A 57,671-nucleotide genomic window follows, 5' to 3' on the forward strand; every position below is an offset into this window, starting at 1 on the left:
TGCTGAATACAGCTAAAAATCACGATGACTACAATGCTGCCTTGGACAACTACACCGCTCCTGCGCAAAACTTTGTCTTTGCTTCCAAAGAGGGAGATATAGCGATGAGAATTCAGGGGAAATTCCCCTTGAAATGGAAAGGGCAAGGTAAGTTTTTTATGGACGGGGCGGATCCTAGAATGGAGTGGCAAGGATATATTCCGAATGAGCATAATGCTAGTACCCTAAATCCTGCTCGAGGTTTTGTGAGCTCTGCCAACCAACACCCTACTGACTCCACTTATCCTTATTATGTTTTTGATAATAGCTTTGAGTTTTATAGAAATCGTCGCCTGAATGCTAAGCTGAGTGAAATGAGTAACATTACTATCGAAGATATGCAGGCTTTGCAGATTGATGATTACTATCTGCACGCTGCCGAAGCATTGCCGACGATGATTGGATTTCTGGGAAGCGCTTTTGAAAATGACCAAGAAGCCAAGAAGTATATTGCTCTTCTGAAGGAATGGGATTTCTATGCAGATCCTAATCAAAAAGCACCTACCATTTTTTATCTCTGGTGGAAGAAAACCTACAGCCAGATCTGGAAAGAATTGTCTGAGAATAAAGCTCCAATTGTGCTGCCTAGCTACTATCAAACGGTGCTTTTCATGAAAAATGAATCTGAAGGCGAACTATTTGATATGAAAAGTACAGCTGAAGTGGAAACTGCTGACTCGCATGTAAAGCAAGGGTTTAAAGATATGCTACTTGACATGAAAAAGTGGGAAGCAGAAGAAGGAGATTTTTCTTGGGCCAATTACAAAAAGACTTCTATCCAGCACCTAGTTCCCCAGTTTAAATCTTTTTCTGTGGAGAATGTGTACACAGGTGGAGGTTCTGGAATGCTGAATGCTACCAGTTCAAGAGCAGGAGCAAGCTGGAGAATGGTAGTAGAGTTAGGGGATGAAGTGAAAGCTTTTGGGATTTATCCAGGTGGGCAATCAGGAAATCCAGGCAGTAAGTTTTATAGCAATTTCATCCAAAAATGGGCAGTTGGGGAATACCTCAAATATGACTTGAGAACGCTGGATCAATCAGAAGGTGTATTATTCCAAACTATTTTATACTAAAACTATGAAGTTTATATTATTCACTTTTCTCACTGCATTACTTGTTATCGTTTTCAACCCATTTCTTCCTTATTGGGCAGTCATGATCATAATCGCTTTGATGGCAGCAATTATTGGCAACAAAGGAGCAGGAGCATTTTTTGCCGGCGGACTAGGGATGGGACTGGCCTGGCTCGGGCAGAGCATTTATATCAGCGCCATTTCGGGAAGCCCTTTACCTGAAAAAATGGCCGGATTAATGGGACTTGGCTCCGATTTGGCTCTTTTTGTTATAACTGCTGTATTAGGGTTTTTGCTTGGGGCGTTTAGTGCACTTTCAGGAAGTTTATTTAGGAGATTCTTTAAAAGGAAGCCCGATAATATCTACGGGAGATAAAGGTGTAAAAAGAAAGTAGTTTATATCCGTGAAACTTAATCAAAAACAGCAGTATTGTTTTTCCTATTCATCACAATGAGTACCTTTGTTACTCACTATGGGGGTGAATTTTTATGCTTGAATCTTTAATTACCTCAAAGACACGATTGAGGTTACTTGTTAAGTTTTTCGTTAACTCTAAAACGCAGAGCCATTTGCGAGGATTGGCTGATGAATTTGGTGAATCTACCAATGCAATTCGCAAAGAGTTAAACAACCTTACTAAGGCAGGTTTTTTGCTGAAAGAGACGGATAAAAATAAAATTGCCTACAAAGCAAATGTTAAGCACCCATTTTTTTCAAACATCCAGGACATCATTCGGAAATATTTAGGACTAGATAAGCTGTTGGAGCAGATCCTTGAGCGAATGGGAGAGGTGAGTCAAGTAATTCTGATTGGTGACCTCTCTAAGGGTATCGATTCCGGGAAAATTGACGTATTGGTGACCGGGGATAATTTGAATGAAGACTACATATTGAATCTTTCCAATAGGATAGAGGAGATGATTGATAAAAAAGTGGTATTGACCTTGCAAGCGGAGAGAATGTTTTCTACTGGTTTGGTACTATTCGATAGAGAAGAGGAGGTTTAAAAAGTTTACTTCTTCTCTGTTATATGGTAAGCGCTTTTGTGACTGAAAGGGCGAAGCTGTGCGAAATTGCTTGTTAATTGATTAAAAATCAGAAATTAGGGTTTGGATTACTTGGTTTAAATTGAATTTGGACGCGAAAATTATACAATTGAAAAAATACACTACGTTGAAAAATTGTAAGAATTGCCTACTGATGTTGGCCTTTTTGATGATGGCTTTTGTAGCACAAAGTCAAAGTCTCTCTGATATTCAAAATCTAAAAGTGGATGACTTGTCTGATGCTCAGATCGAGCAAATCATTAAAAGATCTGAAGCAAATGGGCTTACCACAAATCAGTTAACAGCCTTAGCTCGAGAAAGAGGTATGCCTGCTTTGGAGGCTGCGAAACTAAGTAAGCGTATCTCTGAACTTCAAATGTCAGTTATGTCTGATGGAGTAGGGCAGGATGCTACTTCCGGTAGAATTGTCAATGGATATTCGGAACTTGATATGTTTGATTCTATTCGTAGATCCGATCCCTACTATGATCTGACTGTGAAGCAAAAGAAGATTTTCGGCTACAAATTGTTTCACAACCGAGATTTGAATTTCAACCCAAGTTTAAATATTCCTACCCCACAATCTTATGTGATAGGCTCAGGGGATCAGTTGTTACTTGATGTATATGGTGCCTCCCAACAGTCTTATGATTTGAACGTCAATCCAGAAGGAAGGGTATTTGTGCCAAATGTGGGACCAATTCAGGTGGGTGGATCAACTATCGAAGCAGCAATAGGAAGAATCAAAACTGCACTGGGTCGAATATACTCGGGTCTGAATGGTACTAACCCCAATACATTCATTCAATTGAGGTTAGGAAATATCAGATCCATTAAGGTTTCAATGGTAGGAGAGTTGACCAAGCCAGGTACTTATACCCTTCCTTCATTTGCTACAGTTTTTAATGGCTTGTATGCAGCTGGTGGACCTAATGAAAATGGGGCTTTTCGAAATGTGCAGGTGTACAGGGATAGCAGACTTGTCGCCACAGTAGATATTTATGAATTCCTTTCGAAAGGCGTCCAAAGTTCAAATATTACACTTCAGGATAATGACGTCGTGATCGTTCCACCTGTAGGAACAAGGATAGAAATCGTTGGTCCAGTTCGTAGAGAAGGTCTTTTTGAAGTGAAACCAAGTGAATCTCTGGAAGATCTGTATATCTATACAGGTGGTTTTACCAGTTTGGCTTATCAGGATAGAGTAACTGTTAGACGTATTGAAAATAATCAACGTAAGGTAGTTGATGTGCCCTCCAGCGAATTTGGATCATTTTCCTTGAAGGATGGCGATGAAATTTTAATCGGAGAAGCATTAGAAAGATTCTCAAATCGGGTTCAAGTGACGGGTTCGGTGACTCGCCCAGGAGAGTATTCACTTGAGGAAAATGGCTTAACAGTCAAACAACTTGTAGAAAAAGCCCAAGGGTTAAAACCAGAGGCTTTCGCTACAAGAGCTACCCTATACCGTACAAGTGCAGATTTGACACTCGCTGCTGAGCCACTTGACCTGAAAGGCATATTAAACGGAACGGCTGAGGATATCGCTTTGAAAAATGAAGATCTTTTATTCGTGCCGAGCAGATACGATGTGCAGGAGGAATATTATGTGAAAATATCCGGGGAAATTAACTATCCAGGTACTTATCCCTATGCCACAGATATGACAGTCGGAGATCTTATCATTAGATCAGGAGGCTTGTTGGAGTCAGCTACAAACTCGTCCATTGAGATTGCTAGAAGAGTAAGAGATGCAGCATCTGGCAAATTAGCTGAGATTGAGACTATGTCGATAGACCCAAATTTGGAGTTGACAGAAGAAGAGCGAAACCAGCCACTTCAACCCTTTGATCATGTCTTTATTAGAAGAAGTCCGGGGTTTGAAAGAGAGCAATTGATCACAATTCAAGGAGAAGTTATATATCCTGGAGATTTCGCGATATCAGCTGCGAATGAGAGAATCTCGGACGTAATCAAACGTGCCGGTGGAGTAACCCAATATGCCTATCCTAAAGGAGCTAGTCTAATCCGCCGTACAGTATATTTCAAAGGTCCTACAGAGGAAGAGTTAAGAAATAAGGCGCTGAAGGAAATACGATCGAATTTAGATCCTGAAACAAATAGAAATACAAATGAAGCCGAAGAACTTTTGTTTGAGAGGATAGATACAAAACTCGCTCAGAATGAATTGGAGAAGTTTGAAAGGGAGCAAGCTGAGCAGAAAAGAAGGCTTTTTGAAATTACTCCCGCTTTTGATACCCTAAGACAAGACTCCACTATCACTTCTATGAGATTGAAGGAGCAGGACTTTGTGGGAATTGATCTGGAGTTTATTTTGAATAACCCTGGGTCAGAAGAGGATTTGATCCTGCTCGAAGGTGATATAATTCAAATTCCAAAGGAATTGCAAACCGTCCGTATGGTAGGGGAAGTTTTATTGCCTACTACTACCAGGTTTATGAAGAATAGTAAGTTGAAAAAATACATTTCTAAAGCGGGCGGTTTTACTGAAGATGCTAGACGTGGTAAGACTTATGTAGTCTATGCAAATGGCGACGCCAAAAAAACCAACAACTTTTTAGGTCTTAAATTTTATCCTGAACTAGAGCCTGGAGCAGAAATAGTAGTGCCCAAAAAACCAATCCGAACCAGGATGGGGCCGGCAACATGGATTGGCTTAGCATCAAGTCTAGCTACAGTGGCAATTTTAGTTCAAACAATAGTCAATAACAACAAATAGTAGTTAGTTAAAACTCATTTACATATATGAAAATTGCAGTAGTAGGAACCGGGTATGTAGGCTTGGTTTCAGGAGCATGTTTTGCTGATGTAGGGATTGAAGTCACTTGTGTCGATATCGATCAGAAGAAAATAGACAACCTCAAAAACGGCATTATGCCGATTTATGAGCCCGGTCTCGAGGAGGTAGTAGTCCGTAATTATAAGAGTGGCAGGCTTAAATTTAGCACAGATTTGGGTGAGGCAATCCAAGGTGCATCAGTAGCTTTCATTGCTGTTGGGACACCTCCTGGCGAGGATGGATCTGCGGATTTGAAATACGTACTGGCTGTGGCTGATGAGATTGGTACTAAAATGAGTGATTACATTGTAGTGGCTACCAAAAGCACTGTTCCGGTAACTACCGGTGAGAAAGTTCGTGCAGCGATTAAAGCAGCGCTAGATAAGAGATCTTCTGATCTTCCCTTTGCAGTAGCTTCCAATCCTGAATTCCTGAAAGAAGGAGCTGCAGTGGAAGACTTTCTTAAGCCGGATAGAATTGTAATTGGAGTGGATGACGAAAGAGCAGAAGAGATTATGAAGCGTCTATACAAGCCATTCCAACTCAGTGGAGAGCGAATTATCTACATGGATATTCCTTCTGCTGAAATGACCAAGTATGCCGCCAACGCTATGCTGGCTACCAAAATTTCCTTTATGAATGATGTAGCCAACCTATGTGAATTGGTTGGAGCGGATGCCAACATGGTAAGAAAGGGAATTGGATCTGACCCTAGAATCGGGAATAAGTTCATCTACCCAGGCGTGGGATACGGTGGGTCTTGCTTTCCGAAAGATGTGAAAGCTATCATCAAAACTGCCAAACAATATGGCTATGACCTGAGAGTTCTCCAGGCTGTGGAGGATGTAAACGACGATCAGAAATATGTGCTTTCCAAGAAAGTAAAAGCTCACTTCGGAGAAGATCTGACAGGAATGACCTTTGCGATGTGGGGACTAAGCTTCAAGCCAAATACAGACGATATGCGTGAAGCACCTGCTGGAGTGATCATCGATGAGTTGAGAGCTGCTGGAGCTACAGTAAAAGCTTACGATCCTATCGCGATGGAGGAAGCTAGGGAACATTACATCTTCGATAAGGTGACCTATTGTAAAGACGCTTATGAAGCCTTGGTAGATGCAGACGCCTTGCTTTTAGTTACAGAATGGTCGGAATTCCGTATTCCTAGTTGGGATGTAGTCGGCAGACTATTGAAGAACAAGGTGATCTTCGACGGCAGAAATATTTACGATAAGAAATACTTGGGAACCCTTGGTTTTGATACTTACGGGATTGGTTCTAAGTAGTACTGTTTGCCCTTGGGTTTATACTCAAGGGCATTGCTATGTTTTAAGGAATAGTAGAAAATGATAATTGCTGGAGCAGGTGGACATGGTTTGGAAATACATCATGTGCTGATTAATAGTGGCATGTCTGCTGCTGAGATCATGTTTTTTGATCAAGACGCCAGCAAGTTTGAAAATAGCGAACTACCAAGTCAGGGGATTTTTAATCTGGTTGAATTAGAACAAAGCTTAAGTGAAGATCCTAGATTTGTGCTGGGAGTCGGAAATCCAGTTCATAGAGAAAAATTATTTCTACTATTAACTTCACTAGGTGGTAGCGCTTTGGGAATCCAAAACGTAGTTACTAATGAATCTGGAGATTCCACAAGTTTTGATGCTATGCCATTTAGTTTTATCGGTCCTGAGACTACCATTGGAAAGGGCGTTTTGATTAATACCCGAGCGAATGTACATCATCAATGTTCTGTGGGGGATTTTAGCGAAATAGGACCGGCTGCTATGCTTTTGGGTGCATCCAAAATTGGCAAAAGGTGTAGAATAGGTGCCGGAGCCGTAATACTTCCAGGAGTTGAGCTAGGTGATGAAATGATAGTAGGGGCTGGAGCTGTTGTCACCAAAACACTTTTGAAGTCCTCTGTGCTTGTTGGGATTCCTGCACAACCATTATCATCATGATTTTAGTAAATTTAAATTTAATTTTTACCAATAGAAGTTTCTAATGCCTACAAATGAGCAGTCAAAAGTGGAACTGAATTATATAGAGTTAATCCAAAAAATACTCTCTTTCAAAAAGAGATTACTGGTATTCACCTTGGCAGGACTAATCTTAGGTTTGCTCATAGCTACGACTAGTCCAAAAGAATTCACCTCCTCATCCCTCGTGATTCTTGAGGAAAATGAAAATTCGGGACAATTTGGGCAAATGGGAGCTCTGGCAGGTCTTGCAGGAATTTCACTTCCTCAAATGCAAGGAGACCAAACCATGTTGAGTTCCGAATTATTCCCTGATGTAATCCATAGTAGGGATTTTCTGCTGAGTATCATGAAGGAGAAATTTTTCTTTCAAACTAAAGGCAAGGAAATGACATTGGAGGAATATTATGCTGAAGAAAGGCCAGGAAATATTGTTAAAAAAACTATTGATTTTGTATTCAGCATTCCAGCAAGAATAATTGGTCTTTTTTCATCTAATGAAATCAGCCGAACTAACCCAATTTCTACTGATTCTGAAGCTGTGGAACTAGGCTATGTTTCTGTGACATCACAGGAAAATTATGTTTTGAAGCAGTTGAAAGAAAGAATTACTATAGAAAATGAGATTAAACTGATCCAGTTAGATGTATCAATGCCTGAGCCTCTAATTTCAGCAGAGGTAAACGCACTGGTGCTGGAGCGGCTTATTGAGTATGTGACCAATTATAAAACGGTAAAGCAAAAAATAAACTTAGAATTCGTTGAGGATAGAGTAGATGAAGCACAGGTTAAATTCCAAGAGGCACAATTAAAACTAGCATCCTATAGAGACTCAAATCAAGGAATGATTTCTAGGCGAGCAATGACAAAAGAAGAGCAATTGCAGCTGGAGTTCAACCTTACTTTTAATATTTACAACACGCTGAAGCAAGAGCTTGAGCAATCGACCATACAACTCAAAAGAGAAACTCCAGTCTTTACAATAATGGAAAAGGCAAGCGTCCCTTTAGGACCTAGTAAACCAAATAAGCCCTTGATAATTGTATTTAGTATGTTCCTTGGGTTTTTGGTGGGTGTTTTATATGCCATATATCGAGTCCTTCTTCCCCAAATTAGTCAGTAAATAAGTATGCGTTCTATTCAAATGGTAGACTTGAAGTCTCAATACGAGGCAATCAAGATTGAAGTGGATCAGGCTATTCAAGGTGTAATTGATACTACCTCCTTTATAAATGGCCCAAAGGTAAAAGAGTTTTCAGATGCCTTAGCCAGTTATACCGGTGCTAAGTATGTAGTCACTTGTGGCAATGGTACAGATGCCTTGCAAATAGCAATGATGGGTCTTGATTTCCAGCCTGGGCAGGAGGTAATAGTTCCGGCGTTTACTTACGTAGCAACGGCGGAAGTGATTGCTTTACTAGGTTTAGTACCTGTATTCATTGATGTGATTGGTTCCACTTTTGAACTTGATATTACTCAGCTGGAATCAAAAATAACTTCGAAAACTGCCGGGATAGTCCCAGTTCACTTATATGGTCAATGCTCCAACATGGAAGCTATTTTGTCTGTAGCCAAAAAGCATAATATCAAAGTCATTGAAGATACTGCTCAGGCCATCGGAGCCAACTACAGCTTCTCAGATGGAACAGTAAAACAGGCTGGTACGATGGGAGATGTAGGCACGACTTCATTTTTTCCATCTAAAAACTTGGGATGCTATGGAGACGGCGGAGCAATGTTTACCAATGACGGGAAATTGGCTGAGAAGCTGAGAATGATCGCTAATCATGGGCAGCAGAAAAAGTACCACCATCACATAGTAGGCGTAAATTCTAGATTGGATACCCTGCAGGCGGCTATTTTAAATGTAAAACTGCAACACTTGGATCGATATTCTGCCTCCAGAAATGAAGTTGCAGCTCGATATGACAGTGCATTTACAGACCATCCTCATATAAGGATTCCTAAAAGAGTAGTGAATTCCACGCATGCTTTCCATCAGTATACCATACAAGTAGAAGGAGTGAGCAGAGATGAATTGAAAAGCTATTTAGCCGAAAAGGGAGTCCCTTCCATGGTTTATTATCCGCTGCCCTTGCACCAGCAGGAAGCCTACTTGAATTTGGGATATGAAAAAGGAGATTTTCCCGTAGCAGAAGCGCTATGCGAAAAGGTACTTTCCCTGCCCATCCATACAGAGATGAAGGTTGAAGATCAGGAGTATATTATAGAATCCATAAATTCCTTTTTTAAATAGCAATGAAGACGCCTTTAATCGAATCAGTAGATATTCCTTGATCGATTTCTCTGATAGTTCTCTTACCCATAAAATAAGTATTAAATGAAAGATTACTTCGCACATGAAAGTGCCTACATAGATGAAGGATGCGAAATCGGAGCTGGTACGAAAATTTGGCATTTTTCTCATGTGATGCCAAATTGTAAAATAGGCGAACGATGCAACATTGGTCAGAATGTAGTGGTATCGCCAGGGGTAGTTTTGGGAAATAACGTGAAGATCCAAAACAATGTGTCTGTTTATACAGGTGTCACCTGTGACGACGATGTATTTCTAGGTCCTTCAATGGTTTTTACCAATGTGATCAATCCGAGAAGTGCAGTGAATAGAAAGTCTGAATACGCAAAAACCCATGTGGGGAAAGGCGCAAGTATAGGAGCGAATGCTACTATCGTCTGCGGACATAATATTGGGTCTTTTGCCTTTATAGGAGCAGGTTCAGTGATCACCAAGAATGTGCCTGATTTTGCTTTAGTGGTAGGTAATCCAGCAAAACAAATAGGTTGGATGAGTGAATTTGGGTCCAAATTACTATTTAATGCACAAGGTGAAGCTGTATGTAAAGAGACAGGAGATCGCTATTTGCTTCAAAATAACAAAGTAACAAAACAGTAACTATGAATAATTTTGCATTGATAGGAGCAGCAGGATACATAGCTCCACGGCATATGAAAGCCATAAAAGATACAGGAAACGTACTTTTGGCTGCGTATGACAAGTTTGACAGCGTAGGAGTAATGGACAGCCATTTTCCAGACGCAGATTTTTTCACAGAATTTGAGAGGTTTGACCGTCATGTTGAAAAATTAAAGCGAACAGAAAAGAATATAGATTTTGTGAGTATTTGCTCGCCAAATTACCTTCACGATTCTCATATTCGTTTTGGATTGCGAGTGGGAGCAAATGTTATTTGCGAAAAGCCATTAGTTCTTAACCCTTGGAATATAGAAGCACTGTCCAGGGTAGAAGAGGAGCATGGTACTAAAGTCTACAATATCCTTCAACTAAGATTACACCCTTCGATAATCGCGTTAAAGAAAAAAGTAGAAGAGGGGCCAAAGGATAAGATTTATGATATTGATCTTGCGTACATTACTTCCAGAGGACATTGGTATTATACTTCTTGGAAGGGTGACATAAGTAAATCCGGAGGCATAGCTACTAATATTGGCGTTCATTTTTACGATATGCTCACCTGGGTTTTTGGGAAAGTGAAAAAAAATGTAGTACATATCCATACCCATGATCGTGCCTCAGGGTATTTTGAGCTGGAAAAAGCTCGCGTGCGTTGGTTCCTAAGTATTAATGCAGACACTTTACCAGAAGCTGTGAAGGCAAGAGGTGGTAGAACTTATCGCTCCTTGACTATGGAAGGTAATGAAATTGAATTTTCAGATGGATTTACAGAACTGCATACCCATAGCTACCAGCATATTTTAGATGGAAATGGATTTGGTTTGGAAGAAGCAAGACCAAGTATTGAAATCGTTCATGACATTAGACACATGGATCCAATAGGGCTGAAAGGAGATTATCATCCTTTGGCAGCGAGTGAATTGACCAAGCATCCTTTTTCGTCAAAATGAATCAGAGCGTAAGCATAAAGTCAAACCTGGGATTAACTACAGTCTCTGACTCTAATGGTATAATTAGTGGAGCAAGTGGTTCGGCCAATCTGGCAAACCAAAACTTCACTAGATATTCCAAACTGGGAATTACTTTTATGAAATTATTACTTCCTGAGAAGGCTAAATTCACTCCGAATTGAATATGATTCCTTTCAACAAACCGTATATAACAGGGCAAGAACTGGCCTATATTGAAGATGCGGTAGCGTCAGGCAAACTTTCTGGCAATGGGAAATACACTCGTTTAGCCCAAAGTTTTTTTGAAGAAAAATACCAAATTAAGAAAACACTGCTGACGACCTCCTGTACAGATGCTTTGGAGATGGCTGCTATTCTAATTGGAATTGAGCCTGGAGATGAAGTGATTATTCCGAGTTATACGTTTGTCTCTACAGCAAACGCCTTTGTGCTCAGAGGAGCTAAAATTGTATTTGCTGACAGTAGAACTGACCATCCAGGAATGGATGAATGTACGTTGAAAGCACTAATCACAGACAAAACTAAAGCTATTGTTCCTGTTCATTATGCCGGAGTGGCCTGTGATATGGATATGATCATGGAGCTAGCTGAGGCACATAATCTCTTTGTGATCGAGGATGCAGCTCAAGCCATAGATTCATATTACACTTCCAAAAGTGGGAAAAGATATCCCTTAGGTTCTATAGGCCATTTAGCTACGTTTTCCTTTCATGAAACAAAAAACATCTCATCAGGGGAAGGTGGACTGCTTGCTATAAATGACGAGCAATTTGTTAGCCGTGCAGAAATTATCTGGGAAAAGGGGACAAATAGAGCTTCTTTTTTCCGAGGAGAAATCAATAAATATGGATGGGTGGATATTGGTTCTTCCTTTTTGCCTTCTGAGATTACAGCTGCTTTCCTTTGGGCACAACTAGAGCATGTGGCTGAAATTCAGCATAGACGAGTTCAAATTTGGAATCAATACGATTCAAATTTTAAAGGTAAACTAGATTCTTATGGAATTAAAACCCCAACTATTCCTAGCTATGCTGAGAATAATGGGCATATGTATTATCTCGTTGCTAGAGATGAAGTTCAGCGTGATTACATATTAAAGAGGATTAAAGAGTCAGAGATTTTGGCTGTATTTCATTACTTAAGTTTGCATAAAAGCGAATTTTTCCATGAATGCCATGATGGTAGAGAACTGCCTTTTGCTGATTTATTTTCTCAAAGACTCATTCGTCTACCTTTTTATATGGAATTGACCTTAGCGCAGGTAGACCATATTTCCCAAACTTTATTGGATATAGTATCAGAATATGAGCATTGAAAACCTCGTCTTTCTACCAGATTCTCCATATACTGAATGGATTATTAAGCGATCGGAAAATCTGTTTCCAGGCCTTAATAAATATTTGGTAATTGTAGATGATATCACCAAACCAACAAGATTTACAAATTCTGATATAGCAATAATAGAAAGCAAAAATCTAATAAAAGCTCCGGTATTATTGGATTTATCTTCTTTCAAGCGCGTCATTGTAAATTACCATACCCCATTTATCGGTCATTTTTTAATGGGTCGAAAGCAAGATTTGAGTCAGGCTAAATTGATTTGGATTATTTGGAGTGGAGATTTGTATAAGCATCCCAGCTTTCTCACTAAAGCTTATACCAGCACTACGCTGGCTGCTTTGCCCCCAGAGAAAACCGTCCAAGCGTGGAAGCAATCATTTCACCATAGAGTACTTCAGGCGATAGGGAAGCCTAATAAGTATACTTTCGAAAAGTCATTTTCTAATTTTGATTTCGTCGCATCGATTTTTGAAAAAGATGTGGAGGAAGCAGAGTCAGTCTTAGGTGTAAAAGCGAAATGGATTAAATTCGCCTTTCTTTCCTTGCAGGAAATGTTTTCGGAGGAATATTTGAAAAATAGACCAGTTTTAGGAAGAAAAATAATGGTTGGCCATTCCGGTTCCCCAGAAAACAATCATTTGGATGTGTACCATCAAATCCACCATCTTTTGCCAGAAAATGAGGTAACCATTTTTAGCCCCTTGTCTTATGGTAACCCAACCTTCATATCGGCTGTAAAGTCTCTAGGAAGGGAATATTTTGGAGATAATTTCGAAACTCTTGAGGATTTTATCCCTCGTGAGACATACTACCAGAAGCTCGCTGAGGCATCAGTAGCTATTTTCAACCATAAAATACAACAGGCTTTTGGTAATATTCTAGGACTCATTTTTATGGGTGTAAAAGTATTCCTCAACCCTGAAAACCCTATTTATATAGAGTTGACAAACTCCAAAATCAAAGTTTTTGATTACAACCAAATGACAAGGGATGATTTACTAAATCCCCTTTCACCTGAAGATGTAGAAAGCAATCGCTCAACAATCAGCTTACTTTTCAAGGAAGAGCAGATCCGGGACTATTACCGTGATCTCTACATCGCCTGATGACGGTCATCAAAAACATCAAGAATTTGGCATCAGACAGCATGATTTATGGTCTTGCTGGAATTGCAACCCGGGTAATGGGTGTAGTGCTTACACCTCTTTATACACGAGTGTATTCTCCTGAAGATTATGGGGTTTTTGGATTGGTAAATAATGCTTACTCTCTGATTGCCTTGGTTTTGATCCTAAGCCTAGATAATTCTACAGCACGTTGGTTCTATGATACTGAGGAGGTCGACTACAGAAAGAAGATAATTAGTACCTGGTTTTGGTTTTACTTGATGATATCAGTAGTTTTTGCCGTTTTTTTCTTTTTTACGGCTCCTTTTTGGTCTCAGTTTATTGCTTACAATTCCGACGAATCCATACAATACATTCAAGTCCTAGCTTTTTCATTGCCTGTTTCTGTGGCCACTGTGGTCGCTACCAAAGTATTAAGATTTGAAAAGAAACCTAAGAGCACGGTTTTATTGACCTTTTTGCAAGCCTTATTTTTGATTATTGCAAATGTGGTCTTCGTATTAGTGCTAAATCAAGGGTTGAAAGGAGCTTTCATCGCCCGGCTGGTAGCCTTCCTCCTAATGGTTCCCTTGTCATTATACTATTTGAAACGTTGGCTACAGCAAATAAAGCTTTCAGATTTTAGCCTTTTAGGAAAAATGATAAAGTATAGCTTGCCTTTTCTTCCGGCGAGTTTATCAATTTGGATTATTAATCTTTCAGCAATTTTTTTCCTAAATGGAAAGGTTTCTGATGAAGACTTGGGACTTTTTCAAATAGCATTCGCTATTGCTGGATTCAGTGGTATCGTTGTCAATGCTTTTCAACAAGCTTGGTCTCCTTTTGCATTTTCCATCATTCACCAGGATAATGCAAAGGCTACCTATGGGAAAATACTCCTGGCTTACTTGCTATTCATAGGGTCTATCACCTTGATGGCTTCCTTGTTTTCGCTGGAGGCACTGATGATTATTGCTACCCCAGCTTACTATGGAGCAGCGACGATCGCCAGTATTTTGGTGTTTAGTAGCTTATTTGCAGGCCTTACTAATATTGCGGATTTGGGTTCAGCAATTAGCAAAAAAACGGCTCCCCTAGGGATTGTATATTCAGTTTCTTCAGTCATTTTAGTCTTGCTCAATGTTTACCTGATTCCTAATTATGGAGTTTATGGAGCTGCTCTTGCCGTTTGTATTTCTCAGTTTTTGACACCTGTTTTTGTGTTTTATTTTTCTCAGAAATCATATCCTATACCTTATGATTTCACCAGGGCTTTTGGATTTATGGTTCTTTTATTTCTAGTAGCTTATCTAGGATTTTACTTTTCTACTAATACTTCCGTAATTAATGCTATTCTTATCAAGCTTGGAACCTTTGGTTTTTTCGTGCTGGTTTCAATTCTGATTTTCAAGCGTGAGTTTTTGTTTTTGAAAGGATTGGTAACCAAGCGAATGAGTAATTCCTAATAATGACTAGGGATATACCAATCAAATGATAGCGATAGTTCAAAAGAAAAAGATTAGTTACCTAGTATCCTTAGACAAGGATAAAAGTCCAGGTGTTTATAAAAAGATAGTAGGGACTTTACAAGGAGTTGAACAATCTGGGTATATCTCTGAACTGGTGATCAAGGATACAAATCCAGGGTTTTTATCCCAATTTGTAGAAGCTATAGACAGTTTTGATGGCGAAGTATTAATTATTCGCTCGCTTTGTCAGTATAATTTTTATTTGATTCCAGCACTGATCAGAGCCAAATCTCGTGGCAAAAAAATCATTCTAGACATTCCAACTCCAAATGTGGTTGCCTTTAAGGAACTTTACAATGCAAATACTAGCTGGCTAAGAAAATTTAAAGATGTGAGCTACCTGGCACTATCAGGTCCAGTACCTTTTTGGTTTTCAACCAAAATACTGCAATATGCCCAAGAAGGTAGTTGGTTTGCTTTAGGGAATCACAAAAGAACATTGCTGGTAGGGAATGGAATTAATGTGGCCGCCATTCAGGAGAGAAAGCAAGCTCCCTTATTCGACGGAACCTGCTTGAATTTGGTATGTGTCGCTTCGCTGAATTATTGGCATGGAGTAGATCGATTGATAAAAGCCATGGCGATTTTCAACTCAGAGGATTATCGCCTAAAAATTCATTTAAAAATTGTGGGCAATGGAGCCGTATTGACTAGCCTTCAAGAATTGGTAGAGGAATCGTCCATGCAAAGGTATATACAGTTTTTAGGATTTCTAGATGGAGAACATCTATACCAGGAATATGAAGCTGCTCATCTAGCGGTTGGTTCTCTGGCATTGTTTAGGAAGAATCTCAACTCCGCCTCCGAACTGAAATCAAGAGAATATTGTGCGGCAGGGATTCCTTTTATAGGGGTAGGAGATGATCCTGATTTTCCTCCCAATACTCCTTTCCGGACACAGCTTCCAAATCGTGAAAACATCAATGATTTAACGGATTTCTTTAGAAATTTCAATCCAGACTGCCTTTCATATTCTCCAAATCAACTCAGAAAGTTCGCCTGGCGAAACTTGGATTTTTCGGTAAAAATGAAAGAAATACTTAACGCAGTAGGGGATTGAAGTCAAAAACCTTGATTTTACTTACACAGAAATTCCCTTTTGAATCCGGTGAAGAATTTCTGGCTACGGAACTGACTTACCTACAAAAAGCCTTCGATCAAGTAATTATTATCCCAACCTCTGTAAGGGATTTTACAGAGCCCAGACCTATAGGAGACAATGTTGCTGTTAGGATAGTAAAAAACCCTAAGTCAATAAAGCAGGTTGCTTTTGCTTTTTTCAGGAGTCTTTTTTTAACACTTCCATTACTAGTATCAGAATTAAAAAACTCCAATTGGAATTGGAAGTTATTAAAGTATTTCACTTACCATATTCCCTACTCACTTCTCCTAAAATCAATTATTTCTAAGGAATTGAATTCGGTTGATGAGTTTGTTCTTTATTCCTATTGGATGGATACTAATGCCTTTGCAGCTTCTCAATTAAGAAAAGAGAATCCTAAAATAAAGCTAATTGTAAAAAGCCATGGCGGTGATTTATACAATGAACGTCAGGAATCTGGGGAAGTGGCCTTTAGGAAATCGGTGTATGACGCTGCTTTTTCATTGCTTTTTATTTCTGAGCATGGGCTAAACTATGTCAAAGCACTTTCACCTATTAATGCTTCCAAAATGAAGCTATTCAAGCTTGGGGTGGATAACTTCGGGTATACTAGTTTAGTGGATTTTCCTGCCCATTTTCATGTGGTTACCTGTTCCAGTTTAATCCCCCTCAAAAGGGTAGACCTAATCGCTGAGGTGCTGAACCATTCTAAACTTCCAATTCATTGGTCTCATTTTGGAGGAACTAGTGAAGCGATAACTAACTTGAAAAATAGACTCCCAGTATTTAGAAATGACCTTAAAATCAATTGGAAAGGGAAAGTACTAAATGAGGAATTGCACGACTTTTATGCTTCACATTCTGTGGATGTATTTATTAACTTAAGCTCCTATGAAGGCATTCCTGTCACTATAATGGAGGCCGTTTCCTTTGGAATTCCTGTTTTTGCTAATGCAATCGGGGGAATTCCAGAGATAGTACAACCTGAAACTGGTGTATTGATAGAGGATGGATTATCAGCCAAAGTAATAGCTGCCAAACTGGATGAGTTTTTACTCAGTGGGATTACAAGAGATGAACACTTTAGAAATAACATAAGGTCATTTTGGGTACAGCATTATTCAGCACAGCATAATCATACGCAGCTTGTTAACCATTTACTATCTAATTCATTCACCCTTTCAAATAAGCTGGATTGAAGAAGGTACTTCTAATTTCCAATTATTTTTCACCCTGTACGCTGACTCCCTCTCAGCGTATTACTTTTTGGGCTCGAAACATGCATCGGCTTGGCTATTATCCTACCGTCGTTACTAGAGAGTGGACTTCCGAAACCCGTTCACATCAGGATACAAAGGTTAGACTTGGAGATAGGCTAAGGCATGAGGTATTTGATACGCATGAGGTTTATTACCTTCCTTTTCGGCCGGGTATATTGGACAAAGCGTATTTAGCTTTTGGCGAATCTGTATTTCGTCCACTCTTTTTGCTGGTAAAACTCTTAGATGTCTTCTTAGCGCGTTTCACCTTGAAATTCACCTCTTTTTCAAATTTCTTACCTTTTCTAAGCAAACGACTTGAAGAAGAAACTTTTCATTCTGCTATCATTTCGGGTGAGCCTTTTTACTTGTTTAGAATAGGTTACTCACTTAATAAAGCTTATGGTCTCAATTGGTATGCAGATTACCGAGACGACTGGAGTACGAATGAATTGCAGATGCAAAAAGTAGGTGGTGGGGTGCGGAAATGGATAGCTAATGTAGAAGCAAACTATGAAAAGAAATGGGTGGGAACGGCATCTGCTATTATTTCTGTAAGCCAACTATATACAGAAAGAATTGCAAATTTCCTCGGTAAGAAAGGATTCACTATTGAGAATGGATTTGAAGATGAATTGTTAAGCCTTCCTCTTCAGCCATGTGCAAACGAATTTACTTTTACCTACAGTGGGGTGGTCTATCCATCTCAGGATGTAACGAATATTATCGCTGCTTTGCAGTTAGCACATACTTCAGGAAGACCATTTCAGCTTATTTTCCTGGGGGCTGGCTATGATGTAAAAGAACGAAAACGGATAGAAAGCTTGGTACCGGAGGAATTGAAACGCTACGTCAAAGTCACTACAAGAATGCCAAGAGAAGAAGCTATTATTGCTTTGCAGAAATCCCATGCTTTTTTGGCTATGGCCTATGGAAACATGAAGGGTATCCCAAGCAGCAAATTGTATGAATACATGGCCCTAGGGAAACCAGTATTGCTTTGCCCAACTGATCATGACATCATGGAGCAAATGCTGGCTGAAGTGGAGTTAGGTTTCTTTGCCAGTTCAGCAGAAAAGTGCTTGGAGCAAATTGAATTGATTCGGGAATTGTATGCATCAGGAAGAGCTCTTGCATTAAAGGAATCCTCAAAGTCAAAAATTCAAAAGTATTCTAGATTTAATCAGCTACAACAAATCAAGGAGGTGATAGGTGAATAGCCGGGGGTTAGCCATTTCATCCACCCGAACTATCGGGAAAGCGGGATTAATCCTATTCGTTTTCTTGATTTCCTGTTCTAAACTGATCAGTTTACCCTTGGACAAAGCTGCCATGCTGGGAGTGTTAGCCTTACTGGTATTCCATCAAATTTTTATGGGAAAGGCAATTTCTACTAACCTTCTTATTCCAATCGTTGGGTTAGCTTCTTACTTTTTGCTTCCATATTTATTAAACCTTCCAGATTCTTCCTTAATCATATTCTTTCCGGTCCTCGGATTATTCTTTGCTGGCTTGGCTGCTGAAGAGGAAGGTTTCTTGGATATCCTGTATTGGGCATTATTTCTTCATATCTGCATAGGTATTTTGTATGTATTTAGCAGTTATTTGGTTGGCTTGAACTCCCATGTACATCCAATGTATGACAAGGGATTACCGTTTCTCCATGCGGCCAAAGGATTGACAACTACCGTACAATCGTATGGAACACTGCTGATTAGCTGGTTTTTGATATACTATTGGAAGAAAGAAAATAAGCAAGACAGTAAGTTGGATTCTTTAGCCTTTTGGGTAGCTATTCTTGGGCTAATGCTCACGTTCAACAGGAACACGTTCGTGATTTTCTACCTCATCCTATTTTTCAAGCACAGGAAAATATTCATTCTGACTGTTGTATTCGCTGCCTTATTTTACATCTATTATTTTGAGTTCATCAATAAATTAATCTTTAACGTAAATACGCTGAATTCACGAGCAGACCTGCTTCAAGCTTTCAGAATTTCCTTTTTTGACTTTTCTAGCTGGAAAGAATACCTCATCGGTCATGGTAATAATATGGTGGACGATGTCATTGCAAGAACTACTGTTTACCGCACAGGTTATATTGAAAATGGAACTTCTATGCTTCTCTATACCTACGGATTCTTTGGGTATATGGCATATTTGGCAGCCGTGCTACTTATGTCAGTTCTCTTCTTCATCAGAAATAAAGTATTCTACGCAGCTATGTTTTTCTACATATTTATCATAGCACAGCAGTTTACGCATGAATTTTATGCTACCACACTTTATTTGATGATCACTGTCTTCCTTATCATTTTAAATTCAAAATCTACCAGTGCCACAGAAGATCGTATTCTTTCACCTTCTTAATAATTTCACAGGTAGTCCGCAGATCTTGTCAAGTGTGATCAATACTGCCAAACAAGATGGATTTGAAGTGAAGTTGTATACCAGTAATACGGAAGGGTTTTTATCTGATTTGGAGACTGAGACTAACTTTTATCGTAGATCTGAGCATAGAATCCTGACGCTTTTCTCCTTCTTTTTCAGCCAATTCTTATTATCCATTAAACTTTTGGTAAAGAATAAGAGAGCTGATGGCATCTATTACATCAATACGATCCTGCCTTTTGGAGCTATTCTAATGGGAAGATTGTTGGGCAAAAGAGTGATTACCCATGTACATGAATATGAAATTAGCCCCAAACTTCTAAGCAATTTCTTGTTTTGGGTGGTCCGTACATTTTCCTCTGAAGTAATTGTAGTCTCCAGATTTTTACAAACCAACCCTAAATTGAGAGGGGCAAAGGTTCAAGTCATTTACAATTGCGTCACCAAGGAATTTGAAACTAAAGCCAAAAATACCACGAAGAACCCGAAGGCGTTTGAAGTATTGATGCTGGCTTCTTTGCGACCATATAAAGGGATATCTGAGTTTGTGACACTTTCCAAGCAAATGCCTGCTGTGAATTTCAAATTGGTACTGAGTGATGACAAACGCGAAGTAGATCGTTTTATAGCTAATGAATCCTTACCTGTGAATATTCAAATATTCCCAGTAAATAAGGATGTACATTCTTTTTATGCAAATGCTTCTTTAATTTTGAACCTTGCTCATCCCGATAAATGGGTGGAGACCTTTGGGATGACTATTCTGGAAGGAATGCACTACGACCTTCCTGCCATAGTGCCAAGAGTGGGAGGGATTACAGAATTGGTCAAAGATGGCGTTAATGGATATCAGATCAATTATAATGAATTGTCCGAAATTGTTTCGGAAATAAATAAGATGGTTGCTGAGCCTACATATTGGAAGAAGTTAAGTGAAGGCGCAGCGATCGAACGGAGAGGATTTTCAAGAACGATTTTTGAATCAAAAATCTCAAAACTATTTCGACCGTGAAAAAAATACTGGTATTTTTTGTAGCCTTGTTGGCTTTTGGAAATTGCGCACAAGCACAACTAAGCGGGTATTTCACCTCTTTCGAGGAATTCGGAACTATGCTTCCAAACAAAACTGAGGTAAAGGCATGGAGAAATGAATCCCTTATCTTGCCTTTCTTGATTAATGGAGATTCAACCAAAGTCCTCAATTTTGAGATAAAAACGGATTCAAAAAAAATCAAGTCTGACCTGGTTCAGCTGCATTTAGTAGAAGGAGATATCTCTGGAGGTAACTGTGGCGCTACCAAAAAGAAAGGGACTTTCGTAAAAAAAAGATTCCCGGATCGAGCAGAGTTCATCAAAGGAAGCTCCTTTGTGCCTGATAGCACTACTTCTTATGGGCTGGTTAAAATAGAAATTCCGGATAATCTAAAACCAGGTAAATATCCACTGGAACTTACATTTGATCAAAATGGGAGTACGCTGAAAATAGAAGCACTAATAAATGTTATTGGTCGTAAGTTATCGGATTTTTCCTCCCTGGACTACGAAATGGATTTTTGGCAATTCCCACTTTCAATTTCTACTTATTATAAGCTTGATCCTTATTCTGATGCTCACTGGAATAAGATTACAGAAATGTTTGATCAGCTCCATGGATTTAATCAAATTGTCGTAACCACTTCAGTTTTCTACGACCTATACAATACTTCGATCAAGCCTCTGGAGCAAATGATGATTCAGATCCGAAAAAAGAAAGATGGAACCTACACCTATGATTACTCCACCTTTGAGAAATACGTAGAATTGGCATTTTCGAAGGGAATATCTAAGGAGATTGCCGTGCACAACCTTTTTCCCTGGAATCTTACCTATTTTTATTTTGACGAGGAATCAGGTGCTGTGAAAACTTTTAAATCCGAACCGGGAACTGACGCTTATAACAATTTTTGGAATCCATTTTTAGTGGATTTTGCAACCTACCTTAAATCAAAAAACTGGATGGATAAGACCGTTTTTTGGGTAGATGAAAGAGACATTAACAGCACTGCACTCTTGGTTAAATACGTTAAAGCAATTGATCCCGCATATAAATTTGGATATTCTGGTAGATTTAGCCCTGGTCTTTCGGAGTTAGTTTTTGATTATTCACTTGCTAGCAATATTGTCCTTGAACCTGCGAAGCTGGCGGCAAGGAAATCAAAGGGATTTAAAACTACCTATTACACTTCTTGCTATGAAGTTCAGCCAAATATGCTGATGGCGTCTAATTATACCGATATTTACTTCCTGATTATGCTTTCAAAAGCTAGAGGATATGATGGCATGTTGCGCTGGGCTTTTAACTTGTGGTCTCCACAAATCATGAAGTCGGCTATATTTTCAGATTTACCATCCGGAGATAGTCATTTTGTCTATCCAGAAGGTCAGGTTTCTTTGAGATATTTGATTATTAAAGATGCCTTGGAGGAAGTTCAGAAAGTAGAAGCCATGGCAAATTCCTCTAAAACTAAAGAACTCTTGAATTCTCATACGCGTTACTTTTTACTGAACATCGAAAAGGACAGGATTAATATGGTGAAAACCATGAAGAATTATTTGAATGATTAAGAAAAAGCTAGCCATCGTAGGCATTGTAGGTGTCCCGGCTAACTACGGCGGATTTGAGACTTTGGTGGAATATCTTCTGGATCTACTTCCTAGATTCTATGATATTACCATTTACTGCCAGAGCAATAGCTATCCGGAGAAAATGGATACATATAAAGGTGCGAAACTAGAGTACCTTGACCTAAAGGCCAATGGGGTTCAAAGTGTCATATATGACTCAATATCCCTTTGGAAATCAATTAAAGGCTTTGATTACATTCTGGTTTTAGGTGTTTCAGGAGCTATCACCATTCCTTTTATTAGGCCTTTTACCAGTGCCAAAATAATTACGCATATAGATGGACTGGAATGGAAGAGAGACAAGTGGGGAGCTTTTGCCAAAAGGTTTTTGAAATTCTCTGAATCATTGGCGGTAAGGTATTCCGACGCGATCATTTCTGACAACAAACATATCTACGATTATGTGCTCGAGGAATATGGAAAGGAATCACATTTAATTGCCTACGGGGCCAACCATGTGACACCCGTGGATACATCCTTGTACCAAAAGAAATATTCATTCATTAATGAACCCTATATTTTCACCGTCTGCAGAATAGAGCCGGAAAATAATATTGAACTGCAGCTAAAAGTTTTTTCGGAAAACGATCTTTCCATTCCTTATGTAATCGTCGGTAATTGGAATTCCAGTGAGTACGGAATGAGACTATATGAGGAATATTCGACAAAGAAAAATGTAATTCTATATAACCCAATCTATACCAGTGCGGAGCTCAATGTACTTAGATCCAATTGCCACTATTACTTGCATGGGCATAGTGCAGGAGGCACCAATCCTTCCTTAGTGGAAGCCATGTATCTAGCCCTGCCTATTATTGCCTTCGGTGTAAATTACAATAGAGAAACTACTTTTAATAGAGGGATATATTTTGCTGATGCTGAAGAGCTTCTGGAATTGTTAAAGTGCTTGGATACTTTTGATAGAGATTTGATTTCCAAGGATATGTACAAACTAGCCCGTAAAAACTATTCTTGGAAGGCTATAAATAAGAAGTACGTCAACATGTTAGAATCACTTTGATGTTGAAATACTATTTCTGGATTCTAAGTGGTTTAGTGGTACTGTTGTGTTCCACAAACTCCTTTTCTCAAACTATTCCAGCAGGATTTCCAGTGTTGGAGGAAAGTCTGAGAAGGCAGCAATTATTAGGCGTAGAAGAGTTAAAAGACTTTTCCTTGGGATTAAGGCCTATTGTGAGTCTTACTCAAAATCGTTTTTACACTCAGGACTCTGTACCAATTGTTGAGAAAAAGGTCCATTTGGAACTCTTACCTGTACTGAGTACTTCCGTGTATAATTCCAATAGGCCATTTGGATGGGGGAATTTTAGTATGATGAATAGTGCTGGTGCCCAGACGCTACTTTCGCCAGGCATTTATGGGAAATTATTCTTTTTGAAATTTCAATTCAGACCAGAGTTTGTCGCTAGTCAAAATAAGGCTTATCAAGGATTTGGGGAGAATTTTTCAGATAATATTCTATTTGCACGGTTCAGATACTGGAATTTCGGAGATCATCCTGAGCGCTTTTCCGAAGACTATAACTCCTTTGCCTGGTGGGGACAATCGTATGTTAGTTTAAATGCAGGGCCTATAGCTGTAGGTGCTTCCACTGAGAATATTTGGTGGGGCCCAGGTCAGTTTAATGCACTTATTTTTAGCAACAATGCGAGAGGGATGGAGCATCTCTTTCTAAGGACAAGCCGCCCAGCCAATATATTTATAGGCAAACTGGAGGCTGAAATAATTATGGGACGGGCAAATGATTCGGGAATACTGCCATCTCAAAATCAGCGTCTCAATGATGTGTTTGCCAGACCTTTTCGAGGGGATTGGCGTTATGTAAGTGGTGTTTCCATTACTTACCAACCCGTGTTCTTGCCAAACTTCTTCGCTGGATTTAATAGAACTTTTCAGCAATACAATGAAGATGTGACAAATGACTTTAGAGGTAGGATGCCTGTTTTGGAACCCTTTCAAAAAGTGAAGCTATTTAGCAATAATAATACGGTAGTTTACGACTCCAAAGGACAAGATCAACAGATCTCCTTCTTTTTGAGGTACTATAATTCCAAAGGTAATTTTGAAGCCTATGCTGAGTATGGTAAGCAGGATCATAGCTACAATTGGAGAGAATTTATATTAAACCCTGAGCATGCTAGAGCCTACCTCTTAGGTTTTTCTAAACTTTTTAAAACCTCTACCAAAGGACAGTATTTTCAAGTGAGAGGGGAGATAGTCCAGCAGGCAGAATCGGTCAACAGGTATGTAAGATATGCCCAACTCAATACCCTTAATACCAGCTGGAATACACACTATCAAGTGCGTGGATTTACAAATGAAGGACAGTCCATGGGGATAGGAATTGGGGTCGGAGGAAATGCCCAAATTCTGGAAATTTCAAAGATTTCAAATTTGAATAAAATCGGACTTTTGTTTCAGAGAATTGAGAATCATCAGGATTTTTTCAATAGAGCATTTGCAGACAACCCTGGTAAGCTTCCCTGGATAGATTTCAGTATGGGAGTTCTAGTAGATCATCAGTGGGATAGGTTTATTCTAAGCAGCAAGGTTCAAGTCAACCAAGGGCTAAATTACCAATGGCAAGATGCTCCTAATACAACTAGAGATTATCCCTCTGGCCAGAAACTTTGGACATTTTCAGGCACTTTAAATCTAATCTATCAGCTACACAGGTAGATTACTTAGGCAAAATTTATAATCAATCAAATTCTGTTAGTTTTGCTGTCAAATTGGAGTGAGTAACTTTGGTACTCATTACATTCGAAAAAGCAGTTTTGGAATCCTACTGAAACGTTTTTCCAGTAGGGCAGCACAGAGTTATCCTTTAGAAGCAAATATTCCATTTGAGAAGAGCGTACAAGAATAGAGATCATGACAAATCTTGAGTTTAAAACTGATAAATCAGTTTTAAACTCAGTTATTTAGAATAGTAAGAAACTATGAGTAAAGAGTTGAATGAAGTGAAAATTGGAATTATCGGTTTAGGATATGTGGGGTTACCATTGGCCGTAGAGTTCGCTAAAAAATATCCTACAATTGGATTTGATATCGATTCAAAGCGAGTGGGAGAGCTCAATGCCGGCAAAGACAAAACACTGGAAGTAGAAGACGATTTACTGAGCTCTGTCACAGTAACTGAATTTTCTGAGAAAAACCCGAAGGGCTTGCTTCCAACCTCTCTATCTGCAGATTTGGCAGATTGTACAGTTTATATAGTAACTGTACCTACTCCAACTGATAAGCATAATCGACCTGTACTTACGCCAATGCTAAAAGCATCGGAGAATATTGCACAATACTTAAAAAGAGGCGATGTAGTGATCTACGAATCAACCGTTTACCCGGGAGTTACCGAGGATGAATGTGTGCCTTTACTCGAGAAAGTATCAGGATTGAAATTCAATGAAGACTTTTTTGCAGGGTATTCTCCTGAGCGAATTAACCCCGGAGACAAGGAGCATACCGTTGCAAAGATTCTGAAAGTAACCTCAGGATCTACCCCCGAAATTGCTGAATTTGTAGATCAGTTGTATCGCACAGTTATAACTGCCGGTACCTACAAAGCCTCTTCTATTAAAGTAGCAGAAGCGGCGAAAGTGATTGAAAACTCTCAAAGAGATATCAACATCGCTTTTGTAAATGAACTTTCAAAGATTTTCAATCTATTAGGTATAGATACCAACGAAGTCCTAGAAGCCGCTGGTACTAAATGGAATTTCTTGAAATTTAAACCAGGCTTGGTAGGTGGGCACTGTATAGGAGTGGATCCATTTTACTTGGCTCAGAAGGCTCAGGAAATGGGATATCACCCTGAAATTATCTTGGCTGGTCGGCGCCTAAATGACAGCATGGGAAAGCATGTCGCTACGGAAGTGATCAAATTGATGATGCGAAAAGATCTCAAAGTGATTGATGCTCATGTTTTGATTCTGGGTTTTACCTTTAAAGAAGACTGTCCTGATGTGCGTAATACACGCGTGATTGATATTTACCAAGAACTCAAAACTTACGACATAAATGTCGATGTGTATGATCCTTGGGCAAACCCTATTGAAGTTAGGCATGAATATGGCATTGATATTCTGTCGGGTACAAACGTTCCTAATCTGACTGATTATTCGGCGATTATTCTGGCTGTCGCCCACAAAGAATTCGCTAGCCTTGAGATTCAGAAATCAGACAGTCAGGTGGTCTTTGATGTAAAAGGTATTTTGGACAAAAAACTCATAGATGCACGACTATAATTCCATTTTATAGGTTAAATTAATTTTGCAATCCCCTTATCCTGTATATGCTTATATTTGAAAGCCAAGACACCACAATGGGCTATTAATGAACCAATTAGTTAGCAGGTATATATCGTTCAGTGTTATTTCCACCTTCCTCTGGATAAGTAGTATTCTTTTCCTGATTTTACCGAGCTCAGTAAATGGTCAGGTATCTATTTCTAGAGAGGGTTATCCTTACTGTGAACCGTTTATCGGGACTATAAATGATATTAAAAGACCAGATGTTACACTTTTTGGTAATGGTAGCGGTCCTGGTAATTTAGCTACCGCACTTACTGGACAGTCTATTAGACTTACTGGAAATAACCAATATCAGGATGGCTATGTATACCTTGATTTGCCCTTCTCTCCAGAATATGGTATTCAGGTTTCTTTTGAATACCTAAGTTATGGTGGTGATGGTGCTGACGGGATTGTGTTTTTTATGTTTGATGGGGCATATGGAGATTTACCTCCGTCGCTACCTTTTAACATTGGAGGGTTTGGAGGATCATTAGGTTATGCTCCACGAATCGAAGGAGCTGTGACTCACCCCGGATTATCTGGAGCTTACATAGGCGTTGCATTAGATGAATGGGGTAATTTTATCAGCTTGGAATCTACGCCTCCGAATAAACCAAATGGATTAGGACCAAACCCAAAACTCCCTGGGTTTATGAGATATCCTCATACTGTCGGAATTAGAGGTCCGGAGATTGATGACTATAAGGTCTTCGATTACGAAGAAGTTAATATAGCGCCAAGGCCTGTTGCTGACCAATTTCCTATTGATACAGGACCTTTTCCTGGACTTACCTGCGCAGACCCTGAATATAGAAAGGTATATGTCAATCTCTCTCCACGTCCTGATGTAGGCTATGATTTGACAGTAGATATCAGGGTAGGAGGTACAGTATATCGAGTTATTGGGCCAACACATTATAATTTTGACGCACCTGAAAACATTAAATTAGGTTTTTCTGCAGCTACAGGTGAAAACAAAAACTTCCATGAAATTCGAAATCTGGCAGTCGATGTATCTAAAGTAGAAGAAGCTCAAAGACCAGTAGCCTCCGATGAGTTTTATAGAACATGTGTCGATGAAGAGCTTGAAATATTTATAGATGTAGATCTTAAAAGTTCTGATAAGGCTTACATTAAATGTATTCAGCTCTACGAGGATGGTTTGGACCTAAATAACCCATCAGCACCTTGGAATACTTTTTCATCAGACATTGATCATACCCAATGTGGTCTAACCCCGATTTGCGAGTCTTGTATCAGTGATTTGGATCCGATTCCAACAAGCTTAGGGACTTTCGAAGCTACAATTGAAGACTTAAACGACGGCAATTTTGATGATTTGCGAGATAGGGTTCAGGTAGTTTTTACCCCGAACGCAGGTGCTACCGGTAGATCTAAAATTTATTATACCGTGACTGATAGTTACGGCTTAACATCTAAGCCAAAAGAATTAGTCGTAATCATTAACCCAATTCCTGAATTCCTTTCAGAACCTGTCATTGAACTTCCGACTTGTGATGGTCAAAATGATGGAAAAATCACAGCGGAAGTAGGGAATTTAGTCCCAGGATTTGAGCATTTCTGGTTATACACCAATACTGCTGGTGTTGAGACTAACCTAGGAGAGGGTGTCGTTATTGGTAATGTAGTAAGTGACGGGGATGCAGCTACCTTTGAACTGGATGGCATTAACTTAGGTCAATATGTACTTGTCATCAGAAATCCACTGGAAGATGGATCTGGTGGGTATTGCGAGGACAGGTTAGCAGTTCCGATAATAGAAGATGAGCTAGGTACCCCAGTCACTGTGGATGAGGATACTTTTGTAGTCTGCGAAGGGGAAACTGTAACTATTGTCCCTCAAGTAGATCCTATTTACCTTAACGGAGCCACCCCGAAATTTTTATGGTATAAGGATGCTGGAAAAACTCAACCAATAGTTTCAAATCCAGGTTCACCTGCTGCAGATGGTTTTATTTATGAAATTAATGCCTCTGGAAATTTAATAATTGATGGCTTACTCTCCCAGGCCGGAAGTCCTTTCACCTATACTTATTATGTAGAGCTGGAGGAGAACCGTTCCGGAAATCAAAATTTTTGCTCCATGTTGGGGGATTTGGAAATTGCAGCTACCGTCACAGTGCATCCCGCTGTCACCAATGATCCACCTATAGTGCAGAATGATTGGTGTTTAGGAAATATGGGAAGTATTGACATCGTCTTCAGAAGAGGAAACGAGGTCTTGAATGAATACACGCTCTTAGATGAAAGTGGAAATGAGATAAGACCAGTTCAGTCTACCGGACTTTTTGAAGGCTTGTCCAAAGGTAACTACACTGTTGTTGGTACCTCACATAATCCTAATTGTGAGCAGAGCTATGATTTTGAAATTCTAGGTCCTGACAATACGTTAGAATTAAATGTAACTGCCTACTCAGATCCTAGTTGTGAACTGGATAATGGATCTATTTCATGGATGGTCGAAGGCGGCAATGGGACCTATGAATTTGTTTCTATCACGGGTTATCCTGAAGCTACTCCACCAGCAGTAACTAAAGTCGGAGAGGATGTTTTTGAAGTTACCAACTTGGTTTCTTCGGCTTCTCAATACACACTCACACTTACTCTAAAAGATGCACAAGGATGTGAGATAAGTTCTGATCAAACGATATCTCCTCAAATTTTGCCGGTCTTTGAGGTTTTCAATGCCACGGTATGTCTTGGACAGACTGCTTCTCTTGGGGTTAATACTCTTGTCGCTGGAACTCCAAGTCTTCCTACCCAATACAAATGGTATTCAGATCCAGCTGCTACCCAAGAAATCGGGGGGGCAAATCCTAATCCTTGGGGAATCACCTTCACAGTTGACCCTGCAAATGGTACTTTAACTGCCTCAAATTTCCCGGATTCTGATGTCTTGCAAACATTTGAGGTTTATTTCAAACCTTCAATTGATCCTGTAAGTGTATCAAGCCCAGTAGTGTGTGATTTGCCGATTTTGCCAGCCACAATTACTGTAAACCCACTCCCGATTATAGAAATTGTCAGAGCTCAGTCAGCTTCCTGTTTTGGAGGTAGTGATGGCCTGATAGAAGTAAATATAACCAACGGAAGCCCTTCAGATTTTGAGTACATGATCGACGGATTGACAGGGTATCAGTCCAGTCCTCTATTTAATACTGGAATTACTGAGGGAGATTATACGATCAGAGTAAGAAATACTGCCACTCAATGCGAAAATACCATTGAGGTACAACTGGTAGACCCGGAGCAACTCATCTTAAATGTGACTCAAGAAGTCGATCCTTCCTGTGATATTGACAATGGGCAGTTGGCATTTGAAGTTACTGGAGGAACCCCTCTTGCAGCTGGAGGCTACACCATTACTATCAATGGGAATGCTCTAAGTACATTTAACCCAACTGAATCCACTCCAAATTCATTTCTTGTAGAGAATCTTCCGGAAGGTACCTATACTATACAAGTTCAGGATAAAAATGGCTGTCCAGTTGAGCAAAGTCCTGAACTAATAGCTCAGATTTTACCTGAATACACACTGGAAGATGATGAAATCTGTATAAATGAATCAACCTCAATTATTCCAACTCAAGTAAACCCTGGTACTCCAAACGCAGTTCCGGTTTTCCGCTGGTTTAAAGACGCAGCAGCAACAGATGAAATTATAACTGGTGATGATTCCACACTTGGGATTACCTTTAATGTCAACTCAGGCAATGGGCAACTTGATGTAAGTAATATTGCTTCTGCCGATACCTACACGTTTTATCTAAAGCCTGACATCCTTAACAATTGTCAGCTGGATCCTATTCCTGTCACCTTAACTGTTAATCCAATACCAGAGACGGAATTTGAACCTGTTTCTCCATTATGCTTTGGAGATGCGAGCGGAAGTCTTTCACTGGTTTCTGGTGGATCGCCTGATTACTCTTATTCGATTCAAGGGAATTCCGCCTCATTTGATCCATCCTCAAATTCCTTTACAGGTCTACCATCCGGAGATTATATCATTGAAGTGAAAAATGAGCTTACAGGATGCCTGCAGCAAATCACTAAAACAATTGAACCTACCCCCGAGCTAGTTATTACCTTAATTTCTCAGGAAGACCCTACCTGTGGAGCAGCTAATGGTGTTATTTCATTTGAGGTCCTAGGTGGTACTCCTACCTATGCCATTACAATTAACAATCTTCCACTGACTGATTTTAATGTGACCGAGGCAGGCACGGTAATAACCGTATCCAAGTTGGAGCCTGGGCAATATGATATCAAGGCAGTAGACAGCAATGCATGTGAGAAGCAGCTTCCACTAATCACATTGACAAACAATGATGGAATAGAAATAGAAGTTTCTCCCACTACACAAGAGATTTGTGCAGGCATATCAGCAGTACTGATTCCCGACATTATAGCACCTCCTGGTACCGCATATACTTTACGATGGTTCAAGGATTCTAATTACAGCCAAGAAATCCTAACTGGAGATCAAGATGGAGCTACAAGCTTTACAATATTGCCAGACTTTAGCCTTTCCGTAGATGGGCTTACCACGGGCAACTATTCCTATTATGCTAGAGTAGGTGGGGCGGGTATCTGTTCCGTAGACTCTGAGGCTAGTGTGGAGGTATTGGCTCCACTTACAGCCACATTGACCCCAACTCCTGTTATCTGTTTTGGAGATGCTAATGGTACTCTTCAAGTGGAGAATTATAGCGGGGGAAGCGAAACTTTTGAGTTTAGTATAGATGGGAATAACTGGCAGTCAGAGCCTTTGTTTGAGAATCTTCCGGCTGGTGATTACACCCTTACCATGCGTGATTCTAATCAAGCAGACGGTTGCTTGTTTACTGAGGATTTTGTTATAGATACACCTGAAGGGCCTATTGCATTGGATAACTACAATACCTTTGCGGCCAGTTGTGGACAGGATAATGGGGAGATTTTTGACGTTGTTATTTCTGGAGGATGGGGCAATTACACCCATCAGTGGACCAAAGATACTCCTACAGGAGCGGCTGTTTCAGGTACTATTTCTAAGGTGGAAAACCTCGCTGCGGGAACTTACTTCCTTACCGTAACTGATGCTGAAGGCTGCTCAGAAATCTTTGAATTTGAAATAAAAATAGCTCCGGATCCAGTGTATACCATCACTCCACCAGCTCAGGTGTGCTTTGGAGAGCTAGTGAGCCTAGAAGCAGTACACATGCCAGGGGATCCTAATGCACCTTCAGCGAGAACCACCATTGCTTGGTATAAAAATCCAAATCAAAGTGGTTTAATCAAAGATGGTCCAGACCCGGCTAATCCATCTATCAATTATACCATTGTAGTTGATCCAAATAACTTTGTGAACTCAACTCTTGAAATTGATGGCCTCCCAGCTGGAACGTACACCTACTATTTATTTGTGGAATGTACAGGAGTAGAGATACCTGTTACATTCAAAGTATCTGAGTTCCCTAAACTCACTTTTACAGGAGAAAAAGAAAGCTGTTTTCAAGCTGCAGATGGTAAAATCATAGTTTCCGGAAATGTAGAGCCTGGTATGTTATTCCAAATTGGAAACACATCCTATACTGCTACCGAATTAGCTGCGGCCACTTTTGCTCCTGGAGATTACGATATCGATGCGCAAGGAGCTGTTTGTTCTCAGATATTTTCAGTTACCATCGAACCTGCTTTGGAGATTAAGGCTTCTCTAGTGGATTCCAAAAATGCAGCCTGTGGATTGAAAGATGGATACCTGAGCTTTGAATGGGAAGGCGGAACCGCTCCTTATATAATTTCTCTTACCTCTACTGATGGTACCGAACTTACACAAACTACATCTGACCTGACCTATACCTTTGATCAATTAGGTCAAGGCACCTATACCTTTGGTATTACCGATGCAGAAGGTTGTCTTTATACCTTGTCCTCGCCAGTTACTGTGGACAATGGTCCGTCCGAGGTTATAGTAGACCCTGTCTATTCAAGCTGTGATGGCAACCCTATTTCCATTACTCCTACGGTAAATCCAGCTAATACGAACGCAATATTTAATTGGTACACAAGCTCAGTCAGCGCTGCCAACCAGATCGCAGATGGTCAGGTAATAAATGGAATAACTTACAACTTGGATAGTAAAGGGAATTTGATTCTAGAAGGAGTAACAATCAATAATGCTCCATTCAAACTTTGGGTGACTGTGTCAGGTGAAGGAATATGCGCAGGCGATGAAAAAGAAGTTTCTATAGAAGTGTTTGGTAATCCTAAAGTTCAGGTGAATCCTATTCCTGAGTTATGCTATGGGGATGGAGGAAGTTTAGAGTTGGATATTCCGAACAATCAGACACTAGAATTCAGCGTGAACGGAGGTCCGTTTACTTCCTATCCTAATTCTATAATTGATGGCCTTGCGGCAGGCACCTATTCATTGCGGGCGCAAAATACGAGTGGCTGTATTGTGGAGGTAGGAGACTTTACAATACTTGGCCCTGCTGCACCGTTGGAAATCGAAGGGTTGACTGCCATTGGAGCTACTTGCCTAAGTCCAAATGGTAGGTTGTTTGGAACTGCTACAGGAGGAACTGTCCCTTACAACTTAACTGTAGTAGGATCTGATGGCCCGATTCCATCCTCAGCTATTGTTTGGACAGGCAATGATTTTACAATCGATAATCTACCGCTAGGTTCCTACAATGTAACACTCACAGATGCCAACCAATGCTCAGTGAATGAAGATGGTCTTTCCATTACTAATGAGCCGCTTAAAGTAGTAACAGATGATCAAACCATCTGTGAAGGTGATGTCGCAATACTTACACCTCGGGTACAGGGAGGTCAGGGTAGTGGGCTTACGTTCTCATGGTTCAAAGACAGCGATGGACTGAATGAAATTCCTCTTGGAAATAGTACTGAAGGAAATATCTCCTATAACCTTACAGCTAAGGGGGTACTCACTATTGAAGGATTGAATTTAGCTAATTCACCGTATAGTTACTTTGCTGAATTGGATCTTAATGCTGCTTGTAGCAGGGATCTTTCAGAAGCTGTAGTCACAGTCAAATCAATTCCTACCTTAAGAACAAGCAATCCTTCCTTAGTTTGCGACCCAACTCAAACAGTTGATCTATCACTTTATATTGATGGATATGACCCAAATTCCTATGATTATGAGGTGCTGGATAATGATGGTAATAAAATGAAGGTGGATGAGATTTCTAACGTTTCCGAAACAGGCATATATAAGGTTAGAATGAAGGAGAAAAATTCCGACTGCTATACTGCAACAGAGAGAATTTTGGTAAGAATTGCTGAAGAAGAACTTGTAGCTTCTTTTGAATATGATATCGAAGTAGTGCCTGGTCAGCCAGTCACTAATGCCGAGGTTGGTATTGGGGATGAAGTAATGTTTAAAGATCTTTCCCAAGGTACTCCGGTTAGATGGGAGTGGGACTTCGGTGACGGCAATACTTCCACTGAAGCTTCGCCGTCTCATACATATAACGAAATTGGTACTTTTGTAGTCATACTCAAAACTTGGAATGATCTTGGATGTGAAAGCTCTGCACTAATGGAACTTGAAATTATTGATAGCTTTGATATCAAATTCCCTAATGCATTCACTCCAGACCGTACTGACGGCAAAAATAATTTTTTCTTCCCTAAGCATAGAGGTCTTGCAGAATTGAAAGTGTATGTATTCACTACATGGGGAGAACTCATATATGAATCCAATACTTTGGAAGATAAAGGCTGGGATGGCACCTTCCGTGGTAAGCCAGCCATGAATGGGAATTACGTTTACAAAGGAAATTATAGAAGTAGAGGAGGTTTTGAAGGAGAAACTTCTGGTGTTTTTATTTTAATTAGATAATATTGCACTCAAATTTGTCACACATTTATAAATATGAATAACTCAAACCATTTCTCTAGAGCAAATTATGCCTATAGGATACTTTTAATTATTTGCTTTTTCGGATTGATTACTTCCTGCATTTCCAACAAAAAGGTGCTTTATCTCCAGAATGAAGAGAATGATGAAAGTTTGGCACTAGGAAAAAGAATACCACATCATATGATAGACTATCGTCTTCAGTACAATGACATTGTGGATGTGCATGTGCTGACGAATGATGAAATCCTACGAAAAGGATTTAGCCTGAATAGTTTTGAAAGCACCCAAACTATGGCAATGCAACCTGGGCAGGGTGGAGGAGATGTGTATTATATGACTGGATACACTGTGGATAAAGATGGATTCATTGATATCCCACTTCTTGGAAATGTCAACGTAGGTAATCTTACCATTGACGAGGCAAAAGAACAAATCAGAAATGATCTCAAAGCTTATATAAAAGGAGACTTTTTTGTAAAGGTGAAATTGGGTGGTATCAGATATAGTGCATTGGGGGAATTTCGTGCTCCCGGAAAATACGTGGTTCTTCAAGATAGAATGACAATCTTTGAGGCAATTGCAAATGCTGGAGATCTTACCATACTCGCTAATAGAGATCAGATCAAACTTATTCGTCAATTTGCGGATGGTAGTGAAATCTATGATGTCAATCTGAACGACCGAGACCTTCTTACTAGCGATTTTTATTTCATTCGACCTAATGATCAGCTCTATGCAGAACCACTCAAAGTTAGAGAAGTAGGTGCAGGCGAAAATGCCGCTCAAACCCTTACCTTGCTGATCACACTATTTACTTTTGCAGCCTTAGTGCTAAACCTTACAAAGTAATCCTTAATGTCTACCTCTCCGTCGAATAATCAGTTTAATTACCCTGTTTTTTCAATTTCAAAATCTAATGAAGAGTTTGATTTAAGGGCAATTATAATCAACTATGCAAAATACTGGAAATGGTTTTTGTTTAGTGTCATTCTTTGCGTAGCTATTGCGTTTCTTTTTAATAAGTACGCGATGCCTGTTTACCAGATTCGAGGTACCATAATTCTCAACGAAGAAAAGCCTGATATCACTGCAGACCTATTTAGCTCTGCGGGGCTTGGAAGTAATAAAATGAATACCCAAAATGAGGTATGGATTTTAAAGTCTTTCTTCCTGGCTGAAGAAGCTTTGAAGGACCTTAATTTTAATGTCTCGTATTATAGAGATGGGATGTTCCAGAAAACCCAGGTGTATGGTAATACTCCAGTACTTTTGGAAGTAGACTGGAAACACCCACAAATTGTAGGCGGATTGTTTAAGCTCACTGTGATAGATGACAAGCAATATCAGCTTGAAGTCGCAGAAGATGGAATGTCTGTTTACAATCCTAATGACCCCTTTTATAATACCACTTTGAGCAATATGAAAATGTTCGAACGTGGGTATTCTTTTGATTCCTTAATCGTCAATGACTTCAGTAAAATGACGATTAAGAATGCAGGAGCATTGCCAGGTGAAGAAATTTACTTTAGAATTATTGATACCCCATCCTTGGCTTTGGGTATGGCAAATGACTTGTCTGTTCAATTAGTAGACGAGCAGTCTTCGATCTTAGCCTTATCGCTTCATTCAGGTATTAGAAAGAGGGGAGAAAACTACCTGAATAATCTGATGGATGCCTATCTCGATAGAGAATTGGCTGAAAAAAACAGAGCATCAGATGCCACCATCTTATTTATTCAAAATCAACTTAGCGGAATTACTGATTCCCTTACCTTTTTTGAAAATAGATTACAGCAGTACCGTACAGACAACAAAATATTCAACCTAAGTGAGGAAGGTTCAAGAGTCTATGAAAGCTTGTTGGAACTTGAAAATGAACGTGCTAAGGCTGAAATTTCTCTCAGGTATTACAATCAATTGAAAGAGTATCTCGATAGAGAAGATTTTGATGCATTAATGGCTCCGTCTATTGCTGATATGGAGAATAACTTGCTTACTACTTTGGTGGGCAATTTAATTCAACTTCAATCAGAAAAGACCAGACTTACAGCTAGTTTCTCTGACCAGAATCCCGCGATAGTAGAAGCTAACCTAAAAATCGAGAATACAAGAAAAGTTTTGTCAGAGAATGTGAATTCTGCAATCTCAAATATTAGAGCCAATATTGCTCAACTTACTTCCCGTATCAATGGAATAAATGGGGAGATCAATAAGCTTCCAGCCACAGAACGAAAGTTGGTTGGTATCCAGCGACAGTTTGAGATAAATGAGTCTATCTACGTTTATCTACAAGAAAAACTCTACGAAGCCGAGATCACCAAAGCATCTAATTTCCCTAAAAATTCGATACTGAATTCAGCAAGATCCAGTTTGGCTCCAGTATTCCCTAAAAAATCGATCAACTTGATCATAGGTTTGTTTGTGGGCTTGGGCATTCCTTTCTTATTTATAACTATCAAATCTTATTTTAATAATAAGGTAGATGATCCTCGTTTCCTTGAAAAACACTTAGACATTCCATTTCTCGGCATAATAGGTAAAGGAAATCTAGATCATTCCCGAGTTGTATTGGAAAGCCCTAAATCTGGGGTGACGGAATCCTTCAGATCACTTAGATCTGATATGTCTTACTTGATTCCTGACAAGAGTAAAATTGTAATCCTCTTCACTTCTTCCATATCAGGTGAAGGAAAGACTTTCTGCGCCATTAATATGGCTTCAGTCTATGCCCTTTCTGGTAAAAAAGTCTTACTAATGGGATTGGATTTAAGGAAACCTAAAATTGCCGATGATTTTGGGATGGAGAACAAAGTGGGGATTAGTACTGTGCTAAGTAAGAAAATGGATTGGAGAGATGCTGTTAAAAGTAGCAATTTCGAGAATTTGGACATTCTGCTTTCTGGTTCTGTTCCTCCAAATCCAGCAGAACTTATCCTTCAGGATTCTTTTGCCAAAATGATGGTGGAAATTAAAGAGACCTACGATATAGTAGTGATGGATTGCCCTCCGGTTGGTTTAGTGTCTGAGACTAAAGAACTCTTTAAATATTCTGACATTAATATTTTTGTGTTCAGACATAAATACTCTGAAAAATCAAACATCAAGGTTGTAGAAAGCCTTAGAGAGAAGGAAGAGTTGAAGAAAATCTATACTGTCCTTAATGACTTCCAGGTGGATCATAGATATGGCTATGGCTATGGCTATGGTTATGGTTATGGCTATGGAAAGGACTATGGATATTATCAGGATGATAAAGCAGGGGCACTTGGCCGCCTTCTTGGCAAGAAGAAGTAAAAGCATTACTCATCTTGATTTAGAATTGTTTACACGGTTTTGGGTAAGATTTTAATTATTAGTCCCTCTTTCGCTCCTCAGGCATTTGTAGGAGGAGTGCGTACCACCATGTTTGCAAAATACCTTACCCTTTTGGGTTGGGACGTTTGGGTGATCACTAGAGTGATCCCTACAGAAGATCCTGTGATGGATTCTGGAATGCAGGTAGATTTACCTCCATCACTTCAGGATAAAATTATTAGAATTAGTAATCCCTCAGAGCATGAATATATCGGTAAAAGAAATTGGACAGGAAAGTTTCGAGACTTTTTCTACCCTGAGTATTCCTCACCTCCTGGCTTCCTAGATCTAGCAATTCCTATTGGTGAGGAATTAATTAAAACTCAAAATTTCGATATAATTCTGGCTTCTGTTCCTGACCAGTGGGGAGTTACTCTTGGTGAAATGCTTGCCCAAAAAGCCTCAAGCAAATTTGTAGTTGACTTTAGGGATATCTATGAACAGGAAAAATCTGACAAACGATCTCTTCAAGAAAAAGTCCATCTAATCAGGATGCTTTGGAGAAGGCATTTTACTAATAGAAAGGCAGATTTAATAACCACTGTTTCCCAATTCCATAAAAAAATCTTAGAGGATAAGTTGAGTAAAAGAACAGAAGTCATCTACAATGGATACGATGACGCAATTTTTAAAGCTACAGGCTTCGAAACTACAGATATCCTCGATTCAACTTTCACTATCTCTTATCTCGGAAGGATTTTGAATGATTGGTATCACAACCCAGCTATTTTGTTTCAGGCACTTTCTGAGTTATCTGAAGAAGGGGAGTTAGGCACAAATGATCTGAAGATTAATTTTTACGGCGTGGACCAGAGGAAATTATCAGACTATCTTACGGACGAAAATAAAACATTTGTTCAGTTCTTTCCCCGGGTTTCTATGGACCAAGTAGTGGAAATTATGAAAAGTAGCCAAGCATTATTGCTTATTACTAATCAGGGAAGAGAAGGAGTTTTAACGACCAAGTTTTTCGAATATGCAGGGGTGCAAAAACCAATTGTTTGCGTTCCAGGGGATGGGGCAGAATTGCAAGAACTTATAGAGACTCATCACTTTGGCGTTGCAATTAGTTCTGTCAAAGCAATGAAAGCTTATCTGCTCGCTGCTGTGAAAGATTTTCGAAAAGGTAATTGGCCCACGAAAGTTGATTCTAATCCGGAATTCTTTACCCGAAAAAATCAGACAATTATTTTATCAGATTTATTGAAAAGCCTTGTCCAATAAAGCAGTAAATGTAGGTGTAGGGATTCCCTGCTTATTAGTAGGAGGCACAGAGATCCAAACCTTGAACCTTGTGAGGTCCCTGATTCTGGATGATTATCACGTGAATGTGATTTGTTACTTTGAGTATGATCCTTTGATGGTCATACAATTTGAGAACCTCGGAGCCACAGTCACACTATTGAAATGGGATAGAGCTATAGGAACATTCTCCTTTATACGATCGCTTGCAGCCAAACTAAGGGAATACAACTTCGATTTATTTCATGTGCAGTACGTAGCACCTGGGGCCCTTCCAATTGTCTCAGCCAGATTAGCAAAAATAAAGAAAGTGCTAGCCACTGTCCATCAACCCAAAACAGCGTCGCACGGTAGATTTTCAGGCTTAATATTGAACGTTGCCTCCTTTGCTTGTACTACCTTTCTTTCTGTATCCCTCAGCACAGAGAAGTCTTGGTTTGGTGATAGTCACCTTTTTTCTCTAAAAAAGTCCTATACTGAAGCTCCTAAACACTGCACTATTTACAATTCACTGGATACGGAACAGATAGATTTTCAGCTTTCCCAGCTTCAAGTAGCAAGCCCAAGCAAGAAAATTAGGATTGGAACCGTCTGTAGGCTTAATTATGTAAAAGGAGTTGATGTATTAATACATGCCTTTTCCCTCCTTCGTAAAGAGTCTAGCGAAGCCATGGAGCTGCTTATATACGGGGAAGGAGAGGATGAAAATAGATTACGGAATCTAGTGCAGGAGTTAGCCTTGACCGAAGATGTCCAATTCCTGGGGAAATTACCTCCGCTTGAGGTAGTAACCATTACTTCAAACCTGGATATTGTAGTAGTGCCCTCTCGCTTTGAAGCCTTTGGCTTATATGCTGCTGAAGCTATGTACGTGGGAAAACCAGTCATCGCATCAGATTCTTTTGGGCTGGCTGAAGTGATTACACATGGTGAAACTGGTTTGCTGTTCCCTGTGGGAAATGCACAACTTCTGATGGAAAATATGTTGCTCCTTGTTCAGGATTCAGACCTGAGAATGAAATTGGCCCGGGCAGCAAAGGAGTCTATTAAAAGCCGTTTTGATTTTGAGGATTACCATAAAAGTATTGGGAAGCTTTACAGTTTAATGTCTAATTCATCATGATTTCCTTCTAAATTGCGCATTATTAAACCTCATTTGAAACACTACAACTCAGCAATATTATTTTCCTCTGAATGGAACAGTTAATAACCTTTTTCAGTATTAGAACGGAAATCCCGGATAAGAACTTTAAACTGTTATTTAACACACTGTTTTTCTGTTCTTTTCTTCCTTACTTGACTTCGATAATCCCTATACTTCCAGGATTATTTTTCGGGTTCAACTGGACTGGGATTTCCTGGATTATCTGCCTGTTGGTTTCTATCTATCTATTGTTTTCCCTGAAGGATAGGCCAATGTTCCCTCTTGTAAATTGGATCTTCTGGATACTTTACCTGATTGTAGCCCTATCTGTTGATTTTTCATTTATAGGATTACAGCTCACCATTCAATATGTTCTTCCTATCATTATAGGAATTGTGGCTTCCTCCTTTACTTACTCCTGGCCTAAATTGTTTTGGATGTTTCAGCAGTTTGCAAGGCTGATAATTATTGTGTTTTTGTTATTTGTGGTATATAAAGTCCTTACGGGATATTCTCCTCACATGGCTTCTACTCCTATGCTGCTGTATGTGATGGCCACCGTCTCCCTTGGTGTTTATTACGTGTTTGGTGACAAAAAATACTTGATCATATTCCTGCTCTTATTCCTGATGCCATTTTTGTCTGTTACTCGAATGGCCATTTTGGTATTTGTCTCCTCTTTTGTAATTCACTTTTCTAATGAAAGTATTTCTTCCAAAATCCCATATGCGCTCCTAGGTTTGGTCATGTTTGCCATAGTTTTTAGCTCTGAGTCCTTTCAAAAGAAAACCTTTTATGATGGCAAAGGAGAGATTTCTGACTTGAGTATCAACTATTATGAGAGTAGTAGTGGGCTTAATACAAACGGAAGAACAGCATGGCAGTTAGGATTGGAGCCTGGCTTAGCCAAAAATCCCATTTTTGGAAACGGTCCTAGGTCTGATAATGCTGTTTTGAGTGAATTGGCTGGAGAGGATTCAGCGGAAGCACATAATGATTACCTATCAGTACGGTATAATTACGGTTGGCTTGGCTTAATATGCCTTTTAGCTGGCTTTGCTGTCACCTTTATTCAGTTGATGAAGTTCTATCTTCAAGATACTATTCCCCTTTTTAAGGTGCTGATCGGTTCCACCCTCACACTCTTCGTTGGGTTCTTATTCTTCATGTATTCAGATAATATTCTTAAATACACAATTTTCTTTCCCAATTATTTCTTCGCAATGATTGGTATTACCTATTCTGCAAGCAAAAGAGGGCTTGCTTATTTATAACGATGAAGATCTCCTTGATTATCCCTTTATTCAATAAAGAGGACACAATATTGCAGACACTTAAATCTGTGTTCAATCAGATCGAAAAGCCTGATGAAGTGATAGTGGTCGATGATGGAAGTCAGGATTCTTCCAGAGAGTTGGTGAGACAGCTGAGCAACCCTTTGATTCGATTGGTTTGCCAGTCCAATCAGGGAGTCTCTGCAGCAAGAAATAGAGGAGTAGAAGAGGCATCTTATGAATGGGTTACTTTTTTGGATGCGGACGATCAATGGGACGAGGAGTTCTTAAAAGAAATCAGATCTTTAAATAGGCTTTTTCCTAAAGAAAAAGTTCTTGCTACTTCCTATACCTTTTTCTACCTCTCAGGTAAAACTGAGACAGCTACCATCAATCATATCAAATTTAAAGAGGACCAAGGAGTAGTAGAAAATTACTTCCAGGTAGCGGCAGCATCTCATCCACCTATTAATTCCTCGGCCATTGCTATTCATAAGGAAGCTCTGGTTAAAGTAGGTGGATTCCCTGTGGGGATAAAGTCTGGAGAAGATCTGATTACCTGGACCCGATTGATGCTTCGTCATCAATTAGCTTATTCCACCCGCCCGTTGGGTAAGTATATCTTCCATAGCGCAAATGAAGGTGCCTCTACCTTGCGCGAAACTGATAATGATCCTGTAGGCAGGGAGATGCTTGAACTGTTGCCTTTTGCACTGCAAGCAGGCAAAGTAGGCTATAGCCTTTACCTTGGTCGATGGTTGAAAAATAAAGGTATATTACTTCTTGAAGTTGGAAAAAACTCCCATGCACGCAGAAAATTACTCCAGTCCTATAGCTATTCTGGTGAACGTTTTAAATTGATCATACTTCTAGGTATTTCTATATTACCTGTTCCTATTTCCAAAAAGCTTATTTCTAAAATTTATCAATCAGGTTAATGAGAGTACTTTGGGTTAATCCCTCCTTTTTAGATTACAGAGTCCCACTTTATCAGGAGTTGAATAAGCGCTTGAAAGGTGATTTTCATCTGCTATACTCTAAAAACCGCATTCCGGAGAGGGTTATTGGAAAAGTCGAAAAAGCCCTGGGACCAAATTCTCATGGTATGGAAGGGGAGCGCTTTCTGAACTTTGGTAAACTGGGAGAATTCTCAAATCAAGGGGTTCAAGTCCCTATTCAGCGTGGTCTGCTGAAAGCAATCAAAGAAATTAAGCCGGATATAGTGATAGCTGAAGGGTTCTTTCAATGGACACCTTTAGTGGCTTTTTATGCCAAAACCAATAACATCCCTTTATGGATTGCTTATGAACGAACTCACCATACCGAACGAAATTGCCCTTACTGGAGGAAAAAATACCGAAACTTGGTCAGCAAATTTGTTGATGGGTATTTAGCAAATGGGAGCTTGACTACTGATTACCTCAAAACAGATATCAATGCAGGTACTAAACCTATTATCGAAGGCTGTATGTCTGCAGATAGCGCCAACCTTGCAAAACGTACCGATAATCTTGCAGAAAATAATTCAGAAGTGAAGCCATCAGGATTAAACTATTTATTTGTAGGTCAATTCATCCATAGAAAAGGAATTCTGGAGCTCTGTGAGGCTTGGCTCATCCACGCTCGCACCCACCCGGATGATACTTTGGTACTTATCGGTGATGGAGAATTGAAAACTCAAATAGAAGACTTGTACTCATCTACAGAGTCTATTAAGATTCTTGGACACGTGGACTATGACCATATTCATGAGTATTATTCCTCTGCTGATGTATTTGTCATGCCTACTTTGGAAGATAATTGGAGTTTGGTTGTTCCGGAAGCCATGGCATGTGGACTACCCGTAGCTACTACAATTTATAATGGCTGCTACCCCGAACTAGTCAAAGACGGTGTGAATGGTAAAGTCTTTGATGTGCTCAAAGAGAGTTCAATTCTCGAAATGTTGGACTTTTTCCATTCTCAAAATCTTCAGAAAATGGGAGAAGCGTCTATAGAAATTGAGGCAGAGTACTCACCCGAAAAAGTGGCAAATAGAATAGCATCTGGTATTCTTAATCATAAGTAATATCTTAGAACGACGTATATAAATCATGCATATAGTTTTTGTATCAAGGGAATATCATAACTCCAAAAGGGGAGGAGGCATTGCTACTTATCTTCACGATCTTATCTCTATGATATTGGATCATGGACATCAAGTGACCTTAATCACTGCCTCAGATGATACTAGAACAAATTCAATTGAGGTTGAAGGCAATTTCACAAAAATAAATTTAGAGGGTGGGGACTTTATCATTCCGCAGGTCGAACCAGGGATGATTACTATGAAGAAGTTCAGGATTTTCTTCCGCTTCTTCTCCTATCGTTTAAAAGTTTTACGTGAAGTCCTTAAGTTGAAAAACGTAGATGTTCTGGAAGTATCTGAATTTGGAGCTGAGTCTGTCTTTTTCAAAAACTTTGATTTTCCCGTTGTTTATAGATTACAAACATCTAGTTTGCTCGATCGCAATAATGGTGGTGTCTTTAAATTTAGACCGAAACTTATACCTAATTTTTTCACAGGCTATTTTGAAAAGAGGGTATTGTCAAGCGCAGATTATCTTACTTCATGCTCATATAGCCTGAAAGATTGGACATCCAAATATTTCAATATTCCTGCTGATAAAATCAACGTACTCTATAATCCTATCAATCTAAAAAAGTGGCAATTTAGACGCACAGAAGAGTCCTTGGCTTCGTATAAGATCCTTTTTGTTGGGACTGTTTCGTATGAAAAAGGTGTAGGGGAACTGGTTGAAGCCTGCAAGATCCTTAAAAACAAGGGGATTGATCTCACTTTGACCATAGCAGGTAAATTGGGTGGCTATGGCAAAAATCTCCAGCAGGAATTAAAAGACGAGAAATGGTGTGAATTCTTGGGTCATATCACAAAAAAAGAATTAAACACCATCTATGAGTCACATAGCATTGCTGTTTTTCCTTCCCACTGGGAAGCCTTAGGCTTGGTTACTTTAGAGGCTATGTTCTCCGGCGCATTGGTAATTGGCAGTGCTGAAGGGGGAATGAGTGAATTAATCGATGATCAGGAAACTGGATTTTTAATCCAACCAAAAGATGCTGTTACATTATCCCACCTGATAGAAAAAGTACTGAATTTGCCCCTTCAGGAAAAAAGCAGAATATCAAACAATGCTGTCCAGCAGGTGATTGAAAGCTTTTCCGATAAAAAAATTGTCCCTCAATTTATTTCCTATTATCAGCAAGTAGTCGATGACTTCCATGCTAGTTCAAATGCTAAGTCTTCTTCTGACTCTTCTCTGAAAAGAGGTGAATAATTGTGGTACTACCACGATTCTAATGGAGTTTACTCCTGGTTTATTTATGAATGGATTCCGGAGACTATCATCCGGATGGGTGAGCCTTACGGGATGGTTACTTTTTGATCGCCAAAAAGTGACAAAGATAAAATCTATATAAAATGGAGAAAGGCATAGTTAGGCTGAAGTCTCTGAAGAAAAATGAAGCAGTGGAAAACAGAAGTCACATTTTCTTATGGGGTTTTTAGTTTAAAGCCCGACTTGCTTTCATACTCAATTCAGGGTACAAGCGACAAAGTAACTACTAGTTTTCTACTGTAGTAAGGGGAAGTTCATGTATACCTTACCTAGCTTCACAGGGCTAATACTTTTTAAGGTGATTTCTAAACTCATTCAGTTTTAAAATCTTATTCGGGCTAGCCACAATATTGTGCTATCTTTGCACCCCGATTTGAATTAGCAAAAATGCAAAAAGCACTATTTCTACTATCAATACCGCCTCCTGTCCATGGAGCTTCAATGATGGGGAAGTATATTCAGGATAGTAAAGTAATCAACCAAGCTTTCAGTATTACTTATATCAACCTGAACACATCTACCTCTGTAGATGAAATCGGAGGGCAAGGAATTGCCAAGTACCTGAGAATAGTTTCACTTTTTTTCAAAGTGTTAGTTCAGTTAATCCTGATAAGGCCCCATTTCACTTACATGACCCCTACAGCAGGAGGGATGGGGTTTTATAAAGATTGGCCATTAGCCATGATTTGCAAGCTGTTTTCAGGAAAATTTATCGCTCATTTTCACAATAAAGGGGCTAGTAATTACCAAGACTCTAAGGTCGATAACTGGCTATACCGCAGGTTTTTTAACAACACCTATGTCATTCTCTTAGCAGAGGAATTATATACAGACATTTGCAAATATGTGGGAAGAGAAAGACTTTATATATGCCCCAACGGTATTCCTGATCCTTACCAAGAATTAGTTTCCAAAGAAAGTAACGAACCACTGAAGTTACTTTTCCTTTCGAATCTTATTCGGGAGAAAGGAATCTTTGATTTACTTCAGGCCATTGCATTATTGAAAAAAGATGACATTCCTGTACAATGCACTATAGTCGGAGGAGATGGTGATATTTCTGAAAAGGAATTGCTAGAAGAGATTGCCTTGCTTGATATCAAGGAACAAATCGATTTTTTGGGGAAACGCTATGGAAGCGAAAAACTTCAACTAATCCAGTCTTCAGATATCTTCGTATTTCCTACTTACTATCGTAAAGAATGCTTCCCTTTAGTACTATTGGAAGCGATGGCTTTTGGACTTCCTATTATCACCACCACTGAAGGAGGAATTCCTTCTATTATTAGAAATGAGGAAAATGGATTGATTTTAAAATCAAAAGATCCCCAAAACTTGTCTTTGGTAATCAGAAAATTGCTATATAATAAAGAAATGAGATCTTTGTTAGGAAAAGCTGCCCGGAAAGATTTTAGTCAAGAATTCACATTAGAGAAATTTGAGCAAAATTTTCTAAGAAATATTGAGCAAATCGTTTTAAAAGAACAGTAGGTTTAAGATATGGAAATCAGGTTTAAAGATTATGTAATACAAACCCAATTACCTACCTCATGGAATGAGGACAGTAAATTTGTTATTAATACTATTAACCCGCATTCCTATTGTATAGCTGAAGAAGATCCCGAGTTTAAGCAGGCACTCACTAGTTCGGATATCCTACTTCCAGATGGTGTGGGTATAGTATGGGCTAGCAGATTCATGTATGGCGCCAAAATCCGGAAAGTAGCAGGCTACGACTTGCATTTGCATTTTCTTGAGTTGCTGAATAAGCAGAGCGGTAAGGTGTTTTACCTTGGATCTACTGACAGTACACTTCAAAAAATTCAGCTTAGACTGCAATCAGACTATCCAAATATTGAGTTTCACTGCTACAGCCCTCCATTTAAGCCTTTGATGGATGATCAGGATAATGCCCATATCCACCAAATCATCAATAAGGTTAAGCCACAGATTTTGTTTGTAGGGATGACTGCTCCGAAGCAAGAGAAGTGGGTGCACCAGAATAAAGATTCCTTAGATGTAGAAGTAATTTGTTCCATAGGAGCAGTGTTCGATTTTTATTCAGGTAATGTCAAAAGACCAAGTAAAATATGGATAGACTTGGGACTGGAATGGTTACCCCGATTGCTCAACGAACCAAAAAGATTGTGGAGAAGAACGTTTATCTCCAGCCCTAAGTTTTTGCTCTATCTTATTTCTTCCAAATTTTCAACATCCTCCTAATTACCTGTTACGGAATGACACTTGACCATAACAGTCGTCAAATAGAACTGGCTAGGATAGTTAGTATAGGGAAAGCTTTTTTCAGTTATTGGAAAATGACTTCTTGCACATACCTCAACATTTCACAAACAATACCCGGTGGCCGAGCGCGGTTACTGAGCTTGTCGAAGCATGCCGCGGCCATTTGGCTAAACAAATGCTACGGACAAAGAAGCGTAAAATCACAAAAAATAAACCTGGATATGCTTAAATAGCTCAATCCTGAATTATAGATGAATAACCCATGGATTGATAAGTTTCGCGCTTATCCAAAAGTACATTCCCTTCTTGAGAAGGCATTTTCTTCTGAATTATTTAAAAGGATACTTAGAGGCTCCTTCTGGAATGCTATACTTAATTTTTTCAGCAAGGGAGTTTCATTTATAGGTACAGTCATAATTATTCGGCTCATAGGCAAAGAAGCGTATGGGGAATTTGGAATGCTGAATAGTACCATAGCCATGTTTGGTATGTTCACTACCTTCAGTATTTCTCAGACTGCTACTAAGCATATTGCCGAGTTTCGAGACCTAGATAGACCCAAGGCAGGGAGAATAATTGGCTTGTCATTCCTGTTTTCTGCCACCATGGGCTTGTTGATTTTCACCATAGTCCAGCTTACTGCTGGTATGTTGGCAACAAACTCCCTGAATGCCCCGCATTTAGAGGGTAGCCTTCGTCTCATGGCTACAGGCATGTTGTTTGGATCTCTAAATGGCGCACAATACGGAGTGATCAATGGTCTTGAAGCATTCAAGGAAAATTCCTTTTTAGGGATCTTGCTCGGTATCACGCTGACCATAATGAAAATAGCACTCACTTATTGGTTTGGATTCTATGGCGCAGTACTAGGGATGACAATAGAGCCCTTTGTCACCTACTTGGCTACATTTTACCTCATCAGGAAATTACTTAAACGCTCCCAGCTGAAAATCATGTTTGCTGGTGCATTGAAAGAATATAAAATCCTGTTCAATTACAGTCTTCCTTCACTGCTGTCCGGTCTATTGATTTTTCCGACGAATTGGTATACCATGTCCTTGCTGGCAACAAATAAGGAGGGGGGCTATGATGATTTAGCAGATTTCAATGTGGCCAACCAATGGTTTAATGTGCTTATTTTTATCACCTATATTTTGGTCAGCAGTTTCTTGCCGATTTTCTCTGACTTATGGGCGAAAAAAGAATACCAAAAGGTAAACCGAATTGTCAAAAATGCCTCCGCGACGATTTTGGCTATTTTCATTCCTATCAGTATCATCTTTTTGATTTTTGGAGAATCAATAGGTAAAATATATGGCGTAGAATATACCGGTGTAGGGATTCTGATTTTCGTCTCGGTATTTACACTCATCCCGCAATCCCTATGTATAGTTCTGAACAATGTCCTTGTAGCGAGCGGGAGATTGTGGACCAGCCTACTGGTCTTTGCCGCCTGGAGTATTACATTCATAGGACTTACTTTCGCACTTCTCTCGTACTCATCTATGGGATTGGTCATCTCCAGACTGATTGCTTTTGTGCTCTATCTAATTATTCTATTTTTGGTTTATCGTAGCTATTATAGAAAATCAAAACTCCAAACCCAGATAATTTGAAAGTAGGCATTGTAACCTATGCATTGAATATAGGTGGCGTTGAGCGGGTAATCCTAAATCTGTATCAAGGCCTTCTAGCTCATGGGTACCAGCCTACAATCATAGAAATCATGAAGAAAGGGGAGTGGAGCGAAAAGTTTCAATCCATGGGCTTGCAAGTAGAGCAGGTGCTGCCCAGTCAATGGGAAAGTAAAAAGAAACATGCTTTTCGAATTCTGAATAAGCTAAAGGAGTATAGACTCCTTTTTTTAAATGATGTGCAATACGCGCACAGTATTTTGGGTTTTCTCCCACCCGCTACACGCGTCTTCCCGATAGTTCATGGGAATTTAGAATCCATGCTTTTCAATGCATCTTTCAATATTTCTCAGATTCAAAATATCCTTTGTGTCAATCCAATCCTTGCAGAACGCCTGACTAAGGAATATGCTGTGCCACAGGAAATGATTCATGTCGTTCCTAATTGCCTGGATACGCAGAATATCTCTCATACAACTACGCTCAAAACGAAGGAGTTTGTCTACTTGGGCAGATTAAATGATTTTGAAAAGGGTGTCATGGATATTCCTGAGATTATGAAGATCGTTTCTGAAAATTTCCGGGAGGTTCAACTTGATATTTATGGATCAGGTACGCATGAAGAAGCGCTGAGAAATATGATTCGAAGTTTTGGGCTTGAAGGAAACATAAGCTTGAAAGGTGAACTAGACCCCGAGAAGGTTCACGATACCTTATCTCACTATAAATACTTGATTTTCCCTTCGAAATTTGAAAGTGGAGCCCTAGTGCTTAAAGAAGCCATGCTTAACGGCCTGATACCTTTTGCATACCGTCTTCCCGGTCAGACGGACGTTATTGTGACGCACGGAAAAAATGGTTTTTTAGCGGAGCCTGGGAATATTTCTGAGTTTGCAGCACATATTTTAGCGCTTTATACAAATCAAGAATTGGTGAAAGAAATTAGCGAAAATGCAGTTTCTTCTATTCAGAAGAATTTCTCCTTGAAGGTGATGATGCATGCTTACCAACAAATAATAGACCTGGCATTAAAATCTCCAGACCCGCAAAGGTCTGGCAGACTTGAAATCGAAATTTTAGAAGAATTCACCAACCTACCTTTAATTTTAATAAGGCCATTCAGAAAAATCCTAAGAGGATTAGGCTTATACAAATGAAAACAGTTAGAATCTTATTTATTACCACTGCTTTTCCACCTTACGAATTTTCAGAGGCTCTTGTTAATGCTAAATTGGTAATGGCCTTGAAGGAAAATGGCCATGATGTACATGTTATCTCCCGCCCAGCCACCATAGTGTATAATGACGCATGGTCTGGATTGTGGAAATCACTTGAACATCAAGTGTATTATCCTAGCTCTGGCAAAATATCCAAGCTTAATAAGATTTCCTCCTCACTCAAGGGAATACTGAGATACAAATTACCGGTAGAAGGTATTCGCTGGGGACTGGAAGCTGAGAAACTTGCCACCAAACTCCACCAAGAGAAAGGCTTTGATCTAATTATGACCAGAATGCCATCTCTTTTTCCTCATTTATTAGGTTTGAGACTAGGCAAAGTCTGGAATATCCCTGTTGTCTCCAACTGGAATGACCCTACGGATGATATTCGACCTTTAGGACACAAAGTTTCAAGAAAAGCCTCCTTCTTTTTTAAATTGATCTCGCGAAGAGCTTTTAGTTCAGCTACATTAAATACTTTCCCTTCCAGCCAATTACTAGAGCATTACTTAAAGACAAACCTTAAAGGTCTAACTGCAGCAACTGAGATTATACCACATATAGGTTTTTACCCTGATTTTTCCTTAACACATCAGGTGGGCGAAATACCCAGAATTGTCCATGCCGGCAATATGCTGGATAATATCCAACTGGATTTGTTGTTAGAATCCCTGCATTCCCTAGTAAAAAAAGGATTGAAATTTGAACTGCATGTATTTGGAATGGTTCAGGAGAAATTGTTGAGTGCTATTCCAAAGCTGGGGTTAGAGAACTGTGTTTTCGTACACAATCCCCTTGGTTATTCAGAGATGATTGAGAAGCTGGTCCAGTTTGATTTCCTATTGATCCTTGAAGCCCAATACCCTGAAGGAATTCTAATGCTCAGTAAACTTTCTGATTACGCCTCTTTGAAAAAGCCCATTATTGCACTCTCTCCTAAAAATGGTGTTACAGCCAATTATTTTGCAGATCAAAAAGGCTTTCATCTTTTCGACAACACCAATCAGACTGAGATAGAAAATGGATTGGAGAAGATTCTAGTGGAATTCCCCAAGCATGCACTTCCAGAACCAGATAACAAGCTTTGGTCGGAAGTTAACCCTGCCCAAATTGTCTCACAGTATGCTAGAATTTTCTCGTCTATCATCCAACCTAAAAATACCAGGAGTTAACATCCTCGGTTTGACATGCAGTAAACAGCTACTGCCTATTAATCGACCTGTTGCCACCGATAGTAACACCTTCCCTGCGACCTGTTTTCTGGTAGAATAGATGAGTAGATATTAAAGCTTCTCCTGATTTACTTAGCATACTCTTCCCCTTCTTCACACTCAGCACTACTATTTATTTCAGAAGAAAAACTGGCAATCGGCACACTTGCTGATAATTATATTTTTTATAAAATTATTGCAACGTTAAGTTTACATGTTTATATTGATCTACAAATTTCTATAAATCAACAGCCTATTTGGGGATGTTAACTCCTAATTAGGGGATTTTTCTACCCACATAGAACACTGGTTGGTTTCAAAAAGTAAAGCACAGTGCGTTGATTTTATTTGAATCTTTCTTTACTAGTTTTCAGAAAATGCTTCTGTTTTTCTTTCCTTTTCTAGATGGCTCGATTTATAATGTGTCATATAGTCTTTTAAAACTAGATTTCGATAGAATCCCAAGCAAGACCTAGTTCTGAAGATTTTTAGATCAAAAAAAGAAATAGATTTTCTATTATCAAATTCGCCGGAATGGCATGAAAATTTATTCGAAAGTGTAAGTATTATCCGTTCGAACTGAGGTACTAAAATTATTTTGTAACCATAAAATTAATTTTTAGTTAATTGTTTGAAATAACGAGTTGTCATTGTTTAGTTAAAATAAATCCCGTTATTTTGCACTTTCAATTCACGCGGAAGAACTCAAGTATTTGCAAAAAATCTTTACTACTAGATGAATCAACTTTTATCATTGATCTCTTCCTTCGGTCTGGGGGTTTTGATCTTACCCGTATTAATTATAATTCTTAATAAGGCAAACATAGGAGATATACCAGGTGGGAGGAAAATCCACAGTAAGTTTACTCCTTCCATGGGTGGTATAGCAATTATCTTTGCAGGGTTAGTTTCCTTTGGAATATGGGGTTGGCACATGTCACCTGGAACAATGAGATATGTTGCCTTATCTATCCTCATCATGTTCTTTATAGGTATCCGTGATGATTTTTCTCCATTAAGCGCATTCCAAAAAATCCTAATGCAATTGGGAGCGTTATTCTTGATCTATTTCTTTGCTGAAATTCGTGTGACCAATTTTTACGGATTCCTTGGAATATATGAGTTGCCAGAAGTTTTTAGTTTCCTATTCACCATCGTCACTTTGTTTGCTATTACTAATGCATACAATTTAATTGATGGGATTGATGGCCTAGCAGGCACAATTGCTAGCATCCCTCTGTTGATTTTAGGGTTTTGGTTTGACTACGTAGGATATGTAGGCTATTCAATCTTATGCTTTGGCCTGTTAGGGGCGATTTTGGCTTTTTTATCATTCAACTGGCACCCAGCAAAAATTTTCATGGGAGATACAGGTTCCTTGCCGCTTGGCTTCGCACTTGCAGTGATGGTAGTCGCTTTTATGAATGTCAACGCAGAACTTCCCTTGGATAATGCCTATAAAATCAAACCGAATTTCAGTTTTGCAGTCGCTATGGTTCTAATACCATTATTTGATATGGCTAGAGTTTTTGCAAAACGACTTTCAAGCGGGAAGCATCCAATGAAAGCCGATAAAAATCACCTGCACCATTTGCTTGTACGCTTTGGTATGAAGCAGCCCAAAGTAGTTCTCCTTTTAGTACTTGTTCAATTAGCCGTACTGTTCTCATTAGTAATCATGAGAGATTTTTCTGACAACGTGGTACTACCATTAGTTTGTGCGTTGGTTTTAAGTATAGGTTTAGCTTTAGAAGCCATCACTCCGAAATTTTTGAAAATAAAAATCATGAGGAAGGTTCCTAAAGTTTACAACTTTACTGTACCTACGCCGATCAAACCAAAAATGGAAACTGAGGACCTAAATAAAATGCCAATTAATATGAATTAATTGGTAAGCATTATTTCTGAATGATCTTTAAAAATACATGACTTACTTAAAAAAAGTAAAGATTGGGATTCTTACCAAGCCTTTTACTGAGTTAGACGCCTGGGAAATTTCTTTATTTGAGCAATTACTGGAATTAGATTTTTTAGAGATTTCCGTTTTGATCTTTGATGGAAGGCCTCAGGATACTAATAGTGCTAAACCTAGTTTTTTATCTAGACTTTGGCCTGGTAACTTTTTATGGCGCTGGCAGCAATCTATTGAAAAGAAGCTTTTTGTACCGGTAAGCGTTGAGTCAGAGAAAGTGCGTCACATGTTTGATAGTGTTGACAAGCTTGAAATGTTTCCTAGAAGAAAAGGTTTTGTAGACTTTTTTGAAGAAGCTGATACTGAAAAGATTAAGCAATTAGACCTGGATATAATTCTCCGACATGAGTTTAACATCATAAAAGGGGCTATACTAAATGCATCCAAGTATGGAGTATGGAGCCTGCATCACGGAGACAATTTTGTGAATAGAGGAGGACCAGCCGGCTTTTGGGAAATCGTTGAAGGCCATGAAGCAATAGGAGTGACACTGCAGCAGCTTACTCCAGAGTTGGATGGTGGTAGAATCATAGAGAAGGCTTTTTATAATATAAATTGGTCGCACAATAAAAATCGTCAATTTATACAGTTCTCTTCCATTCAGCTGGTTTTAAAAAACATTAGAAAAGTGAGGTATGGGAAATTCTCCATTGAAGAATCTCTCACCTATAGTCATGCATTATACAGATCACCTGGTGCACTGGCTACTTTGAACTACTTAGGGAAATTCTACAAGGTCTTCTTAAGTACCGTTATTAGTAAATTAGCTCCTTCAAAAAGAGAAAATCTATGGAAGCTCTATCTGGGAAAGGGCGACTTTCTTCATGCGGCTTTATTCAGAGTAAAAGAAATCCCTCTTCCTGAAGGGGAATTCTGGGCCGACCCATTTCTTTTTGAGAAAGAAGGCAAAAAGTATTTATTTTTTGAACGCTACAAATTCGACAAAGGAATAGCTTGTATCAGTGTGGGGCAACTTGAAAACGGTAAGGTTACTGACGTACAAGATGTAATTGACGATGGTACTCACATGTCCTATCCCAATGTTTTTGAAGATCAGGGAGAAATCTACATGATTCCTGAAACCTGTGCAAAAAAGAGGTTAGAGGTATATAGAGCTACGGACTTCCCTTACAAATGGGAACTTTATTCTACAGCTTTTGAAGGTGTAGAACTCGCAGATGTTAATTTCTTTAGAGATGAACTTGGGAAAGCATGGATTTTCTTTAGTAAAGGCTTCTGGTTTGATCTTAATTCTGATCTCTATATATACCAGATCGATTCACTCAAAATGGATACTTTATACCCACATCTTCAGAACCCGGTGATTATAGATTCAAGAATTGCCAGAAATGGAGGTAAAATCTATAAAAGAGATGGGAAGTATTTCCGTCCAAGCCAAAGGAATGTCAATGGAAATTATGGATTTGGGCTAAATATTAATCAAATACTAGAGCTTACACTGGAGGAGTATAAGGAAGAAAAAATTGTGTCTGCCTATCCTTCCTTTATGCCCAAATTAACAGGCTTTCATCATGTGGACAGCCATGAAAAGTTCTTCATAATTGATGCAGCAAAAAGAAGGGGTTAAATGTTGGGATTTTAAAGAGTATGAACATCGCCTTTCTGCTAATAAATATACAAAAGCAGCCTAGTATGCCTTAAACTTAAGAATTAATCCTACACCCTACATCTGACATCTGACACCCGTCATAGTCATCTGTCATCTGACATCAGTCAACGATAATCACTCATCTCTCCCGTCTCCGGTCTCCCGTCTTCTGTCTACTGTCTCCGGTCTTCTGTCTTCTGTCTTAAAAACATCGGTCATCCGACATCCGACACCGGTCATCACTCATCTCTCCCGTCTCCCGTCTTCAGTCTTCTGTCTTAAAAACACCGGTCATCCCACACCCAACACCGGACACCCAACATCGGTCACCGGACATCGCCCATACCCCAAATAAAAAGACCCAGAGAAACCCCGGGTCTTTTTGTTTGGCATCTGCCTTAATTAAAACTTAACGCTTTTTCAAAGTTGAGACCTATATGGTATAAAAAAAATACCCTATGTAGGGTATTTTTTGGTCATTATTAGCTAAAAACACCCGCTTTTCAATAAATTTTGAAAATTGCTCAAATCATTGGATCACTTATTGATATTATTCAAATAGTAAAATGACCGTTCTTTGAAATTGAGGAACAACCGCTCCCCCGACACATAAACCGCTCAGATTACATTTGAAATTATTAACATCTAGCATTTTTGATTTGGAATGGCAATTGTAAGTTAACCGTATGAATTCTAGCACAACGAAAAACGTCTGCTTAGAAATGATTTACATGCGAGATTCCATATGACCTATTAAAATCAAAAAATAATCATATGAATTTATTTACTTTGCACCTAAATCAAAAAGTAGGGAAAGCCCCTAGTTTTAAAAAAAAGTATAGTCCCTGTTAAAAAAAATTAAAACCTCATCATCTTAATCTAATCCCAAAAATGAAGCAAAAATTGTACTCTATTTCGGTTAACCGTTCACTTATGATCGCCTTGGTTGCCATGCTGGCTATGGGTGCTTGTAAGAGTAAAAAGAAAGCTGCACAGCCAGCTCCTCCAGCACCTGTTGAACAACCTCAAGAAGTTGCTCCAGCACCTGCTCCAGAAAGAGCCGCTGAAGAAGTAGCTGCCGAAAAACTTGAAAATTATTTTAATAGCGTAGCTGCAGCTGGTAATGCTTCTATGGCCAATCAAACTATCCAAGAAGCTCTTGGTATGTTCTCAAATCAAGAAACTCCCGTTTTGATCGTAATTCACGAAGAAAATGGTATCAAAGATTACGATGAGCCTACTACAATCAAAAAGTATTTGGAATACTTGAAAGACACTAAGAAGAACCTAAACTACATCAGCGATATCCGTATGGATGCCAATGGTAAGGTTTCTGAATTGGAGCTTAGAAGAAAATAATTGCCCAACCGAAAAAAAATAAGTTAAAAATGAAAAATAAAATGATCCTTTTCCTGGGCTTATTCCTTGCTACTTCAGTAAGCGTTCTAGCTCAGTCAGAAACAATTAGCCCAGCAAGAAAGCAAGCAATTGATTCCCTTGCACTTGAAAAAGTGAAAGATTTAAGTAAATATATCAGCATCATCGGTAGCAAAGAGACTCAATTCTCTGAAGCAAACAGAGTGATGGATCGTGCAGAAGAACTTTTCTCTCCAGGAGCTGAGATGGGGGTTTCCAGCATCAACACTAACGAAATCGCATACTACAAAGTGAGACGTTATTTTGAGCGTTTGATGGCGTTGAATTACGATAGAGTAAACATCACCTGGTACGATATCCAGTACATCTCTGACTTGGAAAGACAGCCTGATGGAAGATACGTAGGCGTTGTTACCGTGTTCCAACGTTTTGAAGGTACTTCTATTGAAACAGGAATGAACTACAAAGACACAACTAAGAAAGATATCACTATTTACGTAGAGAAAAAGCAAACCCAAATCGCTGGTAGAACCATCGAATTCTGGGACGTCATGCTAGGTGACGTAAGAGTGACAGAAACCTCCGCATGAGAATAGTAACCTTTATTTTTGCGATGTTAATCGCAAGCATCTCAATTGTCTCGGGGCAAGGCATAGGCAGCCCCGGGACAATTAAAGATGATGGCAGATTTGCTGCCTCTACCAAACAACTAAACCAATTCTTCAGAAGATTTAACGCAGAGGAATCACCTACTGATGGCAATGTGCGTTACTATCCAGGCGACTCTGCTTATCACAGTGTTGCTCTTAGAAAGGGTTTTCTACAAATACTTTTTGACAATCAAACTTCCTCAATCAGCCCAGATCTTAAAAAGCAGTTCATAGATGCTGTGCTTTCTACTAGTTACCCTCAGTACATAAACTTCCACAGGGAAGGCTGGTACGCTGAGGTGCAGGCAGACTTTATATACAAAGGAAAAAGAGAAAATGCTACCCTAATATTGAAACTCCAGGCCGAAGGATTGGGGTATGAATGGGTTATAGATGAGGTGTCATTTCCCCCATTCAAAAACATCTTTAACAAACCAGTGGGAGATAGAAAAGATTTTCTTCACCCACTTAGCCATGAACTTGGCTTTATGAATCTAAGAAGAGCCTTCCAAGACTCTGATTCCCCTGAAGCATTCACAGAAAGCAGTTTCAAACCAGATTATTTGACACTGTTTTTGTATGAAATGAAGCAAAATACCCTTCGTTACGATACGGTAACAGATGTGAAATTCCACTTCTTCCAGATTGAAGGCTGGTATTTTGAAGTACACCAATTCAACCGCCCTGGTTTTAATACAGGTTGGCTGATTTCAAACCTTGTCAAACTTAACCCTGGTGACAAGGAAACTATCCAGAAATACATTTATGATCAGAACTAAGACCATATACCTAAGTCTATTCTTGCTCTGCCTCAGCTTCTCCAGTTTTGCTCAGGCGATTAAAGGCTATACCAATGCTGAAATAGATGACTACTCCTCAAAGGTAGAAGATCA

At 39.3% G+C, this 57,671-nt stretch carries 42 protein-coding genes (2 of these 42 cut by a window edge); all 42 read left to right on the plus strand.

Annotated features, from left to right (window positions below; all coding sequences use genetic code 11):
• On the plus strand, positions 1-1,112 hold the 3' portion of the coding sequence (locus AACZ87_RS14620) for a penicillin acylase family protein (protein WP_339868269.1). The gene continues 1,303 nt to the left of window position 1, outside the view; 1,112 of the gene's 2,415 nt are visible here — the last part of the coding sequence; its start codon lies beyond the left edge, outside the window; its stop codon occupies positions 1,110-1,112.
• Positions 1,113-1,116: 4 nt separating this feature from the next.
• Positions 1,117-1,488, plus strand: coding sequence for a hypothetical protein (locus tag AACZ87_RS14625; RefSeq protein ID WP_339868270.1), 372 nt, complete (start codon positions 1,117-1,119; stop codon positions 1,486-1,488).
• A 113-nt stretch (positions 1,489-1,601) separates the two neighbouring features.
• Positions 1,602-2,120, plus strand: coding sequence for an ArsR family transcriptional regulator (locus AACZ87_RS14630; protein WP_339868272.1), 519 nt, complete (start codon positions 1,602-1,604; stop codon positions 2,118-2,120).
• Positions 2,121-2,268: 148 nt separating this feature from the next.
• Positions 2,269-4,899, plus strand: coding sequence for an SLBB domain-containing protein (locus tag AACZ87_RS14635; protein ID WP_339868274.1), 2,631 nt, complete (start codon positions 2,269-2,271; stop codon positions 4,897-4,899).
• Between the two features lie 26 nt (positions 4,900-4,925).
• Positions 4,926-6,245 (plus strand): UDP-glucose/GDP-mannose dehydrogenase family protein, encoded by a 1,320-nt coding sequence (locus AACZ87_RS14640; protein ID WP_339868276.1) that lies wholly within the window; start codon positions 4,926-4,928, stop codon positions 6,243-6,245.
• Between the two features lie 60 nt (positions 6,246-6,305).
• Positions 6,306-6,920: a DapH/DapD/GlmU-related protein gene (locus AACZ87_RS14645; protein ID WP_339868277.1), complete on the plus strand. Its 615-nt coding sequence runs from the start codon at positions 6,306-6,308 to the stop codon at positions 6,918-6,920.
• A gap of 43 nt (positions 6,921-6,963) precedes the next feature.
• Positions 6,964-8,061 (plus strand): GNVR domain-containing protein, encoded by a 1,098-nt coding sequence (locus AACZ87_RS14650; RefSeq protein ID WP_339868279.1) that lies wholly within the window; start codon positions 6,964-6,966, stop codon positions 8,059-8,061.
• A 6-nt stretch (positions 8,062-8,067) separates the two neighbouring features.
• A complete protein-coding gene (locus AACZ87_RS14655) occupies positions 8,068-9,195 on the plus strand; it encodes a DegT/DnrJ/EryC1/StrS family aminotransferase (protein ID WP_339868281.1) in 1,128 nt (375 codons plus the stop codon).
• A gap of 84 nt (positions 9,196-9,279) precedes the next feature.
• Positions 9,280-9,852, plus strand: coding sequence for an acyltransferase (locus AACZ87_RS14660; RefSeq protein ID WP_339868283.1), 573 nt, complete (start codon positions 9,280-9,282; stop codon positions 9,850-9,852).
• A 2-nt stretch (positions 9,853-9,854) separates the two neighbouring features.
• Entirely contained in the window at positions 9,855-10,823 is a 969-nt protein-coding gene (locus AACZ87_RS14665) for a Gfo/Idh/MocA family oxidoreductase (protein ID WP_283412623.1), read from the plus strand.
• A 184-nt stretch (positions 10,824-11,007) separates the two neighbouring features.
• Positions 11,008-12,159, plus strand: coding sequence for a dTDP-4-amino-4,6-dideoxygalactose transaminase (gene rffA, locus AACZ87_RS14670; protein WP_339868445.1), 1,152 nt, complete (start codon positions 11,008-11,010; stop codon positions 12,157-12,159).
• Positions 12,149-13,291: a TDP-N-acetylfucosamine:lipid II N-acetylfucosaminyltransferase gene (locus AACZ87_RS14675; RefSeq protein WP_339868286.1), complete on the plus strand. Its 1,143-nt coding sequence runs from the start codon at positions 12,149-12,151 to the stop codon at positions 13,289-13,291. Before rffA ends, AACZ87_RS14675 begins: the two co-directional genes overlap by 11 nt.
• A gap of 26 nt (positions 13,292-13,317) precedes the next feature.
• A complete protein-coding gene (locus tag AACZ87_RS14680; protein ID WP_339868288.1) occupies positions 13,318-14,757 on the plus strand; it encodes a polysaccharide biosynthesis C-terminal domain-containing protein in 1,440 nt (479 codons plus the stop codon).
• Between the two features lie 25 nt (positions 14,758-14,782).
• Complete coding sequence (locus AACZ87_RS14685) at positions 14,783-15,880, plus strand: glycosyltransferase (protein ID WP_339868290.1); 1,098 nt, start codon at positions 14,783-14,785, stop codon at positions 15,878-15,880.
• An 11-nt stretch (positions 15,881-15,891) separates the two neighbouring features.
• Positions 15,892-17,121: a glycosyltransferase gene (locus tag AACZ87_RS14690; RefSeq protein WP_339868292.1), complete on the plus strand. Its 1,230-nt coding sequence runs from the start codon at positions 15,892-15,894 to the stop codon at positions 17,119-17,121.
• Complete coding sequence (locus AACZ87_RS14695) at positions 17,118-18,401, plus strand: glycosyltransferase (protein WP_339868294.1); 1,284 nt, start codon at positions 17,118-17,120, stop codon at positions 18,399-18,401. The genes AACZ87_RS14690 and AACZ87_RS14695 overlap by 4 nt, the downstream gene beginning before the upstream one ends.
• The gene (locus tag AACZ87_RS14700; RefSeq protein WP_339868296.1) at positions 18,394-19,551 is read left to right on the plus strand and encodes a hypothetical protein; all 1,158 of its coding nucleotides are present in this window, start codon (positions 18,394-18,396) and stop codon (positions 19,549-19,551) included. The genes AACZ87_RS14695 and AACZ87_RS14700 overlap by 8 nt, the downstream gene beginning before the upstream one ends.
• Positions 19,517-20,584 (plus strand): glycosyltransferase family 4 protein, encoded by a 1,068-nt coding sequence (locus AACZ87_RS14705; protein ID WP_339868298.1) that lies wholly within the window; start codon positions 19,517-19,519, stop codon positions 20,582-20,584. Before AACZ87_RS14700 ends, AACZ87_RS14705 begins: the two co-directional genes overlap by 35 nt.
• Positions 20,581-22,176, plus strand: a complete 1,596-nt coding sequence (locus AACZ87_RS14710; RefSeq protein WP_339868299.1) for a glycoside hydrolase domain-containing protein — start codon at positions 20,581-20,583, stop codon at positions 22,174-22,176. The genes AACZ87_RS14705 and AACZ87_RS14710 overlap by 4 nt, the downstream gene beginning before the upstream one ends.
• Positions 22,169-23,257: a DUF1972 domain-containing protein gene (locus tag AACZ87_RS14715; RefSeq protein ID WP_339868301.1), complete on the plus strand. Its 1,089-nt coding sequence runs from the start codon at positions 22,169-22,171 to the stop codon at positions 23,255-23,257. The genes AACZ87_RS14710 and AACZ87_RS14715 overlap by 8 nt, the downstream gene beginning before the upstream one ends.
• A complete protein-coding gene (locus AACZ87_RS14720) occupies positions 23,257-24,936 on the plus strand; it encodes a capsule assembly Wzi family protein (protein WP_339868303.1) in 1,680 nt (559 codons plus the stop codon). The genes AACZ87_RS14715 and AACZ87_RS14720 overlap by 1 nt, the downstream gene beginning before the upstream one ends.
• 263 nt (positions 24,937-25,199) lie before the next feature.
• Entirely contained in the window at positions 25,200-26,504 is a 1,305-nt protein-coding gene (locus AACZ87_RS14725) for a nucleotide sugar dehydrogenase (RefSeq protein WP_339868305.1), read from the plus strand.
• Between the two features lie 88 nt (positions 26,505-26,592).
• Positions 26,593-34,428 (plus strand): PKD domain-containing protein, encoded by a 7,836-nt coding sequence (locus tag AACZ87_RS14730; RefSeq protein ID WP_339868307.1) that lies wholly within the window; start codon positions 26,593-26,595, stop codon positions 34,426-34,428.
• A 33-nt stretch (positions 34,429-34,461) separates the two neighbouring features.
• Positions 34,462-35,298 (plus strand): polysaccharide biosynthesis/export family protein, encoded by an 837-nt coding sequence (locus AACZ87_RS14735; RefSeq protein WP_339868309.1) that lies wholly within the window; start codon positions 34,462-34,464, stop codon positions 35,296-35,298.
• Between the two features lie 6 nt (positions 35,299-35,304).
• Positions 35,305-37,743 carry a polysaccharide biosynthesis tyrosine autokinase gene (locus AACZ87_RS14740; RefSeq protein WP_339868311.1) on the plus strand — a complete coding sequence of 813 codons (2,439 nt, stop codon included), beginning with the start codon at positions 35,305-35,307 and terminating at the stop codon, positions 37,741-37,743.
• Between the two features lie 39 nt (positions 37,744-37,782).
• Positions 37,783-39,027: a glycosyltransferase gene (locus AACZ87_RS14745; RefSeq protein WP_339868313.1), complete on the plus strand. Its 1,245-nt coding sequence runs from the start codon at positions 37,783-37,785 to the stop codon at positions 39,025-39,027.
• Entirely contained in the window at positions 39,017-40,168 is a 1,152-nt protein-coding gene (locus AACZ87_RS14750; protein WP_339868315.1) for a glycosyltransferase family 4 protein, read from the plus strand. The genes AACZ87_RS14745 and AACZ87_RS14750 overlap by 11 nt, the downstream gene beginning before the upstream one ends.
• Before the next feature lie 71 nt (positions 40,169-40,239).
• The gene (locus AACZ87_RS14755) at positions 40,240-41,463 is read left to right on the plus strand and encodes an O-antigen ligase family protein (RefSeq protein WP_339868317.1); all 1,224 of its coding nucleotides are present in this window, start codon (positions 40,240-40,242) and stop codon (positions 41,461-41,463) included.
• A gap of 2 nt (positions 41,464-41,465) precedes the next feature.
• Entirely contained in the window at positions 41,466-42,401 is a 936-nt protein-coding gene (locus AACZ87_RS14760) for a glycosyltransferase (RefSeq protein WP_339868319.1), read from the plus strand.
• The gene (locus tag AACZ87_RS14765) at positions 42,401-43,531 is read left to right on the plus strand and encodes a glycosyltransferase family 4 protein (protein ID WP_339868320.1); all 1,131 of its coding nucleotides are present in this window, start codon (positions 42,401-42,403) and stop codon (positions 43,529-43,531) included. Before AACZ87_RS14760 ends, AACZ87_RS14765 begins: the two co-directional genes overlap by 1 nt.
• 25 nt (positions 43,532-43,556) lie before the next feature.
• A complete protein-coding gene (locus AACZ87_RS14770) occupies positions 43,557-44,801 on the plus strand; it encodes a glycosyltransferase family 4 protein (protein WP_339868321.1) in 1,245 nt (414 codons plus the stop codon).
• A gap of 447 nt (positions 44,802-45,248) precedes the next feature.
• Entirely contained in the window at positions 45,249-46,352 is a 1,104-nt protein-coding gene (locus tag AACZ87_RS14775) for a glycosyltransferase family 4 protein (protein WP_339868323.1), read from the plus strand.
• A 9-nt stretch (positions 46,353-46,361) separates the two neighbouring features.
• Positions 46,362-47,084: a WecB/TagA/CpsF family glycosyltransferase gene (locus AACZ87_RS14780; protein WP_339868325.1), complete on the plus strand. Its 723-nt coding sequence runs from the start codon at positions 46,362-46,364 to the stop codon at positions 47,082-47,084.
• Positions 47,085-47,356: 272 nt separating this feature from the next.
• A complete protein-coding gene (locus AACZ87_RS14785) occupies positions 47,357-48,721 on the plus strand; it encodes an oligosaccharide flippase family protein (RefSeq protein WP_339868326.1) in 1,365 nt (454 codons plus the stop codon).
• Complete coding sequence (locus AACZ87_RS14790) at positions 48,718-49,896, plus strand: glycosyltransferase family 4 protein (RefSeq protein WP_339868328.1); 1,179 nt, start codon at positions 48,718-48,720, stop codon at positions 49,894-49,896. Before AACZ87_RS14785 ends, AACZ87_RS14790 begins: the two co-directional genes overlap by 4 nt.
• Complete coding sequence (locus AACZ87_RS14795; RefSeq protein ID WP_339868330.1) at positions 49,893-51,131, plus strand: hypothetical protein; 1,239 nt, start codon at positions 49,893-49,895, stop codon at positions 51,129-51,131. The genes AACZ87_RS14790 and AACZ87_RS14795 overlap by 4 nt, the downstream gene beginning before the upstream one ends.
• A gap of 775 nt (positions 51,132-51,906) precedes the next feature.
• The gene (locus tag AACZ87_RS14800; RefSeq protein WP_339868332.1) at positions 51,907-53,058 is read left to right on the plus strand and encodes an MraY family glycosyltransferase; all 1,152 of its coding nucleotides are present in this window, start codon (positions 51,907-51,909) and stop codon (positions 53,056-53,058) included.
• A gap of 37 nt (positions 53,059-53,095) precedes the next feature.
• Complete coding sequence (locus AACZ87_RS14805) at positions 53,096-54,730, plus strand: hypothetical protein (protein WP_339868333.1); 1,635 nt, start codon at positions 53,096-53,098, stop codon at positions 54,728-54,730.
• Between the two features lie 912 nt (positions 54,731-55,642).
• Entirely contained in the window at positions 55,643-56,110 is a 468-nt protein-coding gene (locus tag AACZ87_RS14810) for a nucleoid-structuring protein H-NS (RefSeq protein ID WP_339868335.1), read from the plus strand.
• A gap of 29 nt (positions 56,111-56,139) precedes the next feature.
• Positions 56,140-56,718 carry a hypothetical protein gene (locus tag AACZ87_RS14815; RefSeq protein ID WP_057936208.1) on the plus strand — a complete coding sequence of 193 codons (579 nt, stop codon included), beginning with the start codon at positions 56,140-56,142 and terminating at the stop codon, positions 56,716-56,718.
• Positions 56,715-57,557: a hypothetical protein gene (locus AACZ87_RS14820; RefSeq protein ID WP_339868338.1), complete on the plus strand. Its 843-nt coding sequence runs from the start codon at positions 56,715-56,717 to the stop codon at positions 57,555-57,557. The genes AACZ87_RS14815 and AACZ87_RS14820 overlap by 4 nt, the downstream gene beginning before the upstream one ends.
• Positions 57,514-57,671 carry the 5' end (the start) of a leucine-rich repeat domain-containing protein gene (locus AACZ87_RS14825; RefSeq protein ID WP_339868339.1) on the plus strand. Its footprint extends 2,323 nt past the window's final position, so the window shows 158 of its 2,481 coding nt (coding positions 1-158); it begins with the start codon at positions 57,514-57,516; its stop codon lies beyond the right edge, outside the window. Before AACZ87_RS14820 ends, AACZ87_RS14825 begins: the two co-directional genes overlap by 44 nt.

Source organism: uncultured Algoriphagus sp., assembly GCF_963974365.1.
Classification (GTDB): domain Bacteria; phylum Bacteroidota; class Bacteroidia; order Cytophagales; family Cyclobacteriaceae; genus Algoriphagus.

Coding starts and splice junctions, on each gene's coding strand:
- AACZ87_RS14660 (WP_339868283.1), top strand. CDS start 9,280: ATGAAAGATTACTTCGCACATGAAAGTGCCTACATAGATGAAGGATGC.
- AACZ87_RS14685 (WP_339868290.1), top strand. CDS start 14,783: ATGATAGCGATAGTTCAAAAGAAAAAGATTAGTTACCTAGTATCCTTA.
- AACZ87_RS14640 (WP_339868276.1), top strand. CDS start 4,926: ATGAAAATTGCAGTAGTAGGAACCGGGTATGTAGGCTTGGTTTCAGGA.
- AACZ87_RS14765 (WP_339868320.1), top strand. CDS start 42,401: ATGAGAGTACTTTGGGTTAATCCCTCCTTTTTAGATTACAGAGTCCCA.
- AACZ87_RS14780 (WP_339868325.1), top strand. CDS start 46,362: ATGGAAATCAGGTTTAAAGATTATGTAATACAAACCCAATTACCTACC.
- AACZ87_RS14655 (WP_339868281.1), top strand. CDS start 8,068: ATGCGTTCTATTCAAATGGTAGACTTGAAGTCTCAATACGAGGCAATC.
- AACZ87_RS14645 (WP_339868277.1), top strand. CDS start 6,306: ATGATAATTGCTGGAGCAGGTGGACATGGTTTGGAAATACATCATGTG.
- AACZ87_RS14755 (WP_339868317.1), top strand. CDS start 40,240: ATGGAACAGTTAATAACCTTTTTCAGTATTAGAACGGAAATCCCGGAT.
- AACZ87_RS14630 (WP_339868272.1), top strand. CDS start 1,602: ATGCTTGAATCTTTAATTACCTCAAAGACACGATTGAGGTTACTTGTT.
- AACZ87_RS14665 (WP_283412623.1), top strand. CDS start 9,855: ATGAATAATTTTGCATTGATAGGAGCAGCAGGATACATAGCTCCACGG.
- AACZ87_RS14800 (WP_339868332.1), top strand. CDS start 51,907: ATGAATCAACTTTTATCATTGATCTCTTCCTTCGGTCTGGGGGTTTTG.
- AACZ87_RS14820 (WP_339868338.1), top strand. CDS start 56,715: ATGAGAATAGTAACCTTTATTTTTGCGATGTTAATCGCAAGCATCTCA.
- AACZ87_RS14675 (WP_339868286.1), top strand. CDS start 12,149: ATGAGCATTGAAAACCTCGTCTTTCTACCAGATTCTCCATATACTGAA.
- AACZ87_RS14740 (WP_339868311.1), top strand. CDS start 35,305: ATGTCTACCTCTCCGTCGAATAATCAGTTTAATTACCCTGTTTTTTCA.
- AACZ87_RS14720 (WP_339868303.1), top strand. CDS start 23,257: ATGTTGAAATACTATTTCTGGATTCTAAGTGGTTTAGTGGTACTGTTG.
- AACZ87_RS14730 (WP_339868307.1), top strand. CDS start 26,593: ATGAACCAATTAGTTAGCAGGTATATATCGTTCAGTGTTATTTCCACC.
- rffA (WP_339868445.1), top strand. CDS start 11,008: ATGATTCCTTTCAACAAACCGTATATAACAGGGCAAGAACTGGCCTAT.
- AACZ87_RS14715 (WP_339868301.1), top strand. CDS start 22,169: ATGATTAAGAAAAAGCTAGCCATCGTAGGCATTGTAGGTGTCCCGGCT.
- AACZ87_RS14760 (WP_339868319.1), top strand. CDS start 41,466: ATGAAGATCTCCTTGATTATCCCTTTATTCAATAAAGAGGACACAATA.
- AACZ87_RS14735 (WP_339868309.1), top strand. CDS start 34,462: ATGAATAACTCAAACCATTTCTCTAGAGCAAATTATGCCTATAGGATA.
- AACZ87_RS14815 (WP_057936208.1), top strand. CDS start 56,140: ATGAAAAATAAAATGATCCTTTTCCTGGGCTTATTCCTTGCTACTTCA.
- AACZ87_RS14625 (WP_339868270.1), top strand. CDS start 1,117: ATGAAGTTTATATTATTCACTTTTCTCACTGCATTACTTGTTATCGTT.
- AACZ87_RS14810 (WP_339868335.1), top strand. CDS start 55,643: ATGAAGCAAAAATTGTACTCTATTTCGGTTAACCGTTCACTTATGATC.
- AACZ87_RS14785 (WP_339868326.1), top strand. CDS start 47,357: ATGAATAACCCATGGATTGATAAGTTTCGCGCTTATCCAAAAGTACAT.
- AACZ87_RS14770 (WP_339868321.1), top strand. CDS start 43,557: ATGCATATAGTTTTTGTATCAAGGGAATATCATAACTCCAAAAGGGGA.
- AACZ87_RS14650 (WP_339868279.1), top strand. CDS start 6,964: ATGCCTACAAATGAGCAGTCAAAAGTGGAACTGAATTATATAGAGTTA.
- AACZ87_RS14775 (WP_339868323.1), top strand. CDS start 45,249: ATGCAAAAAGCACTATTTCTACTATCAATACCGCCTCCTGTCCATGGA.
- AACZ87_RS14795 (WP_339868330.1), top strand. CDS start 49,893: ATGAAAACAGTTAGAATCTTATTTATTACCACTGCTTTTCCACCTTAC.
- AACZ87_RS14725 (WP_339868305.1), top strand. CDS start 25,200: ATGAGTAAAGAGTTGAATGAAGTGAAAATTGGAATTATCGGTTTAGGA.
- AACZ87_RS14805 (WP_339868333.1), top strand. CDS start 53,096: ATGACTTACTTAAAAAAAGTAAAGATTGGGATTCTTACCAAGCCTTTT.